49 protein-coding genes (1 of these 49 running past the window's edge) are annotated in these 57482 nt (G+C 65.7%); 16 read left to right on the top strand and 33 right to left on the bottom strand.

Features of this window, described 5'->3' with window-relative positions:
* Positions 1 to 15 precede the first annotated feature (15 nt).
* Positions 16 to 993 (top strand): DMT family transporter, encoded by a 978-nt coding sequence (locus LJ656_RS18275; RefSeq protein WP_230510774.1) that lies wholly within the window; start codon positions 16 to 18, stop codon positions 991 to 993.
* A 155-nt stretch (positions 994 to 1148) separates the two neighbouring features.
* Here LJ656_RS18275 and LJ656_RS18270 read toward each other — a convergent pair whose 3' ends face one another.
* Entirely contained in the window at positions 1149 to 1481 is a 333-nt protein-coding gene (locus LJ656_RS18270; protein ID WP_230510773.1) for an RnfH family protein, read from the bottom strand.
* The gene (locus tag LJ656_RS18265) at positions 1478 to 1915 is read right to left on the bottom strand and encodes a type II toxin-antitoxin system RatA family toxin (RefSeq protein WP_230510772.1); all 438 of its coding nucleotides are present in this window, start codon (positions 1913 to 1915) and stop codon (positions 1478 to 1480) included. The genes LJ656_RS18270 and LJ656_RS18265 overlap by 4 nt, the downstream gene beginning before the upstream one ends.
* A gap of 100 nt (positions 1916 to 2015) precedes the next feature.
* Here LJ656_RS18265 and smpB point away from each other — a divergent pair, with 100 nt between their 5' ends.
* The gene (gene smpB / locus LJ656_RS18260) at positions 2016 to 2462 is read left to right on the top strand and encodes an SsrA-binding protein SmpB (RefSeq protein WP_013089686.1); all 447 of its coding nucleotides are present in this window, start codon (positions 2016 to 2018) and stop codon (positions 2460 to 2462) included.
* A 134-nt stretch (positions 2463 to 2596) separates the two neighbouring features.
* On the opposite strand, the gene LJ656_RS18255 is transcribed toward smpB, so the two are convergent.
* From LJ656_RS18255 to ppsA, 3 genes are all read right to left on the bottom strand, one after another.
* Positions 2597 to 3535: an SPFH domain-containing protein gene (locus LJ656_RS18255; RefSeq protein WP_230510771.1), complete on the bottom strand. Its 939-nt coding sequence runs from the start codon at positions 3533 to 3535 to the stop codon at positions 2597 to 2599.
* Positions 3536 to 3601: 66 nt separating this feature from the next.
* Positions 3602 to 4042, bottom strand: a complete 441-nt coding sequence (locus tag LJ656_RS18250) for an NfeD family protein (RefSeq protein WP_230510770.1) — start codon at positions 4040 to 4042, stop codon at positions 3602 to 3604.
* A 162-nt stretch (positions 4043 to 4204) separates the two neighbouring features.
* Entirely contained in the window at positions 4205 to 6607 is a 2403-nt protein-coding gene (gene ppsA, locus LJ656_RS18245; protein WP_230510769.1) for a phosphoenolpyruvate synthase, read from the bottom strand.
* Between the two features lie 568 nt (positions 6608 to 7175).
* On the opposite strand from ppsA, the gene ppsR reads away from it, so the two are divergent.
* A complete protein-coding gene (gene ppsR / locus LJ656_RS18240) occupies positions 7176 to 7991 on the top strand; it encodes a posphoenolpyruvate synthetase regulatory kinase/phosphorylase PpsR (RefSeq protein WP_230510768.1) in 816 nt (271 codons plus the stop codon).
* Positions 7992 to 8050: 59 nt separating this feature from the next.
* Here ppsR and LJ656_RS18235 read toward each other — a convergent pair whose 3' ends face one another.
* The 16 genes from LJ656_RS18235 to rpsB all read right to left on the bottom strand — a co-directional run bounded on the left by LJ656_RS18235 (position 8051) and on the right by rpsB (position 24225).
* Complete coding sequence (locus tag LJ656_RS18235; RefSeq protein ID WP_230510767.1) at positions 8051 to 8848, bottom strand: TrmH family RNA methyltransferase; 798 nt, start codon at positions 8846 to 8848, stop codon at positions 8051 to 8053.
* Positions 8849 to 8939: 91 nt separating this feature from the next.
* Positions 8940 to 9686: a ribonuclease HII gene (rnhB, locus tag LJ656_RS18230; RefSeq protein WP_230510766.1), complete on the bottom strand. Its 747-nt coding sequence runs from the start codon at positions 9684 to 9686 to the stop codon at positions 8940 to 8942.
* A complete protein-coding gene (lpxB, locus tag LJ656_RS18225) occupies positions 9683 to 10852 on the bottom strand; it encodes a lipid-A-disaccharide synthase (protein WP_230510765.1) in 1170 nt (389 codons plus the stop codon). The genes rnhB and lpxB overlap by 4 nt, the downstream gene beginning before the upstream one ends.
* A 3-nt stretch (positions 10853 to 10855) precedes the next feature.
* A complete protein-coding gene (lpxA, locus tag LJ656_RS18220; RefSeq protein WP_230510764.1) occupies positions 10856 to 11644 on the bottom strand; it encodes an acyl-ACP--UDP-N-acetylglucosamine O-acyltransferase in 789 nt (262 codons plus the stop codon).
* Between the two features lie 97 nt (positions 11645 to 11741).
* Positions 11742 to 12206 carry a 3-hydroxyacyl-ACP dehydratase FabZ gene (gene fabZ, locus LJ656_RS18215; protein ID WP_006048683.1) on the bottom strand — a complete coding sequence of 155 codons (465 nt, stop codon included), beginning with the start codon at positions 12204 to 12206 and terminating at the stop codon, positions 11742 to 11744.
* Between the two features lie 182 nt (positions 12207 to 12388).
* Positions 12389 to 13513 (bottom strand): UDP-3-O-(3-hydroxymyristoyl)glucosamine N-acyltransferase, encoded by a 1125-nt coding sequence (gene lpxD, locus LJ656_RS18210; protein ID WP_230510763.1) that lies wholly within the window; start codon positions 13511 to 13513, stop codon positions 12389 to 12391.
* Positions 13514 to 13541: 28 nt separating this feature from the next.
* A complete protein-coding gene (locus LJ656_RS18205; protein ID WP_178392180.1) occupies positions 13542 to 14063 on the bottom strand; it encodes an OmpH/Skp family outer membrane protein in 522 nt (173 codons plus the stop codon).
* A 71-nt stretch (positions 14064 to 14134) separates the two neighbouring features.
* Positions 14135 to 16447 (bottom strand): outer membrane protein assembly factor BamA, encoded by a 2313-nt coding sequence (gene bamA, locus LJ656_RS18200; RefSeq protein ID WP_230510762.1) that lies wholly within the window; start codon positions 16445 to 16447, stop codon positions 14135 to 14137.
* Between the two features lie 67 nt (positions 16448 to 16514).
* A complete protein-coding gene (gene rseP / locus LJ656_RS18195; protein ID WP_230510761.1) occupies positions 16515 to 17909 on the bottom strand; it encodes an RIP metalloprotease RseP in 1395 nt (464 codons plus the stop codon).
* 7 nt (positions 17910 to 17916) lie between these two features.
* Entirely contained in the window at positions 17917 to 19122 is a 1206-nt protein-coding gene (locus tag LJ656_RS18190) for a 1-deoxy-D-xylulose-5-phosphate reductoisomerase (RefSeq protein WP_230510760.1), read from the bottom strand.
* A gap of 10 nt (positions 19123 to 19132) precedes the next feature.
* Positions 19133 to 19954, bottom strand: coding sequence for a phosphatidate cytidylyltransferase (locus LJ656_RS18185; protein WP_230510759.1), 822 nt, complete (start codon positions 19952 to 19954; stop codon positions 19133 to 19135).
* Positions 19948 to 20730, bottom strand: a complete 783-nt coding sequence (uppS, locus tag LJ656_RS18180) for a polyprenyl diphosphate synthase (RefSeq protein WP_230510758.1) — start codon at positions 20728 to 20730, stop codon at positions 19948 to 19950. Before uppS ends, LJ656_RS18185 begins: the two co-directional genes overlap by 7 nt.
* Positions 20731 to 20792: 62 nt before the next feature.
* The gene (gene frr, locus LJ656_RS18175; RefSeq protein WP_230510757.1) at positions 20793 to 21353 is read right to left on the bottom strand and encodes a ribosome recycling factor; all 561 of its coding nucleotides are present in this window, start codon (positions 21351 to 21353) and stop codon (positions 20793 to 20795) included.
* A 96-nt stretch (positions 21354 to 21449) separates the two neighbouring features.
* The gene (pyrH, locus tag LJ656_RS18170; protein ID WP_230510756.1) at positions 21450 to 22163 is read right to left on the bottom strand and encodes a UMP kinase; all 714 of its coding nucleotides are present in this window, start codon (positions 22161 to 22163) and stop codon (positions 21450 to 21452) included.
* 222 nt (positions 22164 to 22385) lie between these two features.
* Positions 22386 to 23267 (bottom strand): translation elongation factor Ts, encoded by an 882-nt coding sequence (gene tsf / locus LJ656_RS18165; RefSeq protein ID WP_230510755.1) that lies wholly within the window; start codon positions 23265 to 23267, stop codon positions 22386 to 22388.
* A gap of 205 nt (positions 23268 to 23472) precedes the next feature.
* Positions 23473 to 24225, bottom strand: a complete 753-nt coding sequence (gene rpsB, locus LJ656_RS18160; RefSeq protein ID WP_018417646.1) for a 30S ribosomal protein S2 — start codon at positions 24223 to 24225, stop codon at positions 23473 to 23475.
* Positions 24226 to 24573: 348 nt separating this feature from the next.
* Here rpsB and map point away from each other — a divergent pair, with 348 nt between their 5' ends.
* From map to LJ656_RS18145, 3 genes are read left to right on the top strand one after another with little or no spacing between them, the layout of a single operon-like run.
* The gene (map, locus tag LJ656_RS18155; RefSeq protein WP_230510754.1) at positions 24574 to 25383 is read left to right on the top strand and encodes a type I methionyl aminopeptidase; all 810 of its coding nucleotides are present in this window, start codon (positions 24574 to 24576) and stop codon (positions 25381 to 25383) included.
* Between the two features lie 48 nt (positions 25384 to 25431).
* On the top strand, positions 25432 to 28011 hold the full coding sequence (locus tag LJ656_RS18150; RefSeq protein WP_230510753.1) for a [protein-PII] uridylyltransferase: 2580 nt from the start codon (positions 25432 to 25434) through the stop codon (positions 28009 to 28011).
* A gap of 7 nt (positions 28012 to 28018) precedes the next feature.
* Positions 28019 to 30031, top strand: coding sequence for a pseudouridine synthase (locus tag LJ656_RS18145; RefSeq protein WP_230510752.1), 2013 nt, complete (start codon positions 28019 to 28021; stop codon positions 30029 to 30031).
* A 162-nt stretch (positions 30032 to 30193) separates the two neighbouring features.
* On the opposite strand, the gene def is transcribed toward LJ656_RS18145, so the two are convergent.
* The 5 genes from def to LJ656_RS18120 all read right to left on the bottom strand — a co-directional run bounded on the left by def (position 30194) and on the right by LJ656_RS18120 (position 39247).
* Entirely contained in the window at positions 30194 to 30727 is a 534-nt protein-coding gene (gene def, locus LJ656_RS18140) for a peptide deformylase (protein WP_230510751.1), read from the bottom strand.
* On the bottom strand, positions 30724 to 32790 hold the full coding sequence (ligA, locus tag LJ656_RS18135; RefSeq protein WP_230510750.1) for an NAD-dependent DNA ligase LigA: 2067 nt from the start codon (positions 32788 to 32790) through the stop codon (positions 30724 to 30726). Before ligA ends, def begins: the two co-directional genes overlap by 4 nt.
* 203 nt (positions 32791 to 32993) lie before the next feature.
* Positions 32994 to 34346 (bottom strand): cell division protein ZipA C-terminal FtsZ-binding domain-containing protein, encoded by a 1353-nt coding sequence (locus LJ656_RS18130; RefSeq protein ID WP_230510749.1) that lies wholly within the window; start codon positions 34344 to 34346, stop codon positions 32994 to 32996.
* A gap of 112 nt (positions 34347 to 34458) precedes the next feature.
* A complete protein-coding gene (gene smc / locus LJ656_RS18125; RefSeq protein WP_230510748.1) occupies positions 34459 to 37980 on the bottom strand; it encodes a chromosome segregation protein SMC in 3522 nt (1173 codons plus the stop codon).
* Positions 37981 to 38152: 172 nt separating this feature from the next.
* Positions 38153 to 39247, bottom strand: a complete 1095-nt coding sequence (locus LJ656_RS18120) for a DMT family transporter (protein ID WP_230510747.1) — start codon at positions 39245 to 39247, stop codon at positions 38153 to 38155.
* Positions 39248 to 39792: 545 nt separating this feature from the next.
* Between LJ656_RS18120 and dapC the strand changes: the two genes are divergently transcribed.
* The 6 genes from dapC (at position 39793) to cls (ending at position 45970) form a co-directional block, all read left to right on the top strand.
* Positions 39793 to 41037, top strand: a complete 1245-nt coding sequence (dapC, locus tag LJ656_RS18115) for a succinyldiaminopimelate transaminase (RefSeq protein WP_230510746.1) — start codon at positions 39793 to 39795, stop codon at positions 41035 to 41037.
* A gap of 50 nt (positions 41038 to 41087) precedes the next feature.
* Positions 41088 to 41915, top strand: a complete 828-nt coding sequence (gene dapD / locus LJ656_RS18110; RefSeq protein ID WP_230510745.1) for a 2,3,4,5-tetrahydropyridine-2,6-dicarboxylate N-succinyltransferase — start codon at positions 41088 to 41090, stop codon at positions 41913 to 41915.
* Positions 41915 to 42280, top strand: a complete 366-nt coding sequence (locus LJ656_RS18105; RefSeq protein WP_230510744.1) for an ArsC family reductase — start codon at positions 41915 to 41917, stop codon at positions 42278 to 42280. The genes dapD and LJ656_RS18105 overlap by 1 nt, the downstream gene beginning before the upstream one ends.
* A gap of 121 nt (positions 42281 to 42401) precedes the next feature.
* On the top strand, positions 42402 to 43541 hold the full coding sequence (dapE, locus tag LJ656_RS18100) for a succinyl-diaminopimelate desuccinylase (protein WP_230510743.1): 1140 nt from the start codon (positions 42402 to 42404) through the stop codon (positions 43539 to 43541).
* A 15-nt stretch (positions 43542 to 43556) separates the two neighbouring features.
* Complete coding sequence (prmB, locus tag LJ656_RS18095; protein ID WP_230510742.1) at positions 43557 to 44441, top strand: 50S ribosomal protein L3 N(5)-glutamine methyltransferase; 885 nt, start codon at positions 43557 to 43559, stop codon at positions 44439 to 44441.
* A gap of 50 nt (positions 44442 to 44491) precedes the next feature.
* Complete coding sequence (gene cls / locus LJ656_RS18090) at positions 44492 to 45970, top strand: cardiolipin synthase (RefSeq protein WP_230510741.1); 1479 nt, start codon at positions 44492 to 44494, stop codon at positions 45968 to 45970.
* 83 nt (positions 45971 to 46053) lie between these two features.
* Here cls and LJ656_RS18085 read toward each other — a convergent pair whose 3' ends face one another.
* Positions 46054 to 46533 (bottom strand): glutathione peroxidase, encoded by a 480-nt coding sequence (locus LJ656_RS18085; RefSeq protein WP_230510740.1) that lies wholly within the window; start codon positions 46531 to 46533, stop codon positions 46054 to 46056.
* 190 nt (positions 46534 to 46723) lie between these two features.
* Between LJ656_RS18085 and LJ656_RS18075 the strand changes: the two genes are divergently transcribed.
* Together LJ656_RS18075 and LJ656_RS18070 are read left to right on the top strand one after the other, a co-directional pair.
* A complete protein-coding gene (locus LJ656_RS18075) occupies positions 46724 to 48697 on the top strand; it encodes an ATP-binding cassette domain-containing protein (RefSeq protein WP_329958881.1) in 1974 nt (657 codons plus the stop codon).
* A 133-nt stretch (positions 48698 to 48830) separates the two neighbouring features.
* Complete coding sequence (locus LJ656_RS18070; protein WP_230510798.1) at positions 48831 to 49910, top strand: CaiB/BaiF CoA transferase family protein; 1080 nt, start codon at positions 48831 to 48833, stop codon at positions 49908 to 49910.
* 99 nt (positions 49911 to 50009) lie between these two features.
* Here LJ656_RS18070 and LJ656_RS18065 read toward each other — a convergent pair whose 3' ends face one another.
* From LJ656_RS18065 to alr, 3 genes are all read right to left on the bottom strand, one after another.
* Entirely contained in the window at positions 50010 to 50291 is a 282-nt protein-coding gene (locus LJ656_RS18065; RefSeq protein WP_230510739.1) for a DUF2866 domain-containing protein, read from the bottom strand.
* 155 nt (positions 50292 to 50446) lie between these two features.
* The gene (gene radA / locus LJ656_RS18060) at positions 50447 to 51823 is read right to left on the bottom strand and encodes a DNA repair protein RadA (protein ID WP_230510738.1); all 1377 of its coding nucleotides are present in this window, start codon (positions 51821 to 51823) and stop codon (positions 50447 to 50449) included.
* A gap of 3 nt (positions 51824 to 51826) precedes the next feature.
* Positions 51827 to 52897, bottom strand: a complete 1071-nt coding sequence (alr, locus tag LJ656_RS18055) for an alanine racemase (RefSeq protein WP_230510737.1) — start codon at positions 52895 to 52897, stop codon at positions 51827 to 51829.
* A gap of 218 nt (positions 52898 to 53115) precedes the next feature.
* Here alr and lplT point away from each other — a divergent pair, with 218 nt between their 5' ends.
* Together lplT and thiD are read left to right on the top strand one after the other, a co-directional pair.
* A complete protein-coding gene (gene lplT, locus LJ656_RS18050) occupies positions 53116 to 54423 on the top strand; it encodes a lysophospholipid transporter LplT (RefSeq protein ID WP_230510736.1) in 1308 nt (435 codons plus the stop codon).
* 42 nt (positions 54424 to 54465) lie between these two features.
* Complete coding sequence (gene thiD / locus LJ656_RS18045; RefSeq protein WP_230510735.1) at positions 54466 to 55272, top strand: bifunctional hydroxymethylpyrimidine kinase/phosphomethylpyrimidine kinase; 807 nt, start codon at positions 54466 to 54468, stop codon at positions 55270 to 55272.
* Positions 55273 to 55290: 18 nt separating this feature from the next.
* On the opposite strand, the gene LJ656_RS18040 is transcribed toward thiD, so the two are convergent.
* The 3 genes in view from LJ656_RS18040 to rimI are tightly spaced (each overlapping or abutting the next) and all read right to left on the bottom strand, a layout consistent with a single transcriptional unit that may run on beyond the window.
* Entirely contained in the window at positions 55291 to 56337 is a 1047-nt protein-coding gene (locus tag LJ656_RS18040; RefSeq protein ID WP_230510734.1) for a DUF1853 family protein, read from the bottom strand.
* Positions 56334 to 57422: a uracil-DNA glycosylase gene (locus LJ656_RS18035; RefSeq protein ID WP_230510733.1), complete on the bottom strand. Its 1089-nt coding sequence runs from the start codon at positions 57420 to 57422 to the stop codon at positions 56334 to 56336. The genes LJ656_RS18040 and LJ656_RS18035 overlap by 4 nt, the downstream gene beginning before the upstream one ends.
* Positions 57409 to 57482: the 3' portion of a ribosomal protein S18-alanine N-acetyltransferase gene (gene rimI / locus LJ656_RS18030; RefSeq protein ID WP_230510732.1), read on the bottom strand. The gene runs 421 nt beyond the window's last position; the window shows 74 of its 495 coding nt (coding positions 422-495); its start codon lies off the right edge, out of view — the gene reads right to left on this strand; its stop codon occupies positions 57409 to 57411. The genes LJ656_RS18035 and rimI overlap by 14 nt, the downstream gene beginning before the upstream one ends.

Here is a 57482-nt window from a genome sequence, read left to right as displayed (position 1 = left end):
AGTCAGGAGCAGTCGATGCAGCGCGGTGTGGCATATGGGGTAATGGCCGGGGCCTTGTGGGGCATGGTGTTTCTGGTGCCGCGGGTGCTGCCGGACTTCTCTGCGCTGCTGCTCAGCGCCGGGCGCTACTCCATGTACGGCATCGTCGCGCTGGTCGCCGCGCTGCCGGTCGCCCGCTCGCTGCTCAAGCGCCTGACCCGCGGGGACCTGGTCGCGCTGGTCAAGCTCGCGCTGGCCGGCAACATCGTCTATTACCTGCTGCTGACGGCCGCCGTGCACCTGATCGGGATCGCGCCGGCATCGCTGATCGTCGGCGTGTTGCCGGTCACGGTCACGCTGGTCGGCCGGCGCGATCACGGCGCGGTGCCGCTCGCGCGCCTCGCGTGGCCGCTCGCCATCGTGATGGCCGGCATCGTGTGCATCAATATCGACGTTTTCACCGAAACGGGCGCGACGCCGGTGAGCGTCGCGACGCGGCTCGTCGGCGTCGCCTGCGCGGTCGGCGCGTTGATCTGCTGGACCTGGTTCGCGGTCGAAAACGCGCGCTATCTGCAGCGGCAGACCCATTTCAGCGGCAATGAGTGGTCGGTGCTGTGGGGCGTGGTCACCGGCGCGCTGGGCGGCGCGATGTGGCTCGTGATCGCGCTGCTGCCGCCCGGCGGCCCGCAAGGGGAATTCGCGGACGCGCGCTGGCACACGTTCTGGCTGCTCAATCTGGCGCTCGCGATCGGCGCGTCGTGGCTCGGCAACGGGCTGTGGAACGCCGCGTCGAAGCGGCTGCCGCTGACGCTGTCCGGTCAGATGATCGTGTTCGAAACGCTGTTCGCGTTGCTGTATGCGTTTATTTACGACCAGCGCCTGCCGCGGCCGCTGGAATTCGCGGCGATCCTGCTGTTGGTGGCGGGGGTTTGCTGGTCGGTGCGCCAGCATTCGGACGACGATGCGTCGGGCGCCGCGCGTGTGGACGACAACGCGCAGGTTTCAGCGCCTTGACAGGAAGGCCGGACAAGCGCCGCTTCAGGTTGAGCGGCGTTCCGGCTTGTGGGCTTGACGGACCTGACAGGCTTGATGGCTCCCGGGCAGCGACCGCCAGCAACCACCCTCAGCAGCAACGGTCAACCGCCCTTGCCTGCGCCCCGCCAGGTCGTCTAACGCGAATCCTTGTTCAACCAGCGGCGCCCTTCGATCGACCCCGCCTTGCGGGTCTTCTCGACGCGGCGCTGCCTCGACAGCTTCGGATCCACCAGCAGCGGCCGGTAGATTTCGACCCGGTCGTGATCGGCGAGCACCGTATCGAGCGGCTTGAACTTGCCGAACACGCCGACCTTCTGCGTAGCCAGATCGATCGACGGAAAGCGCTGCAAAATCCCGCTCGCATCGAGCGCCTGCTGCAACGTCGCGCCCACCGGCAACCCGACCGGGATCAGCGTCTGCACATCGGCCAATGCATAGACGACTTCAACCGACAGACGCGCGCTCATGCTTTGCCATAGCGCTGATCGGCGCGCTTCACGAAGGATTCGACGAAGGTGTTGGCGATGTGATTGAACACCGGCCCGATGATCTTCTCCAGCAGGATGTTGGTGAATTCGTAGTGGAGCGCGAATTCGATCTTGCAGGCATCGGCGCGCAGCGGCGTGAAGCGCCAGAAGCCGGTGAACTTGCGAAACGGACCGTCGGCGAATTCCATATCGATCCTGGTAGGCCGCTCCATCGAGTTGCGTGTCGCGAAGTGCTGCTTGATGCCCTTGAAGTTGATATCGATCTTCGCTTCCATGCCTTTTTCGTCCTGGCGGCGAATTTCGACGCCTCCGCACCAGGGCAGGAAATTGGGGTAATCGGCGACATCGGTGACGAGGTCGAACATCTGCTCCGCCGAATGACGGATCAACACGGTTTTCTGGACATCTGCCATAAATTGAACAGCGCGTGGCAAGGGTGGGCAAGCGCCGCGGGCTTTCCTTGCACCGCTTTGCTAAAATCGTGATTTTAAACGAGTTGGGCGCTTTCCATTCATGAGCATCATCGACAACAGAAAAGCCTTTTACGACTACTCGGTCGAGGAGCGCTATGAGGCAGGCCTCGTGCTCGAAGGATGGGAGGTCAAGGCATTGCGCGCGGGGCGCGGCCAGATCAAGGAAGGCTACGTGGTGATCCGCAACGGCGAACTGTTCCTGATCGGCACGCATATCAGCCCGCTGCCTGAGGCATCCACCCACATCCATCCCGACCCGGTGCGCACGCGCAAGCTGCTGCTGCACAGCGAGGAAATCAGCAAACTGATCGGCAAGGTCGAGCAGCGCGGCTATACGCTGGTGCCGCTGAATTTCCACTACAAGAACGGCCGCGTCAAATGCGAGATCGGCCTCGCGAAGGGCAAGAAGATGCACGACAAGCGCGAGACCGAGAAGAAGCGCGACTGGGAGCGCGAGAAGGCGCGCCTGATGCGTTCGCCGACCTGATCGTCGAGCGCGAGCCGCGCTTGCGGCTCGGGCCAGCTTCGATCCGCCAATAAAAATGGCCCGCACGATGAAGTGCGGGCCATTTGCTTTTGTGCAAAAGTTCGGCGTGGGCTCGCCACGCGTGATTAGCGAACTTAGCTTCGAATAACGTCGCCGCCGGACTTGCCCTTGTTCACGATCGTCAGCGCCGACGCGATCATCGAGCTCATATTCGACATATCGCCCGGCACGATCAGCGTGGTGCCCTGCTTCGCCAGATTCGAGAACGCATTCACGTATTGTTCGGCCACCTTCAGGTTGACCGCGTCCATCCCGCCGTTCGACTGGATCGCCGCCGCGATCTTCTGAATCGCCTGCGCGTTCGCTTCGGCGACGGCCAGAATCGCCGCCGCTTCGCCCTGCGCCTGATTGATCGCCGCCTGGCGCTCGCCTTCGGACTTCTGGATCGCCGCCTCGCGGCCACCCGACGCGATATTGATCTGCTCCTGCTTGCGCCCTTCCGATGCCGCGATCAGCGCGCGCTTTTCGCGCTCGGCGGTAATCTGCGCCTGCATGGCGTGGAGGATTTCCTTCGGCGGCGTCAGGTCCTTGATCTCGTAGCGCAGCACCTTGACGCCCCAGTTCGCTGCAGCTTCATCGAGCGCGGAGACGATGCTGTGGTTGATGAAATCGCGCTCCTCGAAGGTGCGGTCGAGTTCGAGTTTGCCGATCACCGAGCGCAGCGTGGTCTGCGACAGCTGTGTGATCGCGAACACGAAGTTGCTCGAACCGTACGAGGCCTTCATCGGATCGGTGACCTGAAAGTACAGCACGCCGTCGACCTGAAGCTGCGTGTTGTCGCGCGTGATACAGACCTGGCTCGGCACTTCCAGCGGAATTTCCTTCAGCACGTGCTTGTACGCGATCCGGTCGACGAACGGAAACGCAAAGCTCAAACCCGGCGTCAGCGTCGCGTGATAACGGCCGAGTCGCTCGAGCACCCACGCATGCTGTTGCGGCACGATCTTGATGGTCTGCGACGCGAGCACGATCACGACGATCAGCAGCACTGCCGCGACGATGGTTGAATCCATATGACTGCCCTCCGGTCCACGTGTGGAATTGTTGTGCGCAGGTTGCGCGACCTGCGTGATTCGAGTTCAGGCTGGCGAGCTTCGGCTCGCGACGACCACCAGAGAACTGCCGCGCAATTCCCTGATTTCGTAGCTTTGCGCGTCTTCGGGTTCGCCGTCGGCGAGCTCGACGTCCCACGCGGCGCCGCGATAGATCACGCGCGCCTTGCGCGCTTGCCAGGCCGGCACGCTGAGCGTCTGGCCGATATCCATATTGACGTCCGGGTTGCGCGACGCATGTTCGCGCTTGCGCCGTCCAAAGCGCGAGCGCCGCAGCAGCACGACCGCCGCCAGCGCGACCACCGCGGCGACCGCGAACTGCATATCCGCATTCGCGCCGGCAATATGCGCGAGCGCGGCCGCAACGAAGCCGATCGCGATCATCAACAGATAGAAGGTGCCGCTGGTCAACTCCAGCACGACCAGCACACCCGCCCCGATCCACCAGAACAGCCCACCAGGCGCCACGTCGACCTCCACAAAGCAAAACACCCCGGATCTACCGGGGTGTTTATAGCACGAAGCGAACGCGCATTTGACGGGTGTCGCGGCAGGCGTCGCCGGGTTTAACAATCAACGCGCCTGCCGTTATGCATGCCGCCTGAAAAGCGGCATGCACGACTTCGTCAATTACTGTTTCGACTTGGCCAACTGCTGCCACGTCTCGACGATCGTGTCGGGGTTCAGCGAGATCGACTTGATGCCTTCGTCGGTCAGCCATTGCGCGAAGTCCGGATGATCGGACGGGCCCTGACCGCAGATGCCCACGTATTTGTCGAGGCGCAGGCAGGTTTCGATCGCACGCTTGAGCAGGAACTTGACCGCCGCGTCGCGCTCGTCGAAGTCGACCGCGAGCAGTTCCATACCGGAGTCGCGATCGAGGCCGAGCGTGAGCTGCGTGAGGTCGTTCGAGCCGATCGAGAAGCCGTCGAAGTACTGCAGGAACTCTTCGGCGAGGATCGCGTTCGACGGCACTTCGCACATCATGATCAGACGCAGGCCCTTCTCGCCGCGCTTCAGGCCGAACTTGCCGAGCAACTCGACCACGCGTTGCGCCTGCTTCAGCGTACGCACGAACGGCACCATGATCTCGACGTTGTCCAGACCCATCTCTTCCCGCACCTTCTTCAGCGCGACGCATTCCATCTGGAACGCCTCGGCGAAGTCTTCCGCGATATAGCGCGATGCGCCGCGGAAGCCGAGCATCGGGTTTTCCTCGTCCGGCTCGTAGCGCGAACCGCCGATCAGCTTCTTGTACTCGTTCGACTTGAAGTCCGACATACGCACGATTACGGGCTTCGGATAGAACGCCGCTGCGATCGTCGCGATGCCTTCGGTCAGCTTGTCGACGTAGAACGCGCGCGGCGACGCGTGACCGCGCGCGACGCTTTCGACCGCCTTCTTCAGGTCCTGATCGACGTTCGGGTACTCAAGAATCGCCTTCGGGTGCACGCCGATGTTGTTGTTGATGATGAACTCGAGACGCGCGAGACCGACACCTGCATTTGGCAGTTGCGAGAAGTCGAACGCGAGCTGCGGATTGCCGACGTTCATCATGATCTTGACCGGAATCGGCGGCAGTTCGCCGCGCTGCACTTCGGTGATTTCGGTTTCGAGCAGACCGTCGTAGATCTTGCCTTCGTCGCCTTCCGCGCACGACACGGTGACGAGCGCGCCATCCTTCAGCACGTCGGTCGCGTCGCCGCAGCCGACCACCGCCGGCACGCCGAGCTCACGCGCGATGATCGCCGCGTGGCAGGTGCGCCCGCCGCGGTTCGTGACGATCGCCGATGCGCGCTTCATCACCGGCTCCCAGTTCGGGTCGGTCATGTCGGCGACCAGCACGTCGCCCGGCTGCACGCGGTCCATTTCCGACGGATCGTGGATCACGCGCACCGGACCCGCGCCGATCTTCTGGCCGATTGCACGGCCGGTGGTCAGCACGTTCGACTGGCCCTTCAGCTTGAAGCGCTGTTCGGCCTTGCCGCCGCCCTGGCTCTTCACGGTTTCCGGGCGCGCCTGCAGGATGAAGATCTTGCCGTCGCGGCCGTCCTTACCCCACTCGATGTCCATCGGACGCTGGTAGTGCTTCTCGATGATGACCGCGTACTTCGCCAGTTCGATCACGTCTTCGTCGGTGATCGAGAAGCGGTTGCGCTGCTCGTGCGGGACGTCGACGGTCTTCACCCGGCCCGGCTCGCCCGGCTTGGTGAACTCCATCTTGATCAGCTTCGAGCCGATCGAGCGACGGATGATCGGGTACTTGCCTTGCGCGAGCGTGGTCTTGAAGACGTAGAACTCGTCCGGATTCACCGCCCCCTGCACGACGGTTTCACCGAGGCCGTAGCTCGACGTGATGAAGACCGCGTCCTTGAAACCCGATTCGGTGTCGAGCGTGAACATCACGCCGGCGGCGCCGACGTCCGAGCGCACCATGCGTTGCACACCGGCCGACAACGCGACTTCAGCATGCGTGAAGCCCTTGTGGACGCGATAGGAGATAGCGCGGTCGTTATAAAGCGACGCGAACACGTGCTTCATGCGATCGAGCACGTCGTCGATGCCGACCACGTTCAGATAGCTTTCCTGCTGACCGGCGAACGATGCATCCGGCAGGTCTTCCGCGGTCGCGGACGAGCGCACGGCAAACGACAGCTCTTCGGGCGAGCTGTTTTGCAGCGTGGCGAAACCCGCGCGAATGTCAGCCTCGAGCTGCGGCTGCAGCGGCGCGTCGACGATCCATTGACGGATCTCCTTGCCCGCTTCGGCGAGTGCCTTCACGTCGTCGACGTCGAGCGTCTCGAGACGTTTGGCGATGCGTTCGGTCAGATTGTTGTGCTGCAGGAAGTCGCGGAAAGCGAGCGCCGTGGTGGCGAAACCGGTCGGCACGCGCACGCCGGCTTCGGCGAGCTGGCTGATCATCTCGCCCAACGACGCGTTCTTGCCGCCGACGATTTCCACGTCGGTCATCCGCAACTGCTCGAACGGAACTACATACGCCTTGTCCTTTGCGACGGTAACTGCGTTAGTCATACAAGCCCCTAAGTGTGAAAGAAATTCACGGCTGTGCAAGTGGGCTTGAACACGGGCAGCCCATTGGAAGCTCGACCCCGTGTCTTGCACAACCTGTTAGATAAGCAATCGCGGTGGCATTCAACGTGCACGCCGGGCGCGGTGCCGACGCGCCGGCGGTGCGCCGGAGAAGAATGCGATTGGGCGAATTTGCCGCTCGATCCATCGTGTTCGGCTCAAGTTGACGGCCGATAGCATGATGTTGAACGTTCGTTCACGGCGAGTTAGCCGCCAATCGCCTGCAATTGCTTATCCAACAGGTTGCCGCTATTCTACCGTGCCGACTCCTGAAATGTGGCAGTCGGACGAGAATTGCGCCTCGATGCGCGCCCCACCCAGCCAGCGGGCTTTTGCGCGGCATGAAGGCCCGGGGTGCGAACGTGGCGCTTGCTCACGGCGCGCTGCGTCGACGCCGCCCGTCTCCGGTCAGCCGCCGGAACGCGGCAGCGCCGCAGCGCTAATAGATTCGAGCGCGCCGCGCGTCGTTTTGGTCGACGCGCAAACTGCGCTCACGTTCCCAGCTCCACTGATGCCGCCCACCGTATTTATCGTCTCTGACGGTACCGGGATTACTGCCGAAACCTTCGCGCATTCGATCCTCTCCCAGTTCGACCAGAAATTCCGCCTGGTTCGCGTGCCTTTTGTCGATTCGACCGAAAAGGCCTATGTCACGCTGGAAAAAATCAACGAGTCGGTCATCCAGGACGGCCGTCGGCCGATCGTCTTTACGACGCTCGTCGATAGCGCGTCGAATCAGATCGTCAAGGGCTCGAATGCGCTTGTGCTCGACATGTTTCAGACCTTCGTCGAGCCGCTGGAGCAGGAGCTCGAACTGAAGTCGAGCCACGCGATGGGCCGCGGTCACCAGAACGCGGACACCGAGGAGTACAAGAACCGGATCGAGGCGATCAATTTCTCGCTCGCGCACGACGACGGCCAGTCGAACCGCAACCTGGCCGACGCGGACGTGATCCTCGTCGGCGTATCGCGCAGCGGCAAGACGCCGACCAGCCTCTACCTGGCGATGCAATACGGCGTGAAGGCGGCGAACTATCCGCTGATTCCGGAAGACTTCGAACGCGGCAAGCTGCCGACACCGCTGCTCGAGCACCGGCAGAAGATGTTCGGATTGTCGATCGATCCGCAGCGTTTGTCGGAGATCCGTAACGAGCGGCGTCCGGGCAGCAAGTATGCGGCGCTGGAAAACTGCCGCTACGAGATCAACGAAGCCGAGACGATGATGCGGCGCGAGGGGATCAAGTGGCTGTCGTCGACCCACAAGTCGATCGAAGAAATCGCGACGACCATCCTGCAGGAAGTCAAGCTGGACCGGCCGTCGTATTGAGCGGCGCCTGACTGTGATGCGTTGCGCGGCCGGAAACAATGGCGCGCAACGCTATTTGCTTACTTCGGGCTGCTGGCTCCAGCGCGCTGCTGCCGGCACTGCTCGAACACGCAGACCGCCGCCGCGGCCGCCACGTTCAGCGATTCCATCCCGCCCGGCTGCGGGATCGTCACCCGCAACGACACCGCGTCGCGCCAGATCTGCGACACCCCCGCCCCTTCGTTGCCGAACACCCACGCGAGCGGTCCGCTCAGGTCGCAGTCGTAGATCGCCTCGGCGCCGTGCGAATCGGTGATCACGACCGGCACCGCCAGACGTTCGAGCAACGTACTCGCTTCGACGTCCTCATGAATCTGCAACAGGAAATGCGCGCCCATCCCCGAGCGCAGCACCTTCGACGACCACCCATACGCGGTGCCCGGCGCGCAGAACACATGCTCGATGCCGGCGGCGGCCGCGCTGCGCAAAATCGAACCGACGTTGCCCGCATCCTGCACACCGTCGAGCACGAGACAGTTTTGGGTGATCCGCTCCGGCAAGGGCGCGTCGAGCTTCTCGACCAGCAGCACGATGCCGACCCCGTGCACGACGTTCGATAGCTGACCGAACAATGCATCGGGCAGCGTCACGAGCCGGTGTTCGTCGATGCGCGACACGATCGCCTGCGCTTCGTCGTGACGCAGCGCGCCTTCGGTGACGACGCACAACTCGGGCTGACCGGCGACGTCCAGATACGCGCTCGCCAGATGGAAGCCTTCGAGCAGCGCATGGCCGCTGCGGCGCTGTTGATGCGTCGAACCGGCCAGTGCCTTCAGGCGCTTGTAGAGCGGATTGTCCCGCGAGGTGATGGCTTTCACAGGCAGCGAAGGCAATGAGAATGGATAAGGGAGGAACCGGCGCTTCGGAATTGCGACGCGGACCCATGCGCGGGCCGCGCCGCCGTGGTCTTTATGCGAGCCCGGCTGCGCCGAACGCGTCGTTATCGAGCAGCGCGTCGGCCACGACGACCGCCTCGGCCGCCACCAACGGCACACCCGTGCCGAAACGCAGATGCGCTTCACGCACCGGCGCGAACGAACGCCGATGATGCGCGCACGGACCATGCTCGCGCAGCGCCGCCAGATGCTGCGGCGTGCCGTAACCGGAATGCGCGTCGAAGCCGTACATCGGAAAGGCCTCGTGCAACTCGAGCAGGATGCGGTCGCGCGTGACCTTCGCGAGAATCGACGCCGCCGAAATGCACTTCACGAGCGCATCGCCGCCGATCACCGCCTCGCTGCGAATGGACAGCGTCGGGCAGCGGTTGCCGTCGATCTTGACCAGCGTGGGCACGACCGCCAGGCCCTCCACCGCGCGCTTCATCGCGAGCATGGTGGCGTGCAGGATGTTCAGCGAATCGATTTCCTCGACCGTGGCCGACGCGATGCAATAAGCGAGCGCGCGGTCGACGATCTTCTCGTACAACTCGTCGCGCTTCTTCGCGCTGAGCGCCTTCGAATCGTCGAGGCCGCGAATCATCGGTTTGGCCGGATCGAAGATCACCGCCGCGGCGACCACCGGACCGGCCAGCGGCCCGCGCCCCGCCTCGTCGACGCCGCAGACGATGTCTTCGGCGCTCTCGAAGTTCAGGCCGGCCTGCGTTGTCACCCGGACCACGGCCGCGGTGTTGCGGCGCGGTGCGCGCGCCGCGGTCATGGCCGCCCCGCCCGCTGTTCGACGACGCTCGCGACGACTTCCGCCGCGCGCTGCGCGGTGTTCTGCTTCAGCACGTGATGCATCTCCGTGAAGATTTCCGTCAGCGTGCGCCGGTTCGCTTCGTCGCGCAACTGTTTCAGGGTCGCCTCGGCGAGCGCCTGCGGGGTCGCGAAGTGCTGCAGGATTTCCGGCACCACGAAGCGCCCGGCCAGAATGTTCGGCAGCCCGACGTACGGCAGATAGCCCTGCCGGCGCATGATCTGGCCAGTCAGCCAGGGCACCTTGTACGAGATCACCATCGGCTTTTTCAGCAGCGCGGCTTCCAGCGTGACAGTGCCGCTCTTCACGAGGATCGCATCGGCGGCGGTCATCGCGAGCTGCGACTGGCCGTCGGTGATGGTCAGCGCGAGGCCCGGATGCGCGTCGACGAGCGGCTGCAACATCGCGCGCAGCGTCGGCGTGGCCGCCGGCATCACGAAGCGCAGGCCCGGCTCCTGATGCTGCATCATTTCCATCGCCGCGAAAAACGTCGGACCGATCAGGTCGATTTCGGAGCGCCGGCTACCCGGCAACACCGCGATCACCGGACCGTCCTGCGCCAGGCCGAGCGCGCGCCGCGCGCCGAGCGTGTCCGGCTCGAGCGGAATCTGGTCGGCGAGCGGATGACCGACGTACGACGCCGCGACGCCCGCTTTTTCGAGCAGCGCGGTTTCGAACGGAAACACGCACAGCATGTGGTCGACCGCTTTCGCGATCTTCTTGATGCGCCCGCCGCGCCACGCCCAGATGGACGGACAGACGAAGTGCACGGTCGGAATGCCGGCGTCGCGCAGCCGATGCTCGAGCCCGAAGTTGAAATCGGGCGCATCGACGCCGACGAACACCGACGGCGGCTCCGCGAGCAGCTGGCGCTTCAGTTCGTTACGGATGCCGAGAATTTCGGGGATGTGCCGCAGCGCTTCGACATAGCCGCGCACCGTCAGCTTTTCCATCGGCCAGTGGGCGTCGAAACCCGCTGCGATCATGCGCGGGCCGCCAATGCCGTAATACTGCGTGCCGGCCGGCAGCCGGCTGGCGAGACCGTCGAGCAACGACGCGGCGAGCAGGTCGCCGGACGGCTCGCCGGCCACCATCGCGACGCGCAGCGGACTGGGTTGCAACGCCATCGCCTAGCGGATGATGCCGCGCTGCGACGCTTCGACGAACGCGAGCAGCGTCTGCACCGGCGCGTCGCCGTCACCGCCTGCGGCGCCGAGTTCGCGCAGCTGCACCTTCGCCTCTTCGAGCGACAGGCCGTTCTTGTACAGCACGCGGTACGCGGTGCGCAGCACCGAAATCGCGTCCGCCGAGAAGCCGCGGCGACGCAGCCCTTCGACGTTGATCCCATGCGGCTCGGCCTTGTTGCCCGCGGCGATCACGAACGGCGGGATATCCTGCACCAGCGCCGATGCGCCGCCGAGCATCGAATGCGCGCCGATGCGCACGAACTGGTGCACGCCCGACATGCCGCCGATGATCGCGTGGTCGCCGATCGTCACGTGGCCGGCCATCTGCGCATTGCTCGACAGGATCACGTTGTTGCCGACGTGGCAGTCGTGGCCGATGTGCACGTAGGCCATGATCCAGTTGTCGTCGCCGAGCGTGGTGACGCCGGCGTCCTGCACGGTGCCGGTGTGGATCGTGGTGAATTCGCGGATCGTGTTACGGTTGCCGATCACGAGCCGGGTCGGCTCGTCGCGGTACTTCATGTCCTGCGGACGGCCGCCGACCGACGCGTAATGGCCGATGCGGTTGTCTTCGCCGATCGTGGTGTGCCCTTCGATCACGCTGTGCGACCCGACCGTGCTACGCGCGCCGATCGTCACGTGTGCGCCGATCACCGCGTACGGTCCGACTTCGACGGATTCGTCGAGCTGCGCGCCCGCTTCGATGATCGCAGTGGGATGAATCCTGCTCATGCGTCCTCGCTTCTGATTCTGTTGCGTTGTCTGGATGGACTCGCGCGCAGGCCGGGAGCGCGCTCGGCGCGCGCCGCCGCTGGCCCGCTCACGGGCTTCAGGCGTCTTTGTCCGTGTGGCGCACCGCGCACATCAGATCGGCTTCCGCCGCGACGACGCCGTCCACTTCCGCGCGCGCCTTGAACTTCCAGATGCCGCGCATATGGCGCTCGAACGTGCAGTTCAGGATCAGCTGGTCGCCCGGTTCCACCACGCGCTTGAAGCGCGCATTGTCGATGCCGACGAACAGGTACAGCGTGTTCGACGGATCGCTCGGCTCTTCCGAGAACGTCAGCAGCGCCGCGGTCTGCGCGAGCGCTTCGAGGATCAGCACGCCAGGCATCACCGGCCGCGTCGGGAAGTGTCCCTGGAAATACGGCTCATTGATCGACACGTTCTTCAACGCTTTGATGCTCTTGTGCGGTTCGAGTTCGAGCACCCGGTCGACCAGCAGGATCGGATAACGATGCGGCAGCAGCGTGAGAATCTTATGAATGTCGAGATTGATTTTTTCGGTGCTCATGGTGTTTCTGCTCACGCATTGACTGCGCGATGATGACTGCGGATGCTGGTGCAGGTGGGTTGAGAACGCGCGCGGCCGGCGCATCTCGTGACCGGCGGCCGTGCCACCCGGTCACGGCAACCGGCTTTGCTTCCTGATGCTCGCCCGCTATTTTACGCGGTGCCGGCGCGCCGCCGGTGATCTTAGGTGTTTGTACCCGGGGATGAGTCGGCTGCCGGGTTGGCGCCGGTGTGGCCGCCCTTGTCCGCCGCGGCGGCGGCGTTCGCTTCGAGTGCCTTGATGCGATCGCGCAGCTTGTCGATATTGCGCAGCAACGCCGCGCTCTTGTTCCAGTCGGCGTGATTCACGGCCGGGAACGCGCTCGTGTACATGCCCGGCTTGAGCAGCGACTTCGACACGCCGGACTTCGCGGTGACGATCACGTAATCGGCGAGCGTCACATGGCCGGCAATCCCGACCGCGCCGCCGATCATGCAGTGACGGCCGATCGTGGTGCTACCCGCAATACCCGCGCAGCCCGCGATCACCGTGTACGCGCCAACCTTGCAGTTGTGGCCGATCTGCACGAGGTTGTCGATCTTCACGCACTCCTCGATGATCGTGTCGGCCATCGCGCCACGGTCGATCGTGGTGTTCGCGCCGATTTCGACATCGTTTGCAATCGACACGCCGCCGACCTGAGGGATCTTCACCCAGCTGCCGGTGCGTGCATCGCCTTCGCCGACGAAGTCCGGTGCGAAGCCGAAGCCGTCGGAGCCGATCACCGCGCCGGCATGCACGATCACGCGCTCGCCGAGCTTGCAGCCGTGGTAGACCGTCACGTTCGGGTACAGATGCGAGTACGCGCCGACGCGCGTGCCGCGGCCGATCACGACGTTCGCGTCGAGCCGCACGTGCTCGCCAATCACCGCGCCCGCTTCGATTGTGACGCGCGGGCCGATCACCGCGCTCGCCGCGATCTGCGCGGACGGGTCGATGACGGCACTCGGATGTACGCCGGGCAGCGCCTTCGGCGCCGCGAGGTCGATGAAGGTTTGCGCGACGCGCGCAAAGTAAGCGTACGGATTCGGCGTGACGATGAAGTTACGGCCGTCCGGCGTGGCCAGCTTCGCGAGATCGCCGGCGCTGATCAGCACCGCGCCCGCGCGGGTCGTCTCGACCTGCGACAGATACTTCGGATTGGCGAGGAACGCCAACTGGTCCGGGCCTGCCTGGTCGAGCGGCGCGAGACTGCCCACGCGCTGCGAACCGTTACCGACTACTTCACCGCCGAACCGCTGGACGATGTCCTCGAGCGTAAATCCCATGCCTATCCTGTCTCCTGTCCTGCGGTGCTCAGTTACCCGACGCCGCCAGTGCCTTGAGCACCTGGTCGGTGATATCGATGCGCGGGCTCACGTACACCGCTTCCTGCACGATCAGATCGTAGTGCTGCGTTTCCGCGATCTGCTTGATGACCTTGTTCGCGCGATCGAGCACCGCCGCGAGTTCCTCGTTGCGGCGCTGGTTCAGATCTTCGCGGAACTCGCGCTGCTTGCGCTGGAAGTCCGAATCGAGCTGCGACAGGTCGCGCTGCTTCTGCGCGCGATCGGCGGTCGACAGCGACGCGCCGCTCTTGTCGAGCGAATCGGACATCGACTTGAGCTTCTGCGCCATGTCGGCGAGGTCCTTGTCGCGTTTCGCGAATTCGGCCTCGAGCTTGACCTGTGCGGCCTTGGCCGCAGCCGATTCGCGCAGGATCCGGTCGGAATTCACCGCGGCGATTCTCGCCTCCTGCGCATGCGCGACCCCGACGCCCAGGGTCATGGCCAGCGCCAATGCGCACGCTACACGTTTCGAAAACATTCCGGTTAGCAAAGTCATCCTCTCGATACTGTAGTTTGCTGCCCGCTTGCGGCCGCCGGCGGCCGCAAGCGTCGTCGCTCCGATCAGAACGCGGTCCCGATCTGGAACTGGAACTTCTGATACTGGTCGCCGGTGTGCTTGGTCAGCGGGAAGCCGAGGCTCAGCTTGAGCGGGCCGATCGGCGAGATCCACGCGAGACCGACACCGTAGCCGTAACGCAGACCGTTCGACCCCACCGACGTAGCCGCCGAGCTCGCGTCCGCCCACACGTTACCGGCGTCGAGGAACGTGAACACACGCAACGTGCGGTCATAACCGGTGCCAGGCAGCGGGAACGTCAACTCGATATTGCCGACCAGCAGCTTCGAGCCGCCGATCGGGTCGCCGGTCGTCTTGTCGCGCGGACCCAGCGAGCTCGGCTCGTAGCCCCGCACCGAACCGATACCGCCCGCGTAGTAGTTCTTGAAAATCGGATAGGGCTTGCCGGACAGACCGTTACCGTAGCCGCCCTGGAAGTTGAAGCCCAGCACGAAGCCGCGCGCGAACGAGTAATAGTACTGTGCGTTGATGTCGGCCTTGTAGTACTGCGTGCCGCCGATCGGCGTGCCGTACTCGGCGTTGGCCTGCGCGAAGTAGCCGCGGCTCGGTACCAGCGCGCTGTCGCGCGCATCGCGCGACCAGCCCACCGTCAGCGGCACGTTGTTCGAAACGCGGCCGAAGTCCTGCACGTATTGCTTGTACGAAGCCGGCGTGTTCGCATCGACGTCGAGCTGGTTCTGCTCGAAGCCCGCGCCGAAGTACACGGTGTCGACTTCGGAGAACGGGATGCCGAACTTCAGGTCGCCGCCGAGCGTGACGATCTTGAAGCTCGAATCCGTCGAGTAGTACAGCGGCTGATAGGTGCGGTAGTAGACGTCGGTAATGCGCTTGATGCCGTCCACAGTGAAGTACGGATCGACCTGGGTGACCGTCAGCGTGCGGTACGTCTTCGCGGTATTGACGTTCACCGACAGGCTGGTACCGGAGCCGAACACGTTATCTTGCGAGATACCGGCCGACAGCACCACCTTGTCCGTCGACGAAAAACCGGCGCCGAGCGTGATCGCGCCGGTCGGCTTTTCGGCCACTTTCACGTCGATGTCGACCTGGTCGGGCGTGCCTTCCACCGGAATCGTCGTGACATCGACGTCGGTGAAGTAGCCCAGACGGTTGATGCGGTCCTTCGACAGCGCGAGGCGGTTCGAATCGAACCACGAGCTTTCGAGCTGGCGCATTTCGCGGCGCACCACTTCGTCGCGCGTGCGGGTGTTGCCGACCACGTTGATGCGGCGCACGTACACACGGCGGCTCGGGTCGACCTGCAGCGTGAGGTCGACCGTGTGGTTGTTCTGGTCGATCTGCGGCTGTGCGTTGACGGTCGCGAATGCGTAACCGTACTCGCCGAGCTTGTCGACGATCGCCTTCGTGGTGGCCTGCAGCTTTTCCGCCGAGAAGCGGTCGCCCGGTTTGATCTTGATCAGCTTCTTCAGCTCTGCTTCGCGATCGAGCAGATTGCCGGCGAGGCGGATGTTCGAAATCGTGTACGGCTCGCCCTCATGCAGCGTGACCGTCAGGTACATGTCCTTCTTGTCCGGCGAGATCGACACCTGGGTCGACTCGATGTTGAACTCGAGGTAGCCGCGATTCAGGTAATACGAGCGGATGTTCTCCAGGTCGCCGGTAAGCTTGTCTTTCGCGTACAGGTCGTTCTTCGTGTACCACGAGAACCAGTTCGGCGTGGACAGCTGCATCTCGTCGCGCAGCGTGCCGGTGCTGAAAGTCTTGTTGCCGATGAAGTTGATCTGGCGGATCTTCGCGCTCGGGCCTTCTGCCACCGAGAACAGAATGCCGACCCGGTTGCGGTCGATCGGCGTGATCGTGGTGGTGACTTCGGCCGCGTAGAAACCGCGCGTCAGGTACTGGCGCTTCAGTTCCTGCTCGGCCTTGTCGACCAGCGCCTTGTCGTAGTAACGCCCTTGCGACAGCCCGACCGCGCGCAACGCCTTGATCAGGTTGTCCTTCTCGAACTCGTGAATGCCGGCGAAGTCGATCGTGCCGATGGCCGGACGCTCCTGCACCTGCACGACGACCACGTTGCCTTCGGTCGCGATTCTGACGTCGTTGAAGAAGCCCGTTGCATATAGCGCGCGAATCGCTTCGGACGCCTTGTCGTCGGAGAATGTATCGCCTTGCTTGATGGGCAGGTACGCGAACACGGTGCCCGGTTCGACGCGTTGCAATCCCTCAATGCGGATGTCTTGCACCACGAAGGGCGTCGTTGCGTGAGCAACCAGCCCATGCGCGGCGAGTGCCGCGGCTATAACCGTCTTTGGACCAAAGCGATGAGGTTTAAACAACGTGCTTCCCCAGTGTGTATAGCTGCATCAGGTCAGACGGCCGCCCTCTTGAACGCCGCCAGACACTTTAGAAATGGATTAAACGAGCCAGGTCGTTGAACAGCGCAATCGCCGACAATGCGACGATGCAGGCGAGACCCGCCCTTTGAAAAACGAGTTGCCAGCGATCGGAGACAACTTTACCGGTCACAGCTTCAACCAAATAATATAACAGATGACCCCCGTCCAATACCGGAATCGGTAGCAGGTTCAGCACGCCGAGGCTAATGCTGACAAGGGCCAGGAACGAGAGAAACGCGCTGGGACCCAGACGTGCACTCTTTCCCGCGTAATCGGCGATCGTCACCGGACCGGACAGATTGCGCAGTGATGCTTCGCCGACGATCATCCGCCCGAACATGCGCACCGAGTACACCGACAGTTCCCACGTGCGATGCGCGCCGAGCCGCAGACTGTCGAGCGGTCCATAACGCACGTCGATCGACGGCACCTGAGTCGCCAGTTCGGCGCCGATGCGGCCGATCTGCTGCCCGCTCGCCGCATCGCGCTGCGCTTGCGGCACGATGCTCAGTTCTTCGAGCTTGCCGGCCGGATGACCGCCGCGGCCGCCGCGCTCGATCTGCAGCGTGACCGGCACGCCGGCGTGCGATTTGACGTAGGCGATGAAGGCCGCCGCGTTGTCGGTCGGCACGCCGTTGAGCGCGCGCAGCCGGTCGCCGGCGACCAGCCCCGCCTTCTGCGCAGCGCTGCCCGACTGCACGCCCGCGACCGTCAGTTTGCCGCCGCCGGGCTCGAAGCCCAGCCGCGCCATCAGGTCATCGTCGACGTCCTTCTCGGTCAGGCCGCGCAGGTCCAGCGGAAAATCGGAAATGCCATGCGAATCTTTCGCGGCCAGCACGATGTGCTGATGATCGAACGCAGCGCCGAGCAGCTTCCAGCGCAGATCCGACCACGAACGCACCGGCTCGGTCTCGTCGTTATTGCCGGTGCGCACGCCGACGATCGTCTCGCCGCCCTCGAAGCCGGCCGTGGCCGCGGGCGTATTCGGCGCGGGCGTCGCGATCACCGCGGCGGGCTCGGTCACGCCGGTCGCGAAGACCAGCGCGAACAGCACGATCGCGAGCAGGAAGTTGGCAACCGGGCCGGCCGCGACGATCGCGATCCGGCGCCATACCGACTGGCGATTGAACGCGTGCGGCAGGTCGGCCGCGGGAATCTGCGCGGTGCCGGTTTCGCGCTCGTCGAGCATCTTCACGTAACCGCCCAACGGCAGCGCGGAGATCGTCCACTCGGTGCCGGTCTTCGGGCTGATCCACTGAACGAGCGGCTTGCCGAAGCCGATCGAAAAGCGCAGCACCTTCACGCCGCATAGACGCGCGACGCTGTAGTGCCCGTACTCGTGGACCACCACGAGCACTCCAATCGCAACCGCGAAAGCGAGCAGTTCGATCAGGAGATTCATAAGCGCCTCACTGGACGGCGCGTTCTGTACGACGGGCGCCGTCGGGCAGACGCGCGATGAATTCGGTAGCGGCGCGGCGCGCGGCGGCGTCGGCCTCGATCACGTCGTCGAGCGCGTGCGCGCTGCGGTTCGGCAACGCGTTGAGCACCGAGTCGACCACCTCGGCGATCGCCATGAAGCCGATGCGTCGGGACAGGAACGCGTCGACCGCGATTTCGTTCGCGGCATTGAGCGCCGCGCTGGCGACGCCGCCCTCGGCGAGTGCCTTCATCGCGAGCGCGAGGCACGGGAAGCGCGCGTAATCGGGCTTCTCGAAAGACAACGATGCAATCTGCGCGAGATCGAGCTGCGCGACGCCGGAATCGACCCGGTCGGGGAACGCCAGAGCGTGCGCGATCGGCGTGCGCATGTCGGGGTTGCCGAGCTGCGCGAGCACCGAACCGTCCGCGTACGACACCAGCGAATGGATCACGCTCTGCGGATGAATCAGCACCTCGATGCGCTCGCCGGGCAGATCGAACAGCCAGTGCGCCTCGATCACTTCGAGGCCTTTGTTCATCATCGTCGCCGAGTCGACCGAAATCTTGCGGCCCATGACCCAGTTCGGATGCTTGCAGGCTTCGTCCGGCGTCACGTCGACGAGGGTCGCCGGCTCGCGGGTGCGGAACGGGCCGCCCGACGCGGTCAGGATGATCTTCGACACACCGCCGTGCAGCGATGCTTCACGCGGCAGGCACTGGAAAATCGCGTTGTGTTCGCTGTCGACCGGCAGCAGCACCGCGCCGTTGTCGCGCACCGCGTCCATGAAGATCGCGCCCGACATCACCAGCGCTTCCTTGTTGGCGAGCAGGATGCGCTTGCCGGCCCGCGCGGCGGCCAGAGTCGGCGCGAGGCCGGCCGCGCCGACGATCGCCGCGACCACCGTGTCGCAGCCGTCGCTCTTCGCGACCTCGACGAGCGCTTGCGGCCCGTACGTGACCTCCGTCTTGCTGCCCGCTTCGCGCAGCTTCGCGGCGACCCGCGCGGCGGTGTCGGCGTCGCCGACCACCGCGACTTCGGGCGCGAAGCGCAGGCATTGCTCGACGAGTTTGTCGCCGTTGCGATGCGCGGAGAGCGCGTAAATCGAGAAACGCTCGGGATGACGCGCGACGACGTCGAGCGTACTGTCTCCAATCGAGCCCGTGGAACCGAGCAATGTCAGACGTTTTTGCATATCTCTTTCTCTAGCCGAGCAGCAGCATGGCGAGCGGCAGCACCGGCAACAACGCGTCGATGCGATCGAGCACGCCGCCGTGCCCCGGCAACAGACCGCTCGAATCCTTGACGCCGGCCTGGCGTTTCAACATCGATTCGAACAGATCGCCGACCACGCTGAAGACCACCAGCAGGGTCAGCGCGAGCACCGTGCGCAGCGCGCCCAGTTGCGCCAGCAGCGCAGAATACAGGGTCGGCTCGAACGCGTGCAAAAAGATCGCCGCAGCCGCGACGATCATCACCAACAACCAGCCGCCGATCGCGCCCTCCCAGGTTTTACCCGGACTGATGGCGGGTGCCAGCTTGTGCTTGCCGAACGCTTTCCCGGAGAAGTATGCGCCGATATCGGCGAGCCATACCAATAGCAGCAGCGACAGCACGAACGGCACGCCCTGCATACGGGCGGCGACCAGCGCATGCCAGCAGGCCACGAACGTGACGATGCCGGCCAGAAACAGGAATGCGCGCCACGCGCCCTGCGCGAGCACCGGCTTGCGCATCAGCACGAAGGGACCGGCGATCACCCAGAACACCGCGGCCGCCTGAAAAAACGGCCGCGCGGCGTCACGGCCGATGCCGGCGCGCGTGCTCGCGACTAGCGCGAGCGCCGCGACCAGCGCATAGACGATCGGACCGGCGCCGCCGAGCTTGAGCAGGCGCGCCCACTCCCACGCGGCGAACACGACGACGAAGGCGATCAGCGCGCCGAACCCTCCGATCGGTGCGAACAGCGTGACGGGCAGCAATACTGCCAGCAGGACGATCGCCGTGATGACACGGGTCTTTAGCATGGAAGCGAATCGACGTTTTGCGATTGCGGCTCGAGTTGAGCACTGGTGCGGCCGAAACGGCGTTCCCGTTCGGCGTAGGAAGCGATGGCATGACCGAGCGCGTCGGCATCGAAGTCAGGCCAGAACGTGTCGGTGAAATAGAACTCGGTGTATGCAAGCTGCCACAGCAGGAAGTTGCTGACGCGGCGCTCGCCGCCGGTACGGATAAACAGGTCCGGCTCCGGCGCGTAGGCCATCGACAGATGCTCGGCGAACGCATCTTCGTTCACCTCGACCGGCTTGCCGGTCGCGGCCGCCTGTTCGACGAGCTTGCGGGTAGCCTGCATGATGTCCCAGCGACCGCCATAGTTCGCGGCAATGGTCAGCGTGAGACGGGTATTGCGCGCGGTTTTGGTTTCCGCGCGTTTGATCAGATCGCGAATCTTCGCGTCGAAGCGGTCGAGATCGCCGACCACCCGCAAACGGATCCCGTTCGCGTGCAGTTTGCCGATTTCGCGTTCCAGCGCGGTCACGAACAGGCGCATCAGGAACGACACCTCTTCGTTCGGGCGGCGCCAGTTCTCCGAGCTGAACGCGAACAGCGTCAGATACTCGACGCCCTTGCGCGCGCAAGCCTCGACGGCTGCCCGCACCGCGTCGACGCCGCGCGTATGGCCCGCCACGCGCGGCAGACGCCGCTGGGTGGCCCAACGGCCGTTGCCATCCATGATGATCGCGATATGTCGCGGCACCGCGGCGACTTCAGGCACGCGCACAGTTGAGCTGGTATAGGTCATGGCCGTCGGGACAGTAATGCCAGTAAAGAAGTGGAAACCAGAAAGGACTGAGCCGGGCGGCGTCAGACCGTCATGATCTCGGCTTCTTTCGTCGTGACGAGCTTGTCGATTTCAGCGACGAAACGGTCCGTCAGCTTCTGAACGTCGTCACCCGCGCGACGCTCGTCGTCTTCCGAGATTTCCTTGTCCTTGACGAGCTTCTTCAGTTGCTCGTTAGCGTCGCGGCGCAGATTGCGTACGGCCACCTTGGCGGTTTCGGCTTCGCTGCGCACGACCTTGGTCAGTTCGCGGCGACGCTCTTCGGTCAGCGCGGGCATCGGTACGCGGATCACGTCGCCGTGGGTCGCCGGGTTCAGCCCGAGGTCCGACTCGCGGATCGCCTTTTCGACGACCGGCACCATCTTCTTTTCCCACGGCTGCACGCCGATCGTGCGCGCATCGATCAGCGTCAGGTTCGCGACCTGCGAAATCGGCACCGGCGAACCGTAGTAGTCGCACTGGATATGATCGAGCAGGCCCGTATGAGCACGGCCCGTACGGATCTTCGACAGGTCGTTCTTGAACGCGTCGATCGAACGCTGCATTTTCTGCTCAGCGCCCTTCCTGATATCAGCCACAGACATTTTTAACCTCCGAACCTTCTAAACGGTGCGAGCCGCCCGGCACGCGCGATGCGGCGGCCCGGGCTCGCGTCAAAGCCCACTAATGTAAACGAGAGTTTACACGTGGACGAGGGTGCCCTCGTCCTCACCTTGTACGATGCGCTTGAGCGCACCCGGCTTGACGATCGAAAACACGCGGATCGGCAGCTTCTGGTCGCGGCACAGCGCGAACGCGGTCGCGTCCATCACCTGCAGATTGCGGCCGATCGCCTCATCGAAGCTGATCGTGCTGTAACGGGTCGCGCTCGAATCCTTCTTCGGATCGGCCGAGTAGACGCCGTCCACCTTGGTCGCCTTCAGCACCACTTCGGCGCCGACTTCCGCGCCGCGCAGCGCGGCGGCGGTGTCGGTCGTGAAGAACGGGTTGCCGGTACCGGCCGCGAAAATCACGACCTTGCCTTCCTCGAGCTGGCGGATCGCGCGGGGCCGGATGTACGGCTCGACCACCTGATCCATGCGCAGCGCCGATTGCACGCGCGCTTCGATGCCGGCGTGGCGCATTGCATCCTGCAATGCCAGCGCGTTCATCATCGTGGCCAGCATGCCCATGTAGTCGGCCGTTGCGCGATCCATGCCGGCCGCGCCGCCCGCGACGCCGCGGAAGATATTGCCGCCGCCGATCACCACGGCCAGCTGCGTTCCGAGACGGACCACTTCGGCCACGTCCGCCACCATTCGTTCGATGGTCGCACGATTGATGCCGAAGGCATCGTCGCCCATCAGAGCTTCACCGGAGAGTTTGAGCAGGACGCGTTTATAGGCAGTGGGCATAGAGGTATCCAGATCGCGCAGAACAGGGCAACAACAAGGGACTAATGTAGGGGTGAAATGCTGATTCGGGCAAGCGCCGCCGGCTCGGCGAACCGATGAGGTCCGCCGACGGCGGCCGCGCGGCGAGGGTCAACCCGGGCGCGGCCTTGCGGGACTGCCGAGCGCGGCGGGATCTTGCCCCGCCGCGGGTCCAACGGTACAGCCGTGATGCTTAGGTAAAGCTTATTGTTGCTTCGCAGCAGCGACCTGGGCGGCCACTTCCGCGGCGAAGTCGTCCTGCTTCTTCTCGATGCCTTCGCCGACCACGAACAGCGCGAACTTCTGCACGCTCGCGTTCGCTGCCTTCAGCATCTGCTCGATCGTCTGCTTGTCGTTCTTCACGAACGTCTGGTTCAGCAGCGACACTTCCTTCAGATACTTCTGCACGCTGCCGTCGACCATCTTCGCGACGATTTCAGCCGGCTTGCCCGATTCCGCGGCCTTCTGCTCAGCGATGCTGCGCTCCTTCGCGATCAGGTCCGCCGGCACGTCGTTCGACGACAGCGAAACCGGCTTCATTGCCGCGACGTGCATTGCCACGTCCTTGCCGACCTGCTCGTCCGCGCCGGTGTACTCGACCAGCACGCCGATGCGCGTGCCGTGCAGGTACGCTGCCAGTTTGTTGGCGGTGTCGAAGCGCACGAAACGGCGGATCGACAGGTTTTCGCCGATCTTGCCGACGAGCGCGAGACGCACTGCGTCGACGGTCTGGCCGTCCAGCGGGAGTGCCGACAGTGCGGCGACGTCAGCCGGGTTTTGCGTTGCGACCAGCTCGGCGATCTTCTTCGAGAAAGCCAGGAAGTCGTCGTTCTTCGAGACGAAGTCGGTTTCGCAGTTCAGTTCGACCAGCGAACCAGCGTTGCCGGCGATGAACGATGCGACCACGCCTTCAGCCGTCACGCGCGATGCAGCCTTGCTCGCCTTGTTGCCGAGCTTCACGCGCAGCAGCTCTTCAGCGCGCGCCAGATCGCCGTCGGCTTCCGTCAGCGCCTTCTTGCATTCCATCATCGGCGCGTCGGTCTTCGCGCGCAGTTCTGCAACCATGCTTGCGGTAATTGCCGCCATCATTTGCTCCTTGGGTTCTGTCTGTGACACGCCGCCCGCACTTCGATGCCGGCGGCAGCAATTCGTTTCAGCGTTTTCGCGCAATTTTACGGACGACCTGTGGTTGCCGTCCGCCAGCACCTTGCCAGATGCGTGTTACAAGCGTCGCGACTTAAAAAAAGGGGGCCTGTAGAAAGCCCCCTTTTATGCCGGACACTGGGCAGCCTTACGCTTCCGAGTTGACCTCGACGAACTCGTCGCCGTCGCCGCCGCGTGCGGCCTGGACCACTTCATTGACCGCGTTCGCACGGCCTTCGAGGATCGCGTCGGCCACGCCTGCCGCGTACAGGGCGACTGCCTTGCTGGCGTCGTCGTTACCCGGGATCACGTAGTCCACACCTTCCGGCGAGTGGTTCGTATCGACCACGGCGATGACCGGAATGCCGAGCTTGTTCGCTTCGGTCACGGCAATCTTGTGGTAGCCGACGTCGACGACGAAGATCGCGTCCGGAATGCCGCCCATGTCCTTCACGCCGCCGATCGACTTCTGCAGCTTGGCCATTTCGCGTTCGAACAGCAGCGCTTCCTTCTTGCTCATGCGCTCGGTTTCGCCTGCTTCCAGCGCCGCTTCCATGTCCTTCAGGCGCTTGATCGAAACCTTCAGCGTCTTGAAGTTGGTCAGCATGCCGCCGAGCCAGCGTGCGTTGACGAACGGCATACCGGCGCGCTGCGCTTCCTGGGCGATCGTGTCACGCGACTGACGCTTCGTGCCGACGAACAGGATCGTGCCACGGTTCGATGCCAGCTGACGCGCGTACTTCAGCGCGTCGTTGTACATCGGCAGCGTCTTTTCGAGGTTGATGATGTGAATCTTGTTGCGGTGACCGAAAATGAACGGAGCCATCTTCGGGTTCCAGAAGCGGGTCTGGTGACCGAAGTGGACACCTGCTTCCAGCATTTGACGCATCGTAACTGCCATGAAATTCTCCACGAGGGTTGGGTCTTAAGCCGGCTGCCGTATCGGTCGCGTCCGCCCGCACTTTCGTGCGCTGCTGTAAAACGCGTCGACACCCTGGGTGCGCCGGCTTGCGAATTGGCTGCCTGAACACTACTTTTGCTCGCGGCACAGACAACCGAAGCGCCGCGACAAGCCGCTCAGCCCTGCTTGTCATGCACGCACGCAATGACAACGGACAAGATCGACTTAGCCGAAGAGTATAGCACGCGACTATCGGACGACTCAACCTGCCGCGCTTCTCTCAAAAGCCTGCGGCAGCCGGAATATGGTGCGATAATCCCGCAATAAATCGCATTTCAGGCCCGACTCATGGCTATTACGCTCAAAAACGAACACGATATCGCCCAAATGCGCGTCGCCTGCCGGCTCGCCAGCGAGGTGCTCGACTACATCACGCCGTTCGTCAAGGCCGGCGTGACGACCGGCGAACTCGACCGCCTGTGTCACGAATACATGCTGAAGGAACAGGGCACGGTTCCGGCGCCGCTCAATTACCAGCCGCCCGGCTACCCGCCCTACCCGAAAGCGACCTGCATTTCTGTCAACGACGTGATCTGTCACGGCATTCCGGGCGACAAGGCGCTGAAAAACGGCGATGCGCTGAATATTGACATCACCGTGATCAAGGAAGGCTACTTCGGCGACACGAGCCGCATGTTCATCGTCGGCGAAGGCTCGATCATGGCAAAGCGCCTCGTGCAGGCCACCTTCGAGTGCATGTGGCTTGGCATCGACCAGGTGCGCCCCGGCGCGCATCTCGGCGACATCGGCTACGCGATCCAGAAGCATGCGGAAGGCCTCGGCTACAGCGTGGTGCGCGAATATTGCGGCCACGGGATCGGCACCGTGTTCCACGAAGACCCCCAAATCCTGCATTACGGCCGTCCCGGCACCGGGCTCGAACTGCAGGCGGGCATGATTTTCACGATCGAACCGATGATCAACGCCGGCCGCCGCGACATCCGCACGATGCCCGACCAGTGGACCGTCAAGACCAAGGACCGCAGCCTGTCCGCGCAGTGGGAGCACACGGTGCTCGTCACCGAGACCGGCTACGACGTGCTGACCGTGTCGGCCGGCACGCCCGCGCGTCCGCCGCTCGTCGCGGCCACTGCCTGAACGCACTTCCATCCTGAGCGCACTTCGACCCTTTTCGCCCGCCCTCCAATGAGTAGCGTTCCAGCCGTTGCCCCTGCCCATGCTTCGTCGCTCAAGGCGGACTACAAAGTGGCCAAAGCCCAGTTGCTGGAACGCTTTCGCACCGCCACCAACGTCGATGCGCTGATGGCCGCGCTCGCCCGCGCGACCGATCACTCGCTGCGCGCCGCATGGGACACGTGCGAGCTGCCGGACGAGTTGGCGCTCGTCGCGGTCGGCGGCTATGGGCGCGGCGAGCTCGCGCCGCATTCCGACATCGACATTCTGGTGCTGTTGCCCGATGCACCGCTCGCGCATCTGGAAGCGCGCATCGAGCGCTTCATCAGCCTCGCGTGGGACCTCGGGCTGGAACTGGGCAGCAGCGTGCGCAGCGTGTCGCAATGCATCGAGGAAGCGGCCGGAGACGTCACCGTGCGCACCTCGTTGCTGGAGGCGCGGCACATCACCGGCAGCACCGCGCTGTTCGACGATTTCGCGCGGCGCTACCGCGACGCGCTCGACCCGAAGGCGTTCTTCCAGGCGAAGGTGCTCGAGATGCGCCAGCGCCACGCGAAGTTCCAGGACACGCCGTACGCGCTCGAACCGAACATCAAGGAAAGCCCCGGCGGGCTGCGCGATCTGCAGCTCATTCTGTGGATCACCCAGGCGGCCGACTTCGGCAGCAGCTGGCGCGAACTCGAGGCGCGCGGGCTGATCACCGAGCGCGAGGCGCGCGAACTGCGCCACAACGAGAGTTTCCTGAAGTCGCTGCGCGCGCGGCTGCACGTGATCGCCGGACGCCGCCAGGACATTCTGGTGTTCGACCTGCAAACGCCGGTCGCCGAAAGCTTCGGCTATAAGCCGACCGCGACCAAGCGCGCGAGCGAACAGCTGATGCGCCGCTACTACTGGGCCGCCAAAGCCGTCACGCAACTCGCGACGATCCTGATCCAGAACGTCGAGGCGCAGCTGTTTCCGAGCACCAGCGGGATCACCCGGGTGCTGTCGGACCGCTTCGTCGAGAAACAGGGCATGCTCGAAATCGCCTCCGACGACGTGTTCCAGCGCGAGCCGAACGCGATCCTCGAAGCGTTCCTGCTGTACGAGCGCACGCCCGGCGTGAAGGGCCTGTCGGCGCGCACGCTGCGCGCGATCTACAACGCCCGCGACGTGATGGACCAGCACTGGCGCCGCGATCCGGAAAACCGCCGGCTGTTCATGGAGATCATCCGGCAGCCGGCCGGCATCACCCACGCGTTCCGGCTGATGAACCAGACCAGCGTGCTCGGGCGTTATCTGCTGAACTTCCGGCGCATCGTCGGACAGATGCAGCATGACCTGTATCACGTGTACACGGTCGATCAGCACATCCTGATGGTGCTGCGCAATCTGCGCCGCTTCGCGATCGCCGAGCATGCGCACGAATATCCGTTCTGCAGCCAGTTGATCGTGAACTTCGACCGCCCGTGGGTGCTGTACGTGGCCGCGCTGTTTCACGACATCGCAAAAGGCCGCGGCGGCGACCACTCGACGCTCGGCATGGCCGACGCGCGCCGCTTCTGCCGGCAGCACGGGATCGACGGCGAGGATGGCGAGCTGGTCGTGTGGCTCGTGCAGCAGCATCTGACGATGAGCCAGGTCGCGCAGAAGCAGGACACCAGCGACCCCGAAGTGATCAAGCGCTTCGCCGAGCTGGTCGGCACCGAACGCCGCCTGACCGCGCTGTACCTGCTGACGGTCGCCGATATCCGCGGCACCAGTCCGAAGGTCTGGAACACATGGAAAGGCAAGCTGCTCGAGGACCTGTATCGGGCGACGCTCGCGGTGCTCGGCGGCGCCACGCCCGACACCCATTCGGAACTGAAATCGCGCCAGGAAGAGGCGCTTGCGCTGCTGCGCCTCGAAACCGTGCCGGAAGGCGCGCAACGGGCGCTGTGGGACAAGCTCGACGTCGGTTACTTCCTGCGCCACGACGCGGCGGATATCGCGTGGCAAACCCGCGTGCTGTACCGCCACGTCGAAACGCCGACACCGCTCGTGCGCGCGCGGCCGTCGCCGATCGGTGAGGCGCTGCAGGTGCTGGTCTACGTGAAGGATCAGCCCGATCTGTTCGCCGGCATCTGCGCGTATTTCGACCGCAACGGGCTGTCGGTGCTCGATGCGCGCGTCAGCACGACGCGCCACGGCTACGCGCTCGACAATTTCCTCGTCGCGCACACCGAACAGGACGTGCACTACCGCGACATCGCCAATCTGGTCGAGCAGGAACTCACTGCTCGCCTCGCCGGCCATGGCACGCTGCTGCCGGGTCCGTCGAAGGGCCGGCTGTCGCGGCTGTCGCGCACCTTCCCGATCACGCCGCGCGTCGACCTGCGGGCCGACGAGCGCGGCCAATACTACATCCTGTCCGTGTCGGCGAACGACCGGCCGGGCCTTCTTTATTCGATCGCGCGCGTGCTGGCCGAGCACCGGGTCGGCGTCGCTTCGGCGCGGATCAATACGCTCGGCGAACGCGTCGAGGACGTGTTCCTGCTCGAGGGACACAGCCTGTCGGACAACCGCCTGCAAATCCAGGTCGAAACCGAACTGCTGCGCGCGATCGCAGTGTGAGCTTTTCATGCGAATCAAATTAACAGCCAAGCATCCGCGGCCGGCCTCGTCCGAGCGCGCCCCTGTCCGTTCCGGCAGCGCGTCCGCGCGTAAGCCGACCCGTCCGGTGCGGCCGCAAGCACCGCAAGCCGGTGGCGCTCGCGAGGGTAGCGCGGCGGCCGGCGGCACCGGCAAGCGGCCGGTCGGCCCGAAGCCGGCGGGTGCGGGGGCACCGCGTCGCTTTGAAGGTGGCGGCGAGCGTGGGGAACGCGGCTTTGGCGGCGAGCGCGGCGGTGAACGTGGGCCGCGCCGTGAAGGTGGTGAGCGCGGTGAACGGCCGGCGCGTCGCTTTGAGGGCGCTGGTGAGCGCGGTGAACGCGCGCCGCGTCGTGAATTTGGCGACCGCGCGGAACGCGCACCCCGCCGCTTTGAAGGTGCGGGTGAGCGTGGTGAACGTGCGCCGCGTCGTGAATCTGGTGATCGCGCGGAACGGGCGCCACGCCGCTTTGAAGGTGCGGGTGAGCGTGGTGAGCGTGCGCCGCGTCGTGAATTCGGTGATCGCCCGGAACGCGCGCCGCGCCGCTTTGAAGGCAGCAGTGAGCGTGGTGAGCGTGCTCCGCGTCGTGAATTCGGTGATCGCGCGGAACGCGCGCCGCGCCGCTTTGAAGGCAGCAGTGAGCGTGGTGAGCGCGCTCCGCGTCGTGAATTCGGTGATCGCGCGGAACGCGCGCCGCGCCGCTTTGAAGGCAGCAGTGAGCGTGGTGAGCGCGCTCCGCGTCGTGAATTTGGTGATCGCGCGGAACGGGCGCCCCGCCGCTTTGAAGGCAGCAGTGAGCGTGGCGAACGCGCTCCGCGTCGTGAGTTCAGCGACCGCGCAGAACGTGCACCGCGTCGCTTCGAAGGCGGCAATGAGCGTGGCGAACGTGCTCCCCGTCGCGAATTCGGCGACCGCACGGAACGTGCACCCCGTCGCTTCGAAGGAACGAGCGAGCGTGGTGAACGCGCGCCGCGTCGCGAATTGAGTGATCGCGCAGAACGCGCACCCCGCCGCTTCGAAGGCAGCAGTGAGCGAGCCGAACGCGCCCCACGTCGCGAATTTGGCGACCGCGCAGAACGCGCACCCCGCCGCTTCGAAGGAACAAGCGAGCGCGGTGAACGCGCCCCACGCCGCGAATTCGGCGACCGCCCGACCCGCGCCGCCAAACCGTGCGCCGCAGCACCGGCCGTCACCCCTGACACCGTCACCGCCACCCCGCGCCCGCGCCGCGACCAGGAAGACGCGCCCGGCATGCTGCGGCTGTCGAAACTGATGTCGAAACTCGGCATGTGCTCGCGCCGCGAAGCCGACGAGTGGATCGAGAAAGGCTGGGTAATGGTCGACGGCGAACGCGTCGATACGCTCGGCACCAAGGTGTTCCCGGACCAGCGCATCGATATCGACCCCGCCGCCGAAGCCGCGCAGTCGAGCCAGGTCACTGTGCTGATCCACAAGCCGGTCGGTCTCGTGTCGGGCCAGGCGGAAGACGGCTATCAGCCGGCCATCACGCTGGTCACGCCGGAGAACCGCTGGGAAGGCGACCAGTCGGGCATCCGTTTCGCGCCTTCGCATCTGCGTCAGCTCGCGCCGGCCGGCCGTCTGGACATCGATTCGACCGGCTTGCTGGTGTTGACCCAGGACGGCCGCATTGCGAAGCAGCTGATCGGCGGTCATTCGGAGGTCGACAAGGAGTATCTGGTGCGCGTCGCCTACGGCGAGCACACGGTCGACGTCGAAAGCCACTTCCCGGCCGACAAGCTCGCGCTGCTGTGCCAGGGCCTGACGCTCGACGACGTCCAGCTCAAACCCGCGCAGGTCAACTGGCAAAACGGCGAGCAATTGCGTTTCGTGCTGCGCGAAGGCCGCAAGCGCCAGATTCGCCGCATGTGCGAGCTGGTCGGCCTCGAAGTGGTCGGCCTGAAGCGCGTGCGGATGGGGCGCATAACGCTCGGCGCGTTGCCGCCGGGTCAATGGCGCTATCTGTCGGAAGACGAAGCGTTCTGATGCGCTGAGGTCCGAACCCTGGGCCGGCTCCGTGTGAGCCGGCGCGCTTCGGCTTCGATCAATAAAAAAAACCCACGCACGAGCGTGGGTTTTTTATTGCCGCCGGCACGGCGCGTCGCACCTGCCACAAACGCGCCACGAACGCGCGACAAACGCGCCGCCTCAATCGTCGCTATTCGGATCCAGATCCGGGAACAGGACCTCGGTAAAGCCAAACTTCGAAAAATCCGTAATCCGCATCGGATAGAGCTTGCCGATCAGGTGATCGCATTCGTGCTGCACGACGCGCGCGTGAAAGCCCTCGGCGACCCGTTCGATCGCATTGCCGAACTGGTCGAAGCCGTGATAGCGGATCATCGAAAAGCGGTTGACCGCGCCGCGCAGCCCCGGCACCGACAGACAACCCTCCCAGCCCTCCTCCATGTCCTGCGACACCGGGGTGATGGTCGGGTTGATCAGCACCGTTTCCGGCACCGACGGCGCGTCCGGATAGCGCTCGTTCGAGCCGAAGCCGAAGATCACCACCTGCAGATCGACGCCGATCTGCGGCGCCGCGAGCCCCGCGCCATTCGCGTGGTGCATCGTCTCGAACATGTCCTTGACCAACTGATGCAACTCGGGCGTATCGAAGTGATCGACCGGTTTGGCGATTCGCAGCAAGCGCGGATCGCCCATCTTCAGAATGTCGTGAATCATGAATGCCCCTCCAGGAGCTTGCGCATACCTTCTTCGTCGAGTACGGGGATGCCGAGTTCCTCCGCTTTCGCGAGCTTGCTGCCCGCGTCCGCGCCGGCCACCACGTAGCTGGTTTTCTTCGACACCGAGCCCGCCACCTTCGCGCCCGCCGCTTCGAGCATCTCCTTCGCCTCTTCGCGCGACAGAGTGGGCAGCGTCCCGGTCAGCACCACGGTCTGCCCGGCCAGCACGCCCTGCGGCGCCTTCGGCGCGGGCGGCCCCTCCTTCCAGGTGACCCGGCCCGGCGCGCGCAACTGCTCGATCACCGTGCGGTTGTGCTCCTCCGCGAAGAACTGGTGCAGCGATTCGGCGACCACCGGGCCGACGTCGTTGACTTCCAGCAGCTCTTCGAGCGACGCGTCCATGATCGGCGTCAGCGAACCGAAGTGCTTCGCGAGATCCTTCGCGGTCGATTCGCCGACATGACGAATTCCGAGCGCGTAGATGAAACGCGCGAGCGTGGTGTTCTTGGCTTTTTCCAGCGAGTCGAGCAGGTTCTGCGCGGACTTCTCGGCGAAACGGTCGAGTTCCGCGAGCGTCGCGAAACCGAGGTTGAACAGATCGGCCGGCGTGCGCACCAGATTCTGCTCGACCAGCTGATCGATGATCTTCTCGCCCAGGCCGTCGATATCGAGCGCGCGCCGCTGCGCGAAGTGCCACAGCGCCTGCTTGCGCTGCGCCGGACAGAACAGGCCGCCGGTGCAGCGCGCGATCGCCTCGTCCGGCAGGCGCTCGATATTCGAGCCGCACACCGGACATTGCGTCGGCATCACGAATTCGCGCGCATCGGCCGGGCGCCGGTCGAGCAGCGCGCTGACCACTTCCGGAATCACGTCGCCCGCGCGCCGCACGATCACCGTATCGCCGATGCGGATGTCCTTGCGGCGCACTTCGTCTTCGTTGTGCAGCGTCGCGTTGGTGACCGTCGCGCCGCCGACGAACACCGGCTCGAGCCGCGCGACCGGCGTGATCGCGCCGGTGCGGCCGACCTGCACGTCGATCGCGACAAGCTTCGTCAGCGCCTCCTGGGCGGGAAATTTATGCGCGAGCGCGAAACGCGGCGCGCGCGACACGAAGCCGAGCGCGTCCTGCTCGTCGCGCCGGTTGACCTTGTAGACCACGCCGTCGATGTCGTACGGCAGCTTGTCGCGCTTCTCACCGATGCCGCGAAAAAAGCCCAGCAGCCCTTCGGCGCCCTGCACGACCGCGCGCTCGCCGTTGACCGGCAGCCCCATCTCCTTGTACCAGTCGAGCAATTCGCTGTGGGTGGCCGGCATGTCGGCGCCGTCGAGCACGCCGATCCCATACGCGAAGAACGACAGCGGCCGCTGCGCGGTGATCTTCGAATCGAGCTGGCGCAGGCTACCCGCTGCCGCATTGCGCGGGTTCGCGAATTCGCGTTGCTCGGCCGCGCGCTGGCGCTCGTTCAGGCGTTCGAAATCGCGCTTGAACATCAGCACCTCGCCGCGCACGTCGAGTACGTGCGGCACGCGCTTGCCCTTCAGTTTCAAAGGAATCGAGCGGATCGTGCGGACGTTTTCGGTGACGTTCTCGCCGGTCGTGCCGTCGCCGCGCGTGGACGCCTGCACGAACACGCCGTCGACATAGCGCAGCGAGATCGCGAGGCCGTCGAACTTCAGCTCGGCCGCGTAGTCGACCGGCACCGGTGGCTCGCTCGCATTCTTGCCGAGCGCGTCACCGACGCGCTTGTCGAACGCGACGATGTCTTCATCGGCAAAACCGTTGTTCAGCGACAGCATCGGCTGATCGTGCACGACCGGCTCGAAGCCGCTGGCCACTTCGCCCCCGACGCGCTGGGTCGGCGAGTCCGGCACGATCAGGTCCGGATGCTCGCCTTCGATGCGCTCCAGCTCCTTGAACAGCGTGTCGTACTCGGCGTCCGGCAGGTCCGGTTGGTCGAGCACGTAGTACGCGTAGTTCGCGCGTTCGAGCTCGGCGCGCAGCCATGCGGCCCGTTCGGCCGGCGCACTGGTTTCGGAAGGAGGGACGGAGGTTCGGGCCATACGCGCGGAAGCTTTATCAGGATGAAAGTCGGACATCGGATTATCGCAGGAAGCCTGGCCCTTTACATCGGCCGAATGGGCGACTTGCGATGCGCTTCGCGCCCTCGCGCGAATGCCTGTAAACGATGCCCCAAACGACAACGGCCGCACATCGTGCGGCCGTCTATTCCTGCGCGAAAAACGCGCGGCGCTGCGATGCGCGGTTACTGGCTGAACAGCCGCCGCGTCGCCGGCGAGCCCGCCGGAATGCCCGCCTGTTCAAGCTTCGCGTAGAGCGTCATCAGCTGCTTTTCGATCGCCAGCAGCGCGCTTTCCGGCAGCGGCCGGCGGCCGTCGTCGACGACCCGGCCGCCGATCCGCTCGGCCAGGGACTTCGCGTAGTCGCACATCAGGCGGAACGGCAGGATGTCTTCGTCGGCGACCGGCACGTCGAGCACCAGCGTGATCATCTCGCCGCCCTTGTACGTGAGGTCGTCGCGCAGGAAGTTGGTGTCGCCGAACTGCAGCATGAACACCGGGCTCTGGCGCGAGTCGAGCTTGACGAAGCGGGTGCCGTCGCGCGACAGCAGCAGCCCGTCCTGCGACGCGACCGCCTGTACGTAGTTAGCCGACCACGGCGCGCCGTCCGACAGCACGTTGATCGACAACTGCGCGTCGCACTGCGCGGCGAAGCCGTCGAGCTCGCGCGCCATCGCAACGGTTTCCAGCATGTCGGGAAATTCGGGGGCCGCGTCGAGCGCATCGGCGAACTGCTGCACACCGGTCACGAACTCGGAGAACTCGAGCTCGTTGAGCGCGCCGCTGCGGTTCGCGAGCTGCGCGGCCGCGCGCAGCTCCTCGTAGCGGATGCCGTTTTGCAGCAGCTCCCACGCGCCGCCTTCGGGCTTGCCCTCGATATGCACCGGCTTGCTGCCCGCGCGACGCAGCCGCTGCGCGAGCGGAATCACCTTGTCGCCGGCCACCGGGCCGTTCAGCCGGATCGGCACGATGCAGTCGATGCGCCGGTCGACGATCGCCGGCGGCGCCGACGAAATCGTCGTGGCGGCCGGCAGGATCGGCTCGACGCGCTCCTGCTCGACGGACGCCGGCTTTGCCGCGGCAGCCGTTTCAGCAGCGGGCCGCTCGCTGTCGCCAGCCGATGCGTCGGCGTGATGGGGCTCGCCCTCGCCCGCGCCTTCGGCTCGCGCCGCCTGTTCAGGGTCCGGGTAGCCGTTCGGCGACGTCATCTCCGCCTGAATATCGGCGGGCGTGTCGAGCGGCGCCGTAGCCGCACCTGCGGCCGCACCGAAAGTCGGCTCGACCCGCGCGGCGCTCGGGTCCGCGAGCGGCTCGGCGGCGCTCACGCTCGGCTCGCGCCGGATGGTCGGGCGGGCCGGCTCGATGAACGGGCTCTGCTCTTCATGCTCGTCCCGCGGCGCGAAACTTTCGGCGGTCTCGGCCGGCATCGGCCGCGGCATCTTGCGACGCACCTTCGCGCCCTGCCACGCGTTGTACACGACCACGCCCCCGACCACCACGGCGCCCGCGCCGATCAAACCGAGTGTCAACTCGTCCATGCATGCTCCATCAGCAATTCTTCCATCCGCGCGGGATTGCGTGCGCTTCAGTTCTCGCGCGGCCGGTCAGCACCGCCGCTGCGCTGAACGCGCCGCCCGCGCAGGCCTTGACTCAAACGATATTCTGGGCGAAACCCGCCGCCGTTTCCATGTCGACCGCGACGATCCGCGACACGCCCTGCTCCTGCATCGTCACGCCGATCAGCTGCTGCGCCATCTCCATCGCGATCTTGTTGTGCGAGATGAACAGGAACTGGGTCTTGTCCGACATCGCCCGCACGAGGTTCGCAAAGCGCTCGGTGTTCGCGTCGTCGAGCGGCGCGTCGACTTCGTCGAGCAGACAGAACGGCGCCGGATTGAGCTGGAACATCGCGAACACCAGCGCGGTCGCGGTCAGCGCCTTCTCGCCGCCCGACAGCAGGTGAATCGTCGAATTCTTCTTGCCCGGCGGCTGCGCCATCACCTGCACGCCGGCATCGAGAATTTCGTCGCCGGTCATGATCAGCTTCGCCTGACCGCCGCCGAACAGGCGCGGGAACAGCTCGCCGAAATGACGGTTCACTTCGTCGAAGGTGCTTTGCAGCAGCGTGCGGGTCTCCGCGTCGATCTTGCGGATCGCGTCTTCGAGCGTTTCGATCGCGCTGGTCAGATCGGCAGACTGCGCGTCGAGGAAGGTCTTGCGCTCGGTCGCCGCTTTCAGCTCGTCGAGCGCGGCCATGTTGACCGGCCCGAGCGCGATGATCGCGTTGTTGATGCGCGTGACTTCGCCTTGCAGGTACGACGGCTTCATGTCCGGCGTCAGCTTGGCCTGCAACTCGGCCTCGTCGACGCCCGCCGCCGCGAGCTGTTCGATGAACTGCTCGCCGTTCAGGCGCGCGGCCTGTTCCTTCAACTGCAATTCGTTGATGCGATCGCGCAACGGCTGCAACGCGCGCTCGGCGGTCAGGCGGGTTTCGTCGGCCGCCCGCAGCTTCGCGGTCAGGTCGTCGAGTTCGACGCGCGCGGCGCGCAGCGCTTCTTCCTTCGCGGTGCGGATGTCGAGCGCGTCCTGCAAGCCGGTGTGCGCGGTCTGCTCGTTGATCGTTTCGAGTTCGGCGCGCGCGTCTTCGAGCGAGCCGGCCACGCGCTCGCTCTGCTCGTGCGCGACCTGGATGCTGCGCTTGAGCTCATCGATCCGGTTCGTCATGTTGCGCGCGGCGAAGCGCGCATCGGTCGCGGCACGGTCGAGATCGCGCGCTTCGCCGCGCGCGCTCGTCAGTTGTTCGTCGAGCGCTTCGAACGCCAGTTGATGATCTTCGAAGCGCGCCTGCAATTCGGCGAGTTCGCCATCGTGACGCTCGAAGTTCGCTTCCGATTCGGCCCGCAGCGCGCGCTGCTCCTCGACCTGCGCGGCGATTTCCTCGAGTTCCTCGCGAATCTGCGTGCTGCGCTGCGTGTAGCGCTCATGCGCCTGGGTCAGCTTCAGCACGTCCATCTGCAATGCGTGGACCCGCTGGGTCGCGCGCTCGGCTTGCGCACGCAGATCGGCGAGCGCCTGCGCGGCCTGGGTATGCGCGGCTTCCGCGCGGATCGCGGCGGCCTTCGCCTCGTCCGCGAGCAACGCCTGCGCGCGCACCTGACGGCCGAGGTTTTCGATTTCCTGCTGGCGACCGAGCATGCCGGCCTGTTCGGAGTCGGCCGCGTACAGTTGCACGCCGACGCGGGTGACCAGGTGCCCCGCCTTGACGACGAACGCGCCGCCTTCGGGCAGTTGCGAGCGCAGCGCCAAAGCCTGCTGCAGATCGTCGGCGACGAACGCGAGGCCGAGCCAGTCGTTCAGCACCGCGCGGATGCCCGCGTCTTCGATCCGTACCAGCGACAACAGCGAGCGCAGCGCGGCGGGCGCCGCCGGCGCCGGCTGACCGGCCGAGGGCGGCGCGTAGAACGCGAGCTTGGCGGGCGGCGCATCGGTCGCGAACGCCTTGACCCAGTCGAGATTCGACACTTCGAGCGCGGCGAGGCGCTCGCGCAGCATCGCTTCGAGCGCGGTTTCCCAGCCGGCTTCGACGTGCAGCTTCTTCCACAGACGCGGCAGGCCGCCCAGTTCGTGCTTGTCGAGCCACTGCTGGATCTTGCCCTCGGTCTGCACGCTCTCCTGCAGTTGCTTGAGCGCGGCGAGGCGTGCGTCGAGCTGATGAATCTGCGCGCTTTCGGCCTGCACGCGCTCCTGCGCGGCGCGGCGCTCGCCGTCCAGCCGCGGCAGCGTTTCCTGCGCATCGGCGAGACGCGCCTGCGCGTCGTGCAGGATTTCCTCGTGTTCGGCGAGCTGCATGCGCAACTCTTCGAGCTGCGCTTCGTCGGGCGCGTCGAGCCCGCCTGCTTCCGACTTCAGCCGCTCATGGCGCTGCTGCAACTGCTGCAACTGCTGATCGGCATTGCGCTGATGCGCGGCTTCGAGTTTGAGCGCCTGTTCGGTCTGCGCGATGCCGCCGCGCTCCGCGTTCAGTTCGGCCTGCGCGTCGCGCCAGCGCGCTTCGAGCGCGGGCAGCGCGTCGTGCTTCGCGGCCGCGTCCTCTTCGGCGAGCAGCGCTTTTTCTTCGGCGACGGCCAGCTGCTCCTCGGCGTCGGCGATATCGTCCTGTGCCTTGTCCGCCTGCGACTGCCACTGCTCGCGCTGCGCGGTCAGCGCGGCGATCTGCGCCTGCACGCGATTGCGCGACTCGACGATGAAGCGGATCTCCGCCTCGAGCCGGCTCACTTCCGCGTTCGCTTCATAGAGCGCGCCTTGCGCGCCCTGCATCGCGTCGCTCGCCGAGTAATGCGCGACCCGCAGCGTTTCGAGTTCCAGTTCCACTTCGCGCAGCCTCGCGGTCTGCGCTTCGAGGTCGATCTGGGCCTGTTCGATCGCGCGCTGCTGACGTTGCTGCTCGCCGCCCGCCTCGTTCTTGCGCAACAGCCACAGCAGCCGCTGCTTTTCTTCGCCGTCGGTCTGCAACTCGCGATAGCGGGTCGCGACGATCGCCTGCGCTTCGAGCTTCTCGAGATTCGCGCCCAGTTCGCGGACGATGTCCTCGACCCGTGTCAGGTTCTCGCGCGTGTCGTGCAGACGGTTCTCGGTCTCGCGGCGGCGTTCCTTGTACTTCGACACGCCGGCGGCTTCTTCGAGGAACACCCGCAACTCTTCCGGCTTCGCCTCGATCAGGCGCGCGATCATGCCCTGCCCGATGATCGCGTACGCGCGCGGCCCGAGACCGGTGCCGAGGAAGATGTCCTGGATGTCGCGGCGGCGCGCCGGCAGATTGTTGATGTAGTAGCTGGAGGTGCCGTCGCGGGTCAGCACGCGCTTCACCGCGATTTCCGCATACTGGCCCCACTGGCCGGCGGCGCGGCCTTCCGCGTTGTCGAACACCAGTTCGACGCTCGCGCGGCTGCCGGGCTTGCGGGCCGTCGAGCCGTTGAAGATCACGTCCTGCATCGACTCGCCGCGCAGCTCCGACGCGCGCGATTCGCCGAGCACCCAGCGCACGGCGTCGATGATGTTGGATTTGCCGCACCCGTTCGGGCCGACCACGCCGACTAGCTGGCCTGGGACCTGGAAATGGGTGGGATCGACGAAGGATTTGAAGCCAGCGAGTTTGATCGAGGTGAGACGCACGGCGATTTCGCTGTTTGAAAAGAGGGTGTGATAGGTGGCTCGCGAGGTTGCGCCGGTCGTTCACCGCCATGGCGGGACGGCCCACGCAACCTCGCGAGCCTTCGCAATTGGGTTGCCGGCTGGATGCGCTGCTGCACTCGCAACTGCGCACGCGCCGGCTAATGAGGGGCAATCATACCATCGCGCGCGGGCGATTCTTACCGCCCTTGCGGTGGTCGTCGCGCTCGCGGACCGGATCGATTCCGTGCTCGTTTGTGTGTTCGGTAGTGCTTTCGTTAGCGTGTCCGCTCGTGCGCTCGTTGGCCCGCGTGCCGGCGCCGCCGCCGTCATGCTCGCCCGGCACGCCGGTGTCCTCGATGGCGGGATCGGGCGGCGCGCTCTTCGTGCGATGCACCCAGCTCGACAGCGCGGACGCGAGCACGATGCACGCGCCGCCGGCCCATTCGCGCGGACCGGGCATTTCGCCGGCGAACAGCCACGCGGACAGCGCGGTCACGACCAGCTCGAACAGCATGATGATCGACGCGCGGTTGGCCGGCACGCGCGCGAGCCCGTACTGCACCAGCATGTTGTTCGACGCGAGCAGCAAGCCGAGGCCCAGCACCAGCCCCGCCGCCGTGAGCAGATGCGCGCCGGCGGGCGGCGCGGGCATCGGCTCGAACAGCGACGCGAGCGCGCCGAGCAGCGCCGCGCCGCCGAACACCGTCGCGGTGCGCATCTCCGGTTTCATGTCCGGCAACACGCGGCTCGTCTTCAGGATCAGCACGTTGCTCATCGCGAAGCCCATCCCGCCCGCCAGACCCGCCCATTCGGCCGGATTGCCGGGCATCGGGATGCCGAGCTGCGGCGACCACAGCATCGTGATCGCGCCGGCCAGCGACAGCGCCGCGAGCGCCGCGCCCGACCACGTGAGCCGTTCATGCAGGATGAAGTGCGCGAACAGCGCGGTCCACGCGGGCGTCAGATAGAACAGCAGCAGCACCCGCATCACCTGACCGTGGATCGAGCCCCACACGAAACCGAGATTGGTGACGCCGGCGGCGAGCGCGAGCGCCGGCAGCAGCCAGTGCCAGCGCACGGTCTTCAGCGCGCGGCGCCGCACCAGCAGCACGAACAGGCAGCCGGTGCCGCTGGTGAGCGCGCTCGCGGCGGTGCCGGTCACGCCGAGCGCGGCCAGCATCCGCAGCGGATACCAGACGATCCCCCAGACCGACGCGCCGAGCATGATTGCAAGCGTCGGCCAGCCGTTGCGCAGCAAGTTGGTCATCGGCTGGGGCTCCGGCGGGTGGGGGTGATCGGCGTCGGCGAGGCGGCAAAAGTGACAGTGGGTGCGACGGTGAGCCGGGGTGCGGGGATGGACGCGCGCGGGCACAAGCGGGCGTCAGTGCCCGCGAATGCGCGCGTGGACATTCGCGTGGACGCCCGGGCGCACCTCCGAGCGCACATCCGGGCCCACATCCCGGCGCAAACCCGGGCGTGCCCCGGCCCGGGCGGGCGCGAGACGTTGCGGCCGGCGGCCGGTTCACGCCGGGCTGCCCGGATTGTCTCCACAACTACTGCGTACATTGCTGCTCCTGCGTGTTTTTTGCGCGAAACCTGCGTGGGTTCCGCTCGGCTGCCTGTTCTGCGTGCCGACGCGCCGCCCGGCGGGGCGCGCCACGCTATAATCGTCCGCTCGCTGCTGCTGCCGGTCGGCCCTCGTCGGCCCATGCGGCGCGCGCATGAGACGCCGTTGTACGCGCCGCCCGCCGTCCCGCGTGCAACGCTTTCTCGCCTTCTGTCCGCGTCCATCCCGATCAGGCCATCTCGTCCGTGAATCCGCTACTCGACTCCCTTCAGTCCTATCCGTTCGAAAAGCTGCGCGTGCTTTTCAAGGACGTCACGCCGCCGGCCGGCCTCGCGCACATCAGCTTCGGCATCGGCGAGCCGAAACATCCGACCCCGCCGCTGATCCGCGACGCCGTGATCGCGTCGCTCGGCGGTCTCGCGACCTACCCCGCCACGCTCGGCTCGGCGCCGCTGCGCGAGTCGATCGCCAAATGGGTGTCGACGCGCTATAACCTGCCGCCGCTCGATCCGGCCACCGAAGTGCTGCCGGTATCGGGCTCGCGCGAGGCGCTGTTCGCGCTCGCGCAGACCGTGCTCGATCCGCAGCGCGACGCGGGCGCAAACGCCGCCGGCACGACCGGCAAGCAGCCTGCGATCGTACTCTGTCCGAACCCGTTCTACCAAATCTACGAAGGCGCGGCGCTTCTCGGCGGCGCCCAGCCGTACTTCGTCAATAGCGACCCGGCGCGCAACTTCGCATGCGACTACTCGGCGGTGCCGGCCGACGTGTGGGCGCGCACCCAGCTGCTGTACGTGTGCTCGCCCGGCAACCCGACCGGCGCGGTGCTGACGCTCGACGACTGGCGCGAACTGTTCGCGCTGTCGGACCGCTACGGCTTCGTGATCGCGTCCGACGAGTGCTACTCGGAAATCTATTTCGACGAAGCGAAGCCGCCGCTCGGCGGTCTCGAAGCGGCGCATCAACTGGGCCGCGGCTACGAGCGGCTGGTGATGCTGTCGAGCCTGTCGAAGCGCTCGAACGTGCCGGGCATGCGCTCGGGCTTCGTCGCCGGCGATGCGGCAATCCTGAAAGCCTTCCTGCTGTACCGCACCTACCACGGCGCGGCGCTGTCCACGGTATTTCAGAGCGCGAGCATCGCCGCGTGGAACGACGAAACCCACGTGCGCGAGAACCGCGCGAAGTACCTGCAGAAGTTCACCACCGTCACGCCGATGCTCGCCGACGAGCTCGACGTGCGTCTGCCGGACGCCGCGTTCTACCTGTGGGCCAACGTCGAGCGCACCGGCCTGACGGACACCGAGTTCGCCCAGCGCCTCTACGCCGACTATAATGTGACGGTTCTGCCGGGCTCGTTCCTCGCGCGCACCGCGCACGGCGTGAACCCCGGCCGCAATTTCGTGCGCCTCGCGCTCGTCGCCGACGTCGACGAATGCACGGAAGGCGCGCAGCGGATCGTCGAGTTTTGCCGCTCGCTGAACGCCGCCTGAGCCGCGCCGCCTCCCCTCTTCAGACTTCAACTCTTCAGAAAATCACGCATATGTCGCAACAACTTCAGCAAATCATCGACACCGCCTGGGACAACCGCGCCGACCTGTCGCCGAAAGCCGCGCCGGCCGAAGTGCGCGAAGCCGTCGCCCACGCGATCGAGCAACTCGACAAAGGCGCGCTGCGCGTGGCCGAAAAGAAGGACGGCGACTGGGTCGTCAACCAGTGGCTGAAGAAGGCCGTGCTGCTGTCGTTCCGCCTCGAAGACAACGCGCCGATGCCGGCCGGCGGCTACTCGCAGTTCTACGACAAGGTGCCGTCGAAGTTCGCGAACTACACCGCTGAAGACTTCGCCGCCGGCGGCTTCCGCGTGGTGCCCCCGGCCATCGCGCGCCGCGGCTCGTTCATCGCGAAGAACGTCGTCCTGATGCCGTCGTACACCAACATCGGCGCATACGTCGACGAAGGCACGATGGTCGATACGTGGGCGACCGTCGGTTCGTGCGCGCAGATCGGCAAGAACGTGCACCTGTCGGGCGGCGTGGGTATCGGCGGCGTGCTGGAGCCGCTGCAGGCGAACCCGGTCATCATCGAAGACAACTGCTTCATCGGCGCCCGTTCGGAAGTCGTGGAAGGCGTGATCGTCGAAGAAAACTCGGTGATCTCGATGGGCGTGTACCTCGGCCAGAGCACCAAGATTTACGACCGCGAAACCGGCGAAGTCACGTACGGCCGCATCCCGGCCGGCTCGGTCGTGGTGGCCGGCAACCTGCCGTCGAAGGACGGCTCGCATAGCCTGTACTGCGCGGTGATCGTCAAGAAGGTCGACGCGAAGACCCGCGCGAAGGTCGGCCTGAACGAGCTGCTGCGAGGCGACTGATGGCGCGCGGCACCAAAACCGTCGTCTATGGCATTCCGAACTGCGACACCGTGAAAAAAGCACGCGTGTGGCTCGAAGAGCATGGCGTCGAGTTCGAGTTTCACGACTTCAGGAAGGCCGGCGTGACCGAGCCGCTGGTGCAGGACTGGCTGAAGGACGTCAAGCTCGACGCGCTGCTGAACCGCCGCGGCACCACGTGGCGCGGTTTGTCCGACGACATGAAGGCGGCCGCCGAAACCGAACCGGGCGCGATCGCGCTGATGATCCACAAGCCGTCGGTGATCAAGCGGCCGGTGCTGGTGGTCAACGGGCGGGTGAAGTCGCTCGGTTTTTCCGCGGATGACTACGCGGCGCTGTTTGCCTGACGCTGTTTGCCTGAATGTGACGCACGCGGCCTCGCGCCGCGTCGTTCAAATGCTGTTGCCGGCTGCGGTGCATCACCGCGAGCCGGCATTTTTTCATTTCCAAGTGGCTTGTACTGAATCCATGTCCGGCACCCTCGCCCTTACCGAACAACTGATCGCACGCGCGTCCGTGACGCCCGACGACCAGCATTGCCAGCGTCTGCTGATCGAGCGCCTGGCCGCGCTCGGCTTCGAGCACGAGACGATCGAATCGAACGGCGTGACCAACCTGTGGGCCGTCAAACGCGGCATCGACGGCACGCGCGGCAAGCTGCTCGCGTTCGCCGGCCACACCGACGTGGTGCCGACCGGCCCGCTCGAACAGTGGCATTCGGCGCCGTTCGAGCCGACCCAGCGCGACGGCAAGCTGTACGGCCGCGGCGCGGCGGACATGAAGGCGTCGATCGCCGGCTTCGTGGTCGCGAGCGAGGAGTTCGTCGCCGCCAATCCGCAACATCGCGGTTCGATCGCGTTCCTGATCACCAGCGACGAAGAAGGCCCGGCGACCGACGGCACCGTGAAGGTCGTCGAAGCGCTGCAGGCGCGGCGCGAACGGCTCGACTACTGCATCGTCGGCGAGCCGACCTCCAGCCAACGCTTCGGCGACATGGTCAAGAACGGCCGGCGCGGCTCGATGTCGGGCAAGCTGGTCGTCAAGGGCGTGCAGGGCCATATCGCCTACCCGCATCTGGCGAAAAATCCGGTGCATCTGCTGGCGCCCGCGCTCGCCGAACTGGTCGCCGAGCGCTGGGACGACGGCAACGAATACTTTCCGCCGACCACCTGGCAGGTGTCGAACCTGCACAGCGGCGCCGGCGCGAGCAACGTGATCCCGGGCCACGCGGACGTGATGTTCAACTTCCGCTTCTCGACCGCGAGCACGGTGGAAGGCCTGCAACAACGCGTGCACGCGATCCTCGACAAGCACGGCCTCGAATACGATCTGCAGTGGAGCGTCAGCGGCCTGCCGTTCCTGACGCCACGCGGCGAGCTGTCGAACGCGCTGGCGAAAGCGATCAAGGACGAAACCGGCGTCGAAACCGAACTGTCGACCACCGGCGGCACCTCGGACGGCCGCTTCATCGCGCGCATCTGCGAACAGGTGATCGAATTCGGTCCGCTGAACGCGAGCATCCACAAGATCGACGAACATATCGAAGTCGCCCACATCGAGCCGCTGAAAAACGTGTATCGCCGCGTGCTCGAACAACTGATCGCCTGACCGGGACTCCCTGCAATGACGCTGCCCTTCTCCACTGTCCGCGACCTGCTGCGTTACGCGGTGTCGCGCTTTAACGAAGCCAAACTGTCGTTCGGCCACGGCTCGGCCAATGCCTACGACGAAGCCGCCTATCTGCTGCTGCACACGCTGCATCTGCCGCTCGATCTGCTCGATCCGTTCCTCGACGCGCGCCTGACGAGCGCCGAAATCGACGCGGTGCTGAAGGTGATCGAACGGCGCGCGGCCGAGCGCGTGCCGGCTGCCTACATCACCCAGGAAGCGTGGATGCACGGCTATCGCTTTCATGTCGACGAACGCGTGATCGTGCCGCGTTCGTTCATCGGCGAGCTGTTGCAAGACGGGCTGCAACCGTATGTCGAAGACCCCGAGCAGGTCGGCGCGGTGCTGGAACTGTGCACCGGCTCCGGCTGCCTCGCGATTCTCGCCGCGCACGCGTTCCCGAACGCGGACGTCGACGCGGTCGACCTGTCCGCGCCCGCACTCGAAGTCGCGACCCGTAACGTCGCCGAATACAAGCTCGAAGAGCGCATCGCGCTGTTCGAGGGCGACCTGTACGCGCCGCTTGCCGAGCGCCGCTACGACGTGATCCTCAGCAATCCGCCGTACGTGAACGCGACCTCGATGCAGGCGCTGCCGGCCGAGTACAAACACGAGCCCGAGATGGCGCTCGCCGGCGGCGCGGACGGAATGGACATCGTGCGCCGCATCATCGCCGACGCGCGCAACTGGCTGACCGACGAAGGCGTGCTGGTGGTCGAGATCGGCAACGAGCGCGAGCATGTCGAAGCGGCGTTCGGCGGCCTCGATCTGGTGTGGCTGCCGACCAGCGCCGGCGACGACAACGTGTTCCTGATCCAGGCGCGCGATCTGCCTGTTTGAGTCCGGCCGGCTGATCCGAAGCGCGGCGCTTCGCCAACTTCCGCGAGCTTATGCAATTCGACCTGCTTCACGTCGGCCCGCTGGTCGCTCTTGCCCATATCCTCGGCATCATCGCGGCCGGCCATGCGATCCTCAACACCCGTACCTCGCAGGGTGCGATCGCGTGGGCCGTGTCGCTGGTGTCGATGCCTTATCTGACGCTGATCCCGTATCTGTTTCTGGGCCGCAGCAAGTTCGCCGGCTATGCGGACGCGCGACGGGTCGAAAACGAGCTGCTGCGCTCCCGCGCGTATCCGCAGCAGTGGGATAGCCTGGCGTCGTCGGCGGGACTGCCGACCCAACAGCTCGGCACGCGGCCGGTGCAGTCGCTCACGCGGCTGGGCGGGATGCCGTTCCTGCCGGGCAACGCCGTGCGCACGCTGGTGAACGGCACCGCGACCTTCACCGCGATCCTCGATGCGATCGAACACGCACGCCATTACGTGATCGTGCAGTTCTTCATCGTGCGCAACGACGCGCTCGGCGAGATGCTGAAAGACGCGCTGATCGCGAAGGCCCGCGAGGGCGTGCGCGTGTACTTCCTGTACGACAGCATCGGCAGCTTCGATCTGCCGCATCGCTACGTCGCGGCGCTGCGCGCGGCCGGCGTCGCGATGCATCCGTTCGCGACCAACCGCCGTTTCGTCAACCGTCTGCAACTGAACTTCCGCAATCACCGCAAGATCGTCGCGGTCGATGGGGAGCGCGCGTTCGTCGGCGGTCATAACGTCGGCGTCGAATATCTGGGCGCGAAGCCGCCGCTGTCGCCGTGGCGCGATACCCATATCGAGGTGCGCGGACCGGCGGTCGCGAGCATCCAGTTCGTGTTTGTCGAGGACTGGTATTGGGCGACCCAGCAGTTGCCCGATCTCGAGTTGCGGGACGCGACCGCCGGTGATGAGCCCGTTGAAACCTCGGACACCGCCGACGCCCCCGCCGGCAACATGCACTGCCTCGTGCTGCCGAGCGGCCCGGCCGACAAGCAGGAGACCTGCTCGCTGTACTTCGTCGAAGCGATCAACGCGGCGCGCGAACGCGTGTGGATCACCACGCCGTATCTGGTCCCGGACGAAGCGGTGTTCGCCGCGCTGCGTCTCGCGGTACTGCGCGGCGTCGACGTGCGTATCATGCTGCCGAGCCGGCGCGATCACCTGGTGGTGTTTGCCGCGTCGAAGCTCTATGCGTACGACTCGCTGCGCGCGGGCATCCGCATCTTCCGTTATCAACCGGGTTTTCTGCACCAGAAGGTGGTGCTGATCGACGGCGTCGCGGCCGCGATCGGCAGCGCCAATCTCGACAACCGCTCGTTCCGGCTCAACTTCGAGATCATGGTGCTGACCGTCGATCGCGGCTTCGCGCTCGAAGTCGAAACGATGCTGCTGAACGACTTCGCCGCGTCGCTGGAGATCGATCGCGACGAGTATCGCAAGGCGGCCGCGTGGCGCCGGATGCTGATGCACGTGGCCCGGCTGTTCTCGCCCATTCTGTAGCGCCCGCCAACCCCGGCGACAACCCGGCGGCACCCCGGCGACAACCGCGCGCTACGCGCCCGAGCCGCCCGCGTGCGCCGCTCTCACAACAGTGCTTCGATATCGGCGGCGATCGCATCGGGTTTGGTCAGCGGCGCGTAGCGCTTGACCACGTTGCCGTCGCGGCCCACCAGGAACTTGGTGAAATTCCACTTGATCTTTTCGAGCCCGAGCAGCCCCGGCGCTTCGCCGGTCAGATAGCTGAACAGCGGATGCGCGTTCGCGCCGTTCACGTCGATCTTCTCGAACATCGGGAACGTCACGCCGTAGTTCTTTTCGCAGAACGCGCCGATCTGCGCGGCGTCGCCCGGCTCCTGTTTGCCGAACTGGTTGCACGGAAAACCGAGCACCGTGAGCCCGCGGGCCGCATACGTTTCGTAGAGCTTTTGCAAGCCCGCGTATTGCGGCGTGAATCCGCATTCGCTCGCGGTGTTGACGATCAGCAGAACCTTGCCCTGATACTTTGCGAGACTGACTTCCTCGCCGCCGAGCGTGCGCGCCGAAAACGAATAGATCGATGTCATGTGCCCTCCGAGAAAGCCGTCAGTCTATGCCCAAACGCGTCGTCGACGTAGTCGGCCGAATGGCCGATAGCGATCCGGGCTGAGGTCCGTTTCGGCCGCCGCGCGCGCTCGCGCACCGGCCCAATCCAGGCGCGCGCCCGGCGACGCCCCGGGCAGTCTAAAATAGCGGTTTTCTTCAGCCGGCCACGTCGTGATCCGCTTCAACCAGTTCAGCCTCGCGCGCGGCACCAAGCCGCTTTTCGACAACACCACGTTCACGCTGAACCCTGGTGAAAAAGCCGGTCTCGTCGGCGCGAACGGCGCGGGCAAATCGACGCTGTTCGCCGTACTGCTCGGCGAGCTGCACGCGGACGGCGGCGACTTCTCGATTCCGCCCACGTGGCGCATCGCGCACGTCGCGCAGGAAACCCCCGCGGTCGACAAGACCGCCCTCGCCTACACGCTCGACGGCGACGCCGCGTTGCGCGCGATCGAAGCGCGCATCGCGCAGGCGTCGGCGGCCCACGACGGCGCGGCCGAAGCCGAAGCGCACGCCGCGTTCGCCGACGCCGATGGCTACACCGCGCCCGCCCGCGCCGAAGCGTTGCTGCTCGGCCTCGGCTTCACGCTCGAGCAGACCCGCGAACCGGTCACCAGCTTCTCCGGCGGCTGGCGCATGCGCCTGAATCTCGCGCAGGCACTGATGTGCCGCTCCGACCTGCTGCTGCTCGACGAACCGACCAACCACCTCGACCTCGACGCGATCGTGTGGCTCGAAGACTGGTTGCATCGTTACCCGGGCACGCTGATCGTGATCTCGCACGACCGCGAATTTCTCGATTCGATCTGCAACGTCACGCTGCATCTGGAGCAGCAGCAGATCAAGCGCTACGGCGGCAACTACTCGCAATTCGAAGTGCAGCGCGCGCAGCAGCTCGCCTTGCAGCAAAGCGCGTACGAGAAGCAGCAGCGCACGGTCGCGCATTTGCAGAGCTACATCAATCGCTTCAAGGCGCAGGCGACCAAGGCGCGTCAGGCGCAAAGCCGCGTGAAGGCGCTCGAAAAAATGGAGCTGATCGCGCCCGCGCATATCGCGTCGCCGTTCACGTTCGAGTTCCGCACGCCCGACTCCGCGCCCAATCCGATGATGGTGATGGAGGACGTGCGCTGCGGCTATCGCGCGGAAGACGGCAGCGAGATTCCGATCGTCGAGCGCGTGATGCTGTCGATCCAGAACGGCCAGCGCATCGGCCTGCTCGGCGCGAACGGCCAAGGCAAGTCGACGCTGATCAAGACGCTGGCCGGCACGCTCGAAGCGCTCTCCGGCCACGTGCGCGAAGGCAAGGGACTGCGGATCGGCTACTTCGCGCAGCATCAGCTCGAAACGCTGCGCCCGGACGACACGCCGCTGCAGCATCTGGCGCGCCTCGCGCCGGATACGCGCGAGCAGGAACTACGCGACTTCCTCGGCAGCTTCAATTTTTCCGGCGACATGGCGACCGCGAAGATCGCGCCGTTCTCCGGCGGCGAAAAGGCGCGTCTCGCGCTCGCGCTGATCATCTGGCAGAAGCCGAACCTGCTGCTGCTCGACGAACCGACCAACCACCTGGACCTCGAAACCCGTCACGCGCTGACGATGGCGCTCGCGCAATTCGAAGGCACGCTGATCCTCGTGTCGCACGACCGCCATCTGCTGCGCGCGACCACGGACCAGTTCATGCTGGTGGCGAAGCACCGTCTGCAGGAATTCGACGGCGATCTCGACGACTACCGCGACTGGCTGCTGCAGCATGCGGCCGAGCAGCGCGCGGCGCTGAAGGCGAACGCGGCGGGCAATGGGGGCAATGCGGGCGCGGCGGGTAACGGAGTCGGCGCGGCAAACGGCGTCGACAGCGGCGTGAACCGCAAGGAGCAGCGCCGTCTCGAAGCGGAAACGCGCCAGAAGCTCGCGCATCTGAAGAAGCCGCTGCAAAGCCGCATCGCGAAGATCGAGAAGGAAATGGACGCGCTGAACGCGGAAAAGGCGACGCTCGATGCATTCGTCGCCGATCCCGCCAGCTACGAGCCCGAGCGCAAGAACAAGCTGACGGAGGCAATCCGCCGTGAGGCGGACGTGAACGCGCGTCTCGAAAGCCTTGAAGCCGACTGGCTCGAGACGCACGAGGAACTCGAACAGATCGGCTAGCGGCACGCCCCGGCGCAGCCGCGCCGGCAACCATGGGAGCTTGGCTTTGTCATTTGCGAACTCATCGCCTGCGTCTGCATCAGGGGCCGGGGCGGCGGCTCAGTCGCCCGCCGTAGCCGCTCCCCCGCCCCCGCTGCAAGGCTTGCGCGTGCTCGACCTGACGCGCCTGCTGCCGGGTCCGGTCGCCGCGCTGCGGCTCGCCGAACTCGGTGCCGATGTGCTGAAAATCGAAGCGCCCGGCGCGGGCGACCCGACCCGCACGATGATGCAATCGTCGAGCGACCGCGTCGCCGGACGGCCCGGCGCGTTTTACCGGATGGTCAATCGCGGCAAGCGCGAAACCCGTCTCGACCTCAAAACCCCGGCAGGCTGCAACGTGCTGCGCGCGCTCGCCGCGGAGGCGGACGTGCTGATCGAAAGCTTCCGGCCCGGCGTGATGGAGCGCATGGGCCTTGGCTACGACACGCTGCGCGCCGCCAATCCGCAGCTCGTTTATTGCGCGATCAGCGGTTACGGCGCGAGCGGGCCGTTCGCCGATCATGCAGGCCACGATCTGAATTACATCGGCTACGCGGGCGTGCTCGATCAGCTGGCGAGCCGCGATGGCGCGCCGATCCTGCCGAACTTCCAGATCGCCGATCTGCTCGGCGGCGCGCTCGCCGCGGTCACGCAGATCCTCGCCGCGCTGTGGCACGTGGCGCGCGGCGGCGAGGGCCGCTTCGTCGATGTATCGATGACGCACACGAGCTATGCGCACAACGTCGTCGCGCAGGTCGCGCTCGCCAACGACGGCGCCGCGCCGCCGGCCGGCGCCGGGCTGCTGAACGGCGGCGTGCCCTGCTACAACCTGTATCGCACCAGCGATCAGCGCTGGCTCGCGGTCGGCGCGCTGGAGCTCAAATTCTGGGAAACGCTGTGCATGGCGCTCGACCGGCCCGAATGGGCGACGCGTCACTGGAGTTTGGGACAGGCGATCGGCGGACCCGATGCGCTTGCGCTGACTGAGGAGCTGGCCGGCGTGATCGGCACGCGCACGCTGGCCGAGTGGGCGGAGTCGCTGGAAGCGCTCGACTGCTGTGTGTCGCCGGTATTGACGCCGGCTGAGGCGGCGGAGCATCCGCTGTTCAATCCGCACGCGTATGCGGCGGCAAGCGCGAGTGCCGATCAGGCGGATAGCGGGAGCGCCGGCACTGGCGACTGGCGCCCGCGATAAACGACGGCGGCGCGCAGCCGTCATCGCCCACGCAAACAGGCGCCCGGGGCGCGAGCGACGAACCGCACCGCACCGCACCGCGCCCGCGCACTCACACCATCACCGCCGCATCGCCGTCTGTCTCGGCAGCACCTGGCGCGGGGTTTTCTCATCGTCGTAGAGCAGGTGTTTGCGGCCTTCCACGTGGCGGCTGATCGTTGCGCGGACTTCGGCGGCGGTCACGTCTTCGGCGACCACGCGCCGCGAGATCTGTCCGGCGGTGTCGATCCACTCGACGATCCGGCAGGCGCCGCCCCACGGTTGATGAATCGGTGCAGAGACCCGGCAGCCGCGCACCTGGATAGTAGGACCCTCGGCCAGGGTTTCATGTGACTGTTTCAAAGCGCGATCCTTTTTCCGGCATCACAGGGATGCATATCGCGACAGCTTAGAAAAAAGAGATGGCGGCCAGGTTACAGCCAATAGGGAGATATTTACTGAACGTTACAGCGGGAAGGCGTGCGCGCGGCCCGCTCCTCCCGCCACAGCGCGCGCCGTTATTCGAGCGTGCGAACCCGGTCGATCGCCTGCTCGATGCGTTCGACCGCCACCACCTGCAAGCCTTCGATCGGCTGCTTCGGCGCATTGGCCTTCGGAATCACCGCGATCGAGAAGCCGAGCTTGGCCGCTTCCTTCAGACGCTCCTGCCCGCGCGGCGACGGCCGGATTTCGCCCGCGAGGCCAACCTCGCCGAACACCACGAGCCCCTTGGGCAGCGGCTTGTTGCGCATCGACGAATGGATCGCGAGCAGCACCGCGAGGTCGGCGGCAGGCTCGGAGATCTTCACGCCGCCCACCGCGTTCAGGAACACGTCCTGATCGAAACAGGCAATCCCCGCATGCCGGTGCAACACCGCGAGCAGCATCGCGAGACGGTTCTGTTCGAGGCCGACCGCGAGGCGCCGCGGATTGGGCGCGTTGGCCGAATCGACGAGCGCCTGCACCTCGACCAGCAGCGGGCGCGTGCCCTCCTGGGTGACCAGCACGCACGAGCCCGGCACCGACTGCTCGTGCTGCGACAGAAACAGCGCCGACGGATTCGCGACGCCGCGCAAGCCGCGCTCGGTCATCGCGAATACGCCGAGTTCGTTGACCGCGCCGAAGCGGTTCTTGATCGCGCGCACCAGCCGGTACGACGAGTGCGTGTCGCCCTCGAAGTACAGCACCGTATCGACGATGTGTTCGAGCACGCGCGGACCCGCAAGCGCGCCTTCTTTGGTCACGTGACCGACCATGATGATGGTGGTGCCCGACTGCTTCGCGATCCGTGTGAGTTGCGCCGCGCATTCGCGCACTTGCGCGACCGAGCCCGGCGCGGACGTCAGCGCATCCGAATAGACGGTCTGGATCGAGTCGATCACCGCAACGTCGGGCCGCTGCTCGGCGATCGTCGCCTGGATTTTTTCGAGCTGGATTTCCGCGAGCAATTGCAATTCGCTCGCCTTCGAGCCCGGTTCGAGCAGCGACAGCCGTTGCGCGCGCAACGCAATCTGCGCGCCCGACTCTTCGCCGCTGATATAGAGCGCGCGTTTGTCCGCGGCGATTTCCGCGAGCGACTGCAACAGCAGCGTCGATTTACCGATCCCCGGATCGCCGCCGATCAGCACCACGCCGCCCGGCACCAGACCGCCGCCGAGCACGCGGTCGAACTCGCTGACGCCGGTCGTGAAGCGCGGCACGTCCGACGCTTCGATGTCGGCGAGGCGCCGCACCGGGGTGCTCTTCGCGAGCGACTGGAAGCGATGGGTCGCGGGACCCTCGGCGACCGATTCGACCAGCGTATTCCACGCGTGACACGACGGGCATTGACCGGACCACTTCGGCGACTGGCCGCCGCACTCGCTGCAAACGTACAACGTCTTCGATTTCGCCACGCGTTACTCCGCGCGAACCGGCACACGCTGCGCGACCGCGCACATCAGCTCATAGCCGATCGTGCCGCAGGCCTGCGCGACGTCGTCGATAGGCAGCGCCGCACCCCACAGCTCGACGCGCGACCCGACGTTGGCGGTCGGCACCGGGGTCAGGTCGACGGTCAGCATGTCCATCGAGACCCGGCCGACCACCCGCGTGCGCACGCCATCGACGATCACCGGCGTGCCTTCCGGCGCGGTGCGCGGATAGCCGTCCGCGTAGCCGCACGCGACCACGCCGATACGCATCGGCGCGCGCGCGGTGAAGGCCGAGCCGTAGCCGACCGTGCTGCCTTCGGCGAGCGTTTGCACCGCGATCAGCTCGGATGCGAGGGTCATTGCCGGTTGCAGGCCGGTGCCTTCGATCGCCGCCGTCACGCCCGATGGCGACGCGCCATACAGAATGATGCCGGGCCGCACCCAGTCGAAATGCGCATCCGGATGCCACAGCGTCGCCGCCGAATTCGCGAGGCTGCGCGCGCCGGCAATGCCCTGCGCACCGCGCTCGAACGCGGCCATCTGATGCGCGATGCCGCGCTCGGCGTCGGCATCGGAAAAATGGGTCATCAAGGTGATCTGGCCCACGCCCTGGCATGCGCGCGCGCGCTCCCACGCGGTGTGAAACTTTTCGACCGTGTAGCCGAGCCGGTTCATCCCGGTGTTCATCTTCAACTGGATATTGACCGGTTTGGACAGGCGCGCCATTTCGAGCATGCGCAGCTGTTCGTCCGAATGCAGCGCGGTGGTCAGGCTGTAGCGGTCGATCACGTCGATATCGGTCGGACGAAAAAAACCTTCCAGCAGAAGAATCGGGCCGGCCCAGCCCAATTCACGCAACTTCACCGCTTCTTCGAGGTCCAGCAAACCAAAGCCGTCGGTTGCGCGCAAGCCCGGAAACGCGCGCGCGAGGCCATGCCCGTACGCATTCGCCTTGACGACGGCCCAGATCTTCGACTTCGGCGCATAGCGCCGGGCGACGGCGAGATTATTGGCGAGTGCGGCGGTGTGAATCGTGGCTGAGAGGGGGCGCGGCATGGGAGATTTTCGTAAAGACACTTGCGAATCAGCGGCTTACCGGGCGTTTTCGGCGCTCGGCGGCCCGCTGGGCGGTGCGATCAAGGATTCTGCTAGTCCGAATTCAGCTATTTTCATGATATAAAGCCGTGCGCACAACCCATTTCGATCGGCATAAGCCCGGACGCACTGCAAACGGCCGGGGCGGACAGACCGCAGCGAGGACAGCATCGCATCAGATGAAAAAAGGTTTTTACACCATCATGGCCGCGCAGTTTTTTTCGTCGCTGGCCGACAATGCGCTTCTGATCGCTGCTATCGCACTGCTGAAAGATCTCCACGCTCCGAACTGGATGACGCCGCTGCTCAAGCTGTTCTTTGTGCTGTCGTACGTCGTCCTTGCCGCCTTCGTCGGCGCCTTCGCCGACTCCCGTCCGAAAGGACGCGTGATGTTCGTCACCAATACCATCAAGGTCGTCGGCTGCGTGACGATGCTGGTCGGCGCGCATCCGCTGCTCGCGTACGGGATCGTCGGTTTCGGCGCGGCCGCGTACTCGCCCGCCAAATACGGGATTCTCACCGAGCTGCTGCCGCCTGACCGGCTGGTCGCCGCGAACGGCTGGATCGAAGGCACCACGGTCGGCTCGATCATTCTGGGCACCGTGCTCGGCGGCGCGCTGATCAGCCCGCATATCGCCGCGCCGATCCTCAAGCTGCATATCCCCACCGTCAATACGCCGGCCGAAGCGGCGATGCTCGTGATCATGGGCATCTACGTGATCGCCGCGCTGTTCAATCTACGGATTCCCGACACCGGCGCGCGTTACCCGAAACAGGAACACGGCCCGATCCGCCTAATCACCGATTTCGCCGACTGCTTCCTCGTTCTGTGGCGCGACAAGCTTGGCCAGATTTCGCTCGCGGTGACCACGCTGTTCTGGGGCGCGGGCGCGACGCTGCAATTCATCGTGCTGAAATGGGCCGAGGTGTCGCTCGGCATGTCGCTGTCGGAGGCCGCGATCCTGCAGGCGGTGGTGGCGGTCGGCGTCGCCGGCGGCGCGATCCTGGCGGCCTCGCGGGTGCCGCTGAAGAAGTCGCTGTCGGTGCTGCCGGTCGGCGTCATGATGGGTATCGCGGTGATGCTGATGGCGTTCTACACGCGCGAGCTGTTTCCGGCGCACTGGGGTATCTACTTCGGCCGGGTGCACGTGCCCGGCTATCTGCTCTTTGCGTACGTCTTCCTGATGCTGGTGGGCGGACTGTCGGGCTTCTTCGTCGTGCCGATGAATGCGCTGCTACAGCATCGCGGCCACGTGCTGTTGTCGGCGGGCCATTCGATCGCGGTGCAGAACTTCAACGAGAATCTGTCCGTGCTGGTGATGCTGTGCCTGTACGCGGTGCTGGTGTGGCTCGACGTGCCGGTCACCGCGGTGATCGTGCTGTTCGGCACCTTCGTGTGTCTGATGATGTGGCTCGTGATGCGGCGCCACCAGGCGAACCAGCGCGCGTTCGACTCGGTCGCGCTGATCGGAGAAGCGAAGCACTAAGCCGCACGCCCTGCGCGCCCCCTCTTTCTTCCCCGCTTGACCATGACCCAACCGATTCCCAATGTGCTGACGATCGCCGGTTCCGATTCCGGCGGCGGCGCCGGCATCCAGGCCGACCTGAAGGCGTTCTCCGCGCTCGGCGCGTATGGCGCGAGCGTGATCACCGCGCTGACCGCGCAGAACACCCGCGGCGTCACCGCGATTCACGCGCCGGACCCGGGCTTCATCACCGCGCAACTCGACGCGGTGTTCGACGACATCCGCATCGACGCGGTGAAGATCGGCATGCTCGCGAACGCGCCGATCGCCCGCGCGGTCGCCGATGCGCTGCGTCGCCACAAACCGAAACACATCGTGCTCGACACGGTGATGATCTCGAAGAGCAATCACGCGCTGCTGCTGCCCGACGCGGTCGCGGTGGTGCGCGACGAACTGCTGCCGCTCGCCGATCTGCTGACGCCGAATCTGCCGGAAGCGGCCGCGCTGCTCGGCACCCAGAGCGCCACCGATGAAGCCGGCATGGTCGAACAGGGTGACGCGCTGCGCGCGCTCGGCGCGCGCGCGGTGCTGATGAAAGGCGGCCATCTGAGCGCGGCCGACAGCCCCGACTGGCTCGTGCAGGCGAGCGGCACGCTGCGTCTGGGCGGCCCGCGCGTGCCGGTGAAAAATACCCATGGCACCGGCTGCACGTTGTCGTCGGCGATCGCGGCGCTGATTGCCCAGCGCGCCGATCTGGCCAGCGCGGTGGCCGATGCGAAGCTGTATCTGACCGGCGCATTGCAGGCGAGCGACAAGCTCGACGTCGGTAGCGGCGTCGGGCCGGTGCATCATTTTTATCGCTGGTGGTAAGCGGCGTTATAAGCGGCGTTATTGCTGTGCGTAACGTCGCGCGTGCTCGGGCCAGTCGTCGGGCACGATAAAGCCGCGCGAGTGTTCGAGCAGTTCGCCCGCGGCAGTTTCGATGAACGCGGCGACCATCACCGGGCCCGGTTGATTCGAGGTCTGCGCGGCGAGTGCGCGGGCATCGACCAGTTGTGATGTGGCCTCGTTGCTGCCTGCCCGAGCAGCAAGCCGCTCACGACGCGGCGCCAGCCATTCGAGTCTGGACAGCACGCGCCAGCGGTCCGCCTGCGCGGCCGCGAAGTCCGGCCAGTCGCGTCTTGTGACCCACCAGCCGCGGCCATGCGCGGGATCGAGTTCGGGCGGGTCGACCGGCGTGCCATCCGCACCGCCGCCGTGCCGGTAAAACAGCCAGCCTTTGACGAACATCTGCGGCGTCCATACGCCCGCATAGCCGGTCGAGCCGAACGCTTCGTGCGCGCTCAGGCGCAGTTGATGATCGAGCAGATGCGATAGCTTCAGATCGAAGCGATCCTTCAGATTGGGGCCGACGTAATCGGCCAGCCGCGCTCGTGCCGGCTCACTGGTAGGGTCCGCGCGGCCCGTGGCCCCCGCGTGCAGATAGCACTTCACCGCCAGTTCCCAATGCAGATGCGCGTGCTGCCCGGTCCGCAGCAGAAAATCGCATTCGCCGAGCGTGATGCCCGCGCGCCGCAACGGCACGCCCGCCGCGATCAGTCGCGCGGCCGGACCGTGCTGCAGGAAGAAGCCGAGCAGCCGCTCGGCGTAGCGGCCCAGACGCGTGATGCGGGTTGCCGCGAGGTCGTGATGGAGCGGTTCGGGAGTGGCGTCGAGCGTGCGCAGCCACGCGACGGTCGCGTGCAATTCACTCGGCGTGTCGAACGGTTGCGCGAGCGCGCCCACCGGAAGTTGCGGGCGCAACAGATCCGCACTGAACAGCAGCCATGCGAGATCGCGAACCGCGGGGTCGCGCAATGGCTCCTGGCCGTCCAGCAACGTATCGACGAGCGCCGCGCGGCCAGCGGGCGCCGCCGGCCTGCCGGACGTCGTCACTTTGCTTCGGTCGACGGCGCGCCGCCGTTCGCGAGCCACGTATCGCGCGCGAGGCACAGATCCGCCCACGCCTTCGCCTTGTCGGGCAAACTGCGCAGCAGATACGCGGGGTGATAGGTGACGATCACCGGCACGCCCTCGTACGCATGCACGCGGCCGCGCAGCGACGAGATGCTCGCGTCGGTCTTCAGCAGGCTTTGCGCGGCGAAACGGCCAAGCGCGACGATCAGCTTCGGCTTCACGAGCGCCACCTGGCGCTGCAGATACGGTTCGCAACGCGCGACTTCGTCCGGTTGCGGATTGCGGTTACCGGGCGGCCGGCACTTGATCACGTTCGCGATATAGACGTTGCTGCCGCGCGCGAGCGTGAGCGAACGCAGCATGTTGTCGAGCAGCTTGCCGGCCTGGCCGACGAACGGCTCGCCCTGGCGGTCCTCGTTCTCGCCGGGCGCCTCACCGATCAGCATCCAGTCGGCCTCGCGATCGCCGACGCCGAATACGGTGTTGGTGCGCTTTTCGCACAGCCGGCATGCTTCGCAGCCGGCCACGCGGGCGGCCAACGCGTCCCAGTCAAGCGTATCGACGGCCGGCAACGCGGGCGTGTCGCCGCGCGTTTCGGTCGATGCCGGCGCGGGTGCGCCGGGGTCGTCGAACCACGCGAAGTCGTCGTCGGGCGGGATGTCGAAGTTGGGTGGTTCGGAGGATCGTGCTTGCGCGGGCGAGGCCGCACCGCGTGACGCGGGTTCTGGTTCCCGTTGCATGGCGGCGCGCGGCGCTGCGGGCGGCTGCGATTGCGGCTCCCCTTTCGGCTGCGATTGCGGCTGCGTTTGCGTTTGCGTTTGCGCTTGCGGCTGCGCTGCAGGTTGCGATTCGCGCGATGCTGCGTACGACTGCGGTTCGGCCCCCTCCTGCGCATGTGCCGCCGGCATGGGCTCCTGAGCCACCTGTCCGGCTACCGCACCGCGCGCCTGATCTACCGACGCATTCGCCGCCACGACCTGCGCGTCCTGCCGCGTCGCCATACCGCGACGCACCCACATTGGCGCGAGGCCGAATTCCTCGAGCACCGATTCATGCAGCGCCATCTGCGCCCTCCGTGGCAAACGACAGACGCATCACGATCGCGTCCTCCCGCGCGCGATGCC

Source organism: Paraburkholderia sejongensis, from assembly GCF_020880815.1.
In the GTDB taxonomy this organism is placed as follows: Bacteria; Pseudomonadota; Gammaproteobacteria; order Burkholderiales; family Burkholderiaceae; genus Paraburkholderia; species Paraburkholderia sejongensis.
The sequence above is the reverse complement of the archived record's forward strand: the minus strand, read 5'-3'. Positions and strand labels throughout refer to the sequence as shown.

What these genes read in the sequence shown, in the direction of transcription:
- LJ656_RS18275 (WP_230510774.1), top strand. Translation starts at nt 16, where the DNA reads ATGCAGCGCGGTGTGGCATATGGGGTAATGGCCGGGGCCTTGTGGGGC.
- LJ656_RS18270 (WP_230510773.1), bottom strand. Translation starts at nt 1,481, where the DNA reads ATGAGCGCGCGTCTGTCGGTTGAAGTCGTCTATGCATTGGCCGATGTG.
- LJ656_RS18265 (WP_230510772.1), bottom strand. Translation starts at nt 1,915, where the DNA reads ATGGCAGATGTCCAGAAAACCGTGTTGATCCGTCATTCGGCGGAGCAG.
- smpB (WP_013089686.1), top strand. Translation starts at nt 2,016, where the DNA reads ATGAGCATCATCGACAACAGAAAAGCCTTTTACGACTACTCGGTCGAG.
- LJ656_RS18255 (WP_230510771.1), bottom strand. Translation starts at nt 3,535, where the DNA reads ATGGATTCAACCATCGTCGCGGCAGTGCTGCTGATCGTCGTGATCGTG.
- ppsA (WP_230510769.1), bottom strand. Translation starts at nt 6,607, where the DNA reads ATGACTAACGCAGTTACCGTCGCAAAGGACAAGGCGTATGTAGTTCCG.
- ppsR (WP_230510768.1), top strand. Translation starts at nt 7,176, where the DNA reads ATGCCGCCCACCGTATTTATCGTCTCTGACGGTACCGGGATTACTGCC.
- rnhB (WP_230510766.1), bottom strand. Translation starts at nt 9,686, where the DNA reads ATGACCGCGGCGCGCGCACCGCGCCGCAACACCGCGGCCGTGGTCCGG.
- lpxB (WP_230510765.1), bottom strand. Translation starts at nt 10,852, where the DNA reads ATGGCGTTGCAACCCAGTCCGCTGCGCGTCGCGATGGTGGCCGGCGAG.
- lpxA (WP_230510764.1), bottom strand. Translation starts at nt 11,644, where the DNA reads ATGAGCAGGATTCATCCCACTGCGATCATCGAAGCGGGCGCGCAGCTC.
- fabZ (WP_006048683.1), bottom strand. Translation starts at nt 12,206, where the DNA reads ATGAGCACCGAAAAAATCAATCTCGACATTCATAAGATTCTCACGCTG.
- lpxD (WP_230510763.1), bottom strand. Translation starts at nt 13,513, where the DNA reads ATGGGATTTACGCTCGAGGACATCGTCCAGCGGTTCGGCGGTGAAGTA.
- rseP (WP_230510761.1), bottom strand. Translation starts at nt 17,909, where the DNA reads ATGAATCTCCTGATCGAACTGCTCGCTTTCGCGGTTGCGATTGGAGTG.
- LJ656_RS18190 (WP_230510760.1), bottom strand. Translation starts at nt 19,122, where the DNA reads ATGCAAAAACGTCTGACATTGCTCGGTTCCACGGGCTCGATTGGAGAC.
- LJ656_RS18185 (WP_230510759.1), bottom strand. Translation starts at nt 19,954, where the DNA reads ATGCTAAAGACCCGTGTCATCACGGCGATCGTCCTGCTGGCAGTATTG.
- uppS (WP_230510758.1), bottom strand. Translation starts at nt 20,730, where the DNA reads ATGACCTATACCAGCTCAACTGTGCGCGTGCCTGAAGTCGCCGCGGTG.
- frr (WP_230510757.1), bottom strand. Translation starts at nt 21,353, where the DNA reads ATGTCTGTGGCTGATATCAGGAAGGGCGCTGAGCAGAAAATGCAGCGT.
- pyrH (WP_230510756.1), bottom strand. Translation starts at nt 22,163, where the DNA reads ATGCCCACTGCCTATAAACGCGTCCTGCTCAAACTCTCCGGTGAAGCT.
- tsf (WP_230510755.1), bottom strand. Translation starts at nt 23,267, where the DNA reads ATGGCGGCAATTACCGCAAGCATGGTTGCAGAACTGCGCGCGAAGACC.
- rpsB (WP_018417646.1), bottom strand. Translation starts at nt 24,225, where the DNA reads ATGGCAGTTACGATGCGTCAAATGCTGGAAGCAGGTGTCCACTTCGGT.
- map (WP_230510754.1), top strand. Translation starts at nt 24,574, where the DNA reads ATGGCTATTACGCTCAAAAACGAACACGATATCGCCCAAATGCGCGTC.
- LJ656_RS18150 (WP_230510753.1), top strand. Translation starts at nt 25,432, where the DNA reads ATGAGTAGCGTTCCAGCCGTTGCCCCTGCCCATGCTTCGTCGCTCAAG.
- LJ656_RS18145 (WP_230510752.1), top strand. Translation starts at nt 28,019, where the DNA reads ATGCGAATCAAATTAACAGCCAAGCATCCGCGGCCGGCCTCGTCCGAG.
- def (WP_230510751.1), bottom strand. Translation starts at nt 30,727, where the DNA reads ATGATTCACGACATTCTGAAGATGGGCGATCCGCGCTTGCTGCGAATC.
- ligA (WP_230510750.1), bottom strand. Translation starts at nt 32,790, where the DNA reads ATGGCCCGAACCTCCGTCCCTCCTTCCGAAACCAGTGCGCCGGCCGAA.
- LJ656_RS18130 (WP_230510749.1), bottom strand. Translation starts at nt 34,346, where the DNA reads ATGGACGAGTTGACACTCGGTTTGATCGGCGCGGGCGCCGTGGTGGTC.
- LJ656_RS18120 (WP_230510747.1), bottom strand. Translation starts at nt 39,247, where the DNA reads ATGACCAACTTGCTGCGCAACGGCTGGCCGACGCTTGCAATCATGCTC.
- dapD (WP_230510745.1), top strand. Translation starts at nt 41,088, where the DNA reads ATGTCGCAACAACTTCAGCAAATCATCGACACCGCCTGGGACAACCGC.
- LJ656_RS18105 (WP_230510744.1), top strand. Translation starts at nt 41,915, where the DNA reads ATGGCGCGCGGCACCAAAACCGTCGTCTATGGCATTCCGAACTGCGAC.
- dapE (WP_230510743.1), top strand. Translation starts at nt 42,402, where the DNA reads ATGTCCGGCACCCTCGCCCTTACCGAACAACTGATCGCACGCGCGTCC.
- prmB (WP_230510742.1), top strand. Translation starts at nt 43,557, where the DNA reads ATGACGCTGCCCTTCTCCACTGTCCGCGACCTGCTGCGTTACGCGGTG.
- cls (WP_230510741.1), top strand. Translation starts at nt 44,492, where the DNA reads ATGCAATTCGACCTGCTTCACGTCGGCCCGCTGGTCGCTCTTGCCCAT.
- LJ656_RS18085 (WP_230510740.1), bottom strand. Translation starts at nt 46,533, where the DNA reads ATGACATCGATCTATTCGTTTTCGGCGCGCACGCTCGGCGGCGAGGAA.
- alr (WP_230510737.1), bottom strand. Translation starts at nt 52,897, where the DNA reads ATGCCGCGCCCCCTCTCAGCCACGATTCACACCGCCGCACTCGCCAAT.
- lplT (WP_230510736.1), top strand. Translation starts at nt 53,116, where the DNA reads ATGAAAAAAGGTTTTTACACCATCATGGCCGCGCAGTTTTTTTCGTCG.
- thiD (WP_230510735.1), top strand. Translation starts at nt 54,466, where the DNA reads ATGACCCAACCGATTCCCAATGTGCTGACGATCGCCGGTTCCGATTCC.
- LJ656_RS18035 (WP_230510733.1), bottom strand. Translation starts at nt 57,422, where the DNA reads ATGGCGCTGCATGAATCGGTGCTCGAGGAATTCGGCCTCGCGCCAATG.